The organism is Pseudomonas sp. HMSC065H01 (assembly GCF_001815235.1).
GTDB classification, from domain to species: Bacteria; Pseudomonadota; Gammaproteobacteria; order Pseudomonadales; family Pseudomonadaceae; genus Pseudomonas; species Pseudomonas aeruginosa.
Genome location: NZ_KV819916.1, coordinates 1 through 55,113, shown reverse-complemented (window position 1 = coordinate 55,113; position 55,113 = coordinate 1). Strand labels below are relative to the sequence as shown.

The window sequence follows — 55,113 nt, the reverse complement described above, 5'->3', positions numbered from 1 at the left end:
GTGGTGCCGGCTTCATTGGAAGCAAGGTGGTTTCGGAGCTGCGGAAGCGGGGTATGAATGTCCGAATCTCCTCAAGGAAGATGCAATCCATCGTTGGGATTGATTGTGTGAAAGTCGACCTCCTCAACAGTGAGGTCGATCTCGACTTCCTGGTGTCCGACTGTACGGTTATTCTCAACTGCCTCGGAGAGCTTCAGGATGAGAGCAAGATGCATGCTCTTCACGTCGAGGCAACAGAACGGCTGATCATTGCTGCGAAAAGAAGTGCTCGCCAATCTGGTATACCAGTGCATTGGGTCCAACTAAGCAGTGTGGGTGCATACGGTCCTGTTCTGGAAAAGGCCAACTCCGAGCGTATTGTCACGGAGGAAACCGCTTCTGCTCCGGTAGGAGTTTATGAATGCACCAAGACGATTGCCGATGAACTGGTGATGTCTTCCGTCGAAAATGGTGTTTTCAGCTATTCTATTTTGCGGCCGTCCAATGTATATGGTTCAGGAATGCCAAACGGGTCGTTGCGTCAATGGGCGCGATTGATCAAGGCGCACTGTTTTTTCTATGTGGGGCCCCCAGGATCAGTTTCTACCTATGTACATGTTGACGATGTTGTCGAGGCACTTCTGCTCTGCGCATTTGAGGAAAGAGCGAAGAATCAGATATTCAATATTTCCAATGATTGCACACAAGAGAGCCTAGTGGAGGCGATGGCAGGATTGCAGGGAGTCTCTCCACCTTTTTTGCGCTTCCCAGAAGCGTTGGCGAGAATGATCGCCTTCGTTTTTTCGGGGATAAAGATGTTTCCTCTGACATCATCTCGTATAGATTCCTTGGTGGCGCGCACTCATTACTCATGCAATAAGTTGAACCATATATTAGGTTATGTGCCTAGCCGTGATATAACAAAAGAAATATCTGAAGTTATTCTCGATAAGGAAGGCCGGCGTTGAGCTATTTCAATTCAAAGGGGGTTGAGGGCGTGCGCATCGCCAGGGTCTCTACTGTGACTTTTTTTGTTGAGACCCAATTGAGAGCTCAAATTTCCGCACTTGCCCATGCGGGGGCCGAGATCACGATTGTTGCTAGTGAAAAAGAGCTTTCTAAAAATATTGATAATTGCCGTTATGCTTCTATTGTAATTCCAAGAAAAATTTCTCCGCTTAGCGATCTCCTGGCTTTGTATAAACTCTGGCGATTTTTTCGAAAAGAGCGGTTTGACATCGTTCACTCTACCACTCCAAAGGCAGGTTTGTTATGTGCGCTAGCAGGAAAGCTTGCCTTCGTGCCCATCCGTTTGCATACTTTTACGGGGCAGCCTTGGGTGGGTTTAAAAGGTTTGAAATATCTTCTTTCCAAAGGCAGTGACAAGCTTATAGCGCTTCTCAATACTCATTGCTATGCGGATAGTATTTCGCAGCGCAAATTCATCATCGATAGCGGTGTTGCAGATGATGACGATATCTCGGTTATTGGTGAAGGGTCGCTTGCCGGAATTGATCTGAAACGTTTCGCGGCTTCGCGTTATAGCTTGAATGAAAGAGTTTCTCTGAAAGCTTCCCTGGGTATCGGAAGAGCCTCGAAGACTCTGCTTTTTGTTGGGCGTCTTACTCAAGACAAGGGTGTTTTGGAGTTATTGGCGGCTTTTGAGAGCTTAGTCGGAAATCATGATGTTTTTCTTATGCTCCTTGGGCCGCATGAGATGAGCGAAGAAGAGCTTTTGGCCGGTTTTTCTAGTGATCTCAAGGAGCGACTTATTCTTTTGGGGTTTTCTGATGAGCCGGAAAAGTTCATGGCTATAGCGGATATGCTGCTCCTGCCTAGCTACAGGGAGGGTTTCGGTACTGTGGTGATCGAGGCCGCGGCCATGGGGGTGCCGACTATCGGTTCGGATATCTATGGTCTGAGCGATGCCATTGTCAATGGTGAGACAGGCCTGCTTGTGCCAGTGAAAAACTCTCAAGCGTTGGCTGCGGCAATCGATCAGCTATTAGGTGATGAGCGACTCTGCAAGGAACTGGGGGAAAAGGCTCGGATTCGAGTGGAGAAAGAATTTTCCAGTCAACGTATTAGCAATCTTTTGATTGGAGAATATACACGGTTGCTGGAGAAAGACAGGGGAGACTCATGAGCAGAATCCTGGTGACAGGGGCCTCAGGTTTTGTTGGAAGGGCTTTGTCGGAGCAGTTGCAGCGTCTGGGGCATGGAGTCGTTGCCGCTGCACGAAGCACATCCTCTCGCATTCCTTCTTCTGTACGGTCTGTATTGACTGGTGACCTGTGTCCCGATACTGACTGGTCCGAGGCCTTGCAGGCGGTAGATATCGTTATTCATGCCGCGGCGCGCGTCCATGTGATGAATGAAACGCTTGCCGATCCACTTCAGGAGTTCCGCAAGGTGAATGTGGAGGCAACCTTGAACTTGGCGCGACAGGCTGCGAGCAAGGGGGTACGGCGCTTCATATTTATCAGTTCAATAAAGGTCAATGGAGAAGCTACAGAGGATGGGCGTCCATACAGAGCCGATGACGAACCCCGGCCGATTGACCCCTATGGCCTGTCTAAGCTAGAGGCGGAGAGAGGTCTTCTGGATCTGGCAGCAAGAACTGGAATCGAGGTGGTTATAATTCGCCCGGTCTTGGTTTATGGTCCAGGCGTCAAAGCCAATTTTCTCAACATGATGAAGGTTATTAATAAGAGGATTCCGCTTCCCTTCCTTCTGGTTGACAATCGAAGAAGCTTGGTGGCGTTGACCAATCTTGTCGATTTGATCACCTCCTGCCTTGAGCACCCTTCGGCCGCGAATCAAGTATTTTTGGTAAGCGACGATGAAGATCTTTCCACGAGAGAACTTTTAAAACGCATGGGGATTGCATTGGGTGCGCCTGCCCGGCTGCTTCCTGTGCCTGTTTTTCTTATGAAGTTTATAGCAAGAATGCTTGGTAAGGGTGCTTTCTCCCAGCGATTGCTTGGGTCTTTGCAGGTTGATATAAGCAAGACAAAAGAACTTTTGGCTTGGCATCCACCTTTGAACGTCGATGAGGCTTTGAAGGAGACGGCGCGCCACTTTCTGGATTCTAAAGAATGAATTTAATAATTATTCTTCCTATAATAGCTGCCTTGGCTTTCCTGCTGACGGCAATTTTGCGGAGATATGCGCTGGCCAATAGCGTGATTGATGTACCCAACGACCGTAGCTCCCATTCCATGCCTACTCCACGGGGAGGAGGCGTCTCTATAGTGATAAGTTTTTTGCTGGCAATACTGCTTCTGGGTTTCTTAGGGGTTGCCGATTGGACTTTTGTGATTGCATTATTCGGGGCGGGCCTTGGTATCGCTACTATTGGCTTCCTTGACGACCATGGACATATCGCTGCCCGCTGGAGGCTTCTCGGGCATTTTGCAGCTGCATCCTGGATACTTTATTGGCTGGGCGGTTTTCCTCCGCTGCTTCTTCTAGGTACCACCCTTGATATGGGGTGGTTTGGTCATATATTGGCCGCCATATACTTGGTTTGGATGCTTAACCTCTATAACTTCATGGATGGAATCGATGGAATTGCCGGTATAGAAGCCATAACCGTTTGCCTTGGCGGTGTACTGCTTCTTTTCTGCCTGGGAAAGGGGCTGGATAATGAAGGGATTTGGGTTCTTGCCGTGCTTGCAAGTGCCGTTCTGGGCTTTTTGATTTGGAACTTCCCTCCGGCAAAGATATTCATGGGAGATGCGGGAAGCGGATTCCTGGGTGTCGTTCTGGGGGCGCTTTCCGTCAAAGCAGCATGGGTGGCCCCGGAGCTTTTTTGGAGTTGGCTGATTCTTCTGGGTATTTTTGTCGTCGATGCAACATTTACTTTATTACGAAGACTTCTTCGTGGGGATCGCATTTATGAAGCCCATCGGAGTCATGCGTATCAGTACGCATCTCGATACTTCGGAAAGCATTTGCCTGTCACCTTGGGAGTTTTCTTCATAAATGTTCTCTGGCTCTTTCCATTTGCTCTGGCAGTTGGCTTGGGAATGGTCGATGCGCTACTAGGTGTGTTTGTTGCATACTTGCCTCTGATCTTGATTGCCGTGAGGTTTCGTGCCGGATCGCTGGAGACGGTTTGACTTCTGGAACCTTTCGCACCCCTCTTGAGCCTAACCCAGGCCTGGTGTGACGTTTCAGTGCTTGTCTCTATCTGGATTTGCTAATCTGGTTACGCTTGTGAGCTGTTTAGAAAGGAGTGGGGAGAGCTGGATGATAGATGGTTTGCGTGTTCGACTGCTGGGGCTGCCGCGTCGTTATAAAAGGATCTTGCAGGTCCTTGCCGACGTAGCGCTGGTCTGGCTCTCCCTTTGGTTGGCATTCTTGGTGCGGTTGGGCACGGAAGACATGATCAGCCCCTTCGAGGGCCATGCCTGGCTGTTCATCGCCGCCCCGTTGGTGGCCATTCCCCTGTTCATCCGCTTCGGCATGTACCGGGCGGTGATGCGCTACCTGGGCAACGACGCCCTTATCGCGATCGCCAAGGCCGTCACCATTTCCGCGCTGGTCCTGTCGTTGCTGGTCTACTGGTACCGCTCCCCGCCGGCGGTGGTGCCGCGTTCCCTGGTGTTCAACTACTGGTGGTTGAGCATGCTGCTGATCGGCGGCTTGCGTCTGGCCATGCGCCAGTATTTCATGGGCGACTGGTACTCTGCTGTGCAGTCGGTACCATTTCTCAATCGCCAGGATGGCCTGCCCAGGGTGGCCATCTATGGCGCGGGGGCGGCCGGCAACCAGTTGGTTGCGGCATTGCGTCTCGGTCGGGCGATGCGTCCGGTGGCGTTCATCGATGACGACAAGCAGATCGCCAACCGGGTCATCGCCGGTCTGCGGGTCTATACCGCCAAGCATATCCGCCAGATGATCGACGAGACGGGCGCGCAGGAGGTTCTCCTGGCGATTCCTTCCGCCACTCGGGCCCGGCGCCGAGAGATTCTCGAGTCCCTGGAGCCGTTCCCGCTGCACGTGCGCAGCATGCCCGGCTTCATGGACCTGGCCAGCGGCCGGGTCAAGGTGGACGACCTGCAGGAGGTGGACATCGCTGACCTGCTGGGGCGCGACAGCGTCGCACCGCGCAAGGAGCTGCTGGAACGGTGCATCCGCGGTCAGGTGGTGATGGTGACTGGGGCGGGCGGTTCTATCGGTTCGGAACTCTGTCGGCAGATCATGAGTTGTTCGCCTAGCGTGCTGATCCTGTTCGAGCACAGCGAATACAACCTCTACAGCATCCATCAGGAACTGGAGCGTCGGATCAAGCGCGAGTCGCTTTCGGTGAACCTGTTGCCGATCCTCGGTTCGGTGCGCAATCCCGAGCGCCTGGTGGACGTGATGCGTACCTGGAAGGTCAATACCGTCTACCATGCGGCGGCCTACAAGCATGTGCCGATCGTCGAGCACAACATCGCCGAGGGCGTTCTCAACAACGTGATAGGCACCTTGCATGCGGTGCAGGCCGCGGTGCAGGTCGGCGTGCAGAACTTCGTGCTGATTTCCACCGACAAGGCGGTGCGACCGACCAATGTGATGGGCAGCACCAAGCGCCTGGCGGAGATGGTCCTTCAGGCGCTCAGCAACGAATCGGCACCGGTGCTGTTCGGCGATCGGAAGGACGTGCATCACGTCAACAAGACCCGTTTCACCATGGTCCGCTTCGGCAACGTCCTCGGTTCGTCCGGTTCGGTCATTCCGCTGTTCCGCGAGCAGATCAAGCGCGGCGGCCCGGTGACGGTCACCCACCCGAGCATCACCCGTTACTTCATGACCATTCCCGAGGCAGCGCAGTTGGTCATCCAGGCCGGTTCGATGGGGCAGGGCGGAGATGTATTCGTGCTGGACATGGGGCCGCCGGTGAAGATCCTGGAGCTCGCCGAGAAGATGATCCACCTGTCCGGCCTGAGCGTGCGTTCCGAGCGTTCGCCCCATGGTGACATCGCCATCGAGTTCAGTGGCCTGCGTCCTGGCGAGAAGCTCTACGAAGAGCTGCTGATCGGTGACAACGTGAATCCCACCGACCATCCGATGATCATGCGGGCCAACGAGGAACACCTGAGCTGGGAGGCCTTCAAGGTCGTGCTGGAGCAGTTGCTGGCCGCCGTGGAGAAGGACGACTACTCGCGGGTTCGCCAGTTGCTGCGGGAAACCGTCAGCGGCTATGCGCCTGACGGTGAAATCGTCGACTGGATCTATCGCCAGAGGCGGCGAGAACCCTGAGTCATCGTTCTCCGGAAAAGGCCGCCTAGCGGCCTTTTTTGTTTTCTCCGTACGATGTTTCCGGTGCCGGACCAGGAAGCGACTGCTTTGCTGGGGCTGTCGATCCAGGTGCGTTCCACGGCGATAAGGTGGTTTCGTGGATGGGCATGAAGCCCTCTACGTGGTCATTCATCTCTGAAGGAGTGCACCCATGCACCTAATCAAATCCGCTCTGCTTCTCATCCTGTTCGCCTGTCTTCCGTTTTCGGCTTCCGCCGCACCGGTCGCCGTCGCCAAGAATCCGCTGGCCGCAACGACACCTGCGACGACCGTGTCGCCGGGGGAGCAGGTCAATATCAATACGGTCGACGAGGCCGCCCTGATACGGGGGCTCAACGGTGTCGGCGAGGCCAAGGCCAGGGCGATCCTCGAGTATCGTGCGGCCCATGGTCCGTTCGTCTCGGTGGATCAACTGCTGGAAGTGAAAGGGGTAGGCCCGGCGTTGCTGGAGAAGAACCGGGCGCGGATCGTCATCGAGTGAGGTGCGACTGAAGGGGCGAACTTTCGTCCCGATAACGAAAAAGCCCCCGGCATGTGCCGAGGGCTTTGAATTTGGCTCCGCGACCTGGACTCGAACCAGGGACCCAATGATTAACAGTCATTTGCTCTACCGACTGAGCTATCGCGGAACAGCGAGGCGTATGTTACTGATTAAAAAGGGGAAGTCAAGCCTCTCCCGATGACTTCCCCATTTTCCCTACAGGACCTGGACGATGGCCTTGGTGATGGTCTCCAGGTTCGATTTGTTCAGCGCGGCGACGCAGATACGGCCGGTGCTGACGGCGTAGATACCGAACTCGGTCTTCAGGCGCTCGACCTGGTCGGCGGTCAGGCCGGAATAGGAGAACATGCCACGTTGGCGACCGACGAAGCTGAAGTCGCGCTTGGCGCCGTGGGCTGCCAGTTGCTCGACCATCGCCAGGCGCATGTCGCGGATGCGGTCGCGCATCTCGCCCAGTTCCTGCTCCCAGAGGGCCCGCAGTTCCGGGCTGTTGAGCACGGAGGAGACGACGCTGGCGCCGTGGGTCGGTGGGTTCGAATAGTTGGTGCGGATCACCCGCTTCACCTGGGACAGCACGCGGGCCGATTCATCGCGGCTTTCGGTCACGATCGAGAGGGCGCCGACGCGTTCGCCATAGAGCGAGAAGGATTTGGAGAACGAGCTGGAAACGAAGAAGCTCAGGCCCGACTGGGCGAACAGGCGCACCGCGGCGGCGTCTTCCTCGATGCCGTTGCCGAAGCCCTGGTAGGCGATGTCGAGGAACGGCACGTGGCCCTTGGCCTTGAGCACGTCCAGCACCTGTTTCCAGTCGTCCAGCTCGAGATCGACGCCGGTCGGATTATGGCAGCAGGCGTGCAGAACCACGATCGAGCGGGCCGGCAGGGCATTCAGGTCTTCCAGCAGGCCGGCGCGGTTCACGCCATTGCTGGCGGCGTCGTAATAGCGGTAGTTCTGCACCGGGAAGCCGGCGGCTTCGAACAGTGCGCGGTGGTTTTCCCAGCTCGGGTCGCTGATGGCCACGGTGGCGTCGGGCAGCAGGCGCTTGAGGAAGTCGGCGCCGAGCTTGAGCGCGCCGGTGCCGCCGACGGCCTGGGTGGTGACCACACGGCCGGCGGCCAGCAGCTCGGACTCGTTACCGAACAGCAGTTTCTGTACGCCCTGGTCGTAGGCGGCGATCCCTTCGATCGGCAGGTAGCCGCGCGGCGCGTGGGCCTCGATGCGGGCCTTCTCGGCAGCCTGCACGGCACGCAACAGCGGAATGCGCCCCTCCTCGTTGTAGTACACGCCCACGCCCAGGTTGATCTTGCCCGGACGGGTATCGGCGTTGAAGGCTTCGTTCAGGCCAAGGATGGGATCACGCGGTGCCATTTCGACGGCAGAAAACAGACTCATTTTGCGGCTGCTCGGAGTGTGAAGAGAGGAGGGCAACGCAACCCGTTATGCGGGGGCGCAAAGGGTTGCGCAAACGGGGGGTTATTATAGACACCCCTTGATGCATGCGGCGACATTTAGGTGCATGCTTTCAGCTATTTCTGACGCCGGATTTTCCTTGGCGTCACAGCTCCCTGCGAGGTTTTTCATGGATACGTTCCAACTCGACTCGCGCTTCAAGCCCGCCGGCGACCAGCCGGAAGCCATCCGGCAGATGGTCGAGGGGCTGGAGGCGGGGCTTTCGCACCAGACCCTGCTGGGGGTGACGGGCTCTGGCAAGACTTTCAGCATCGCCAACGTGATTGCCCAGGTGCAGCGCCCGACCCTGGTCCTGGCGCCGAACAAGACCCTGGCGGCCCAGCTCTACGGGGAGTTCAAGACGTTCTTCCCGCACAATTCCGTGGAGTACTTCGTTTCCTACTACGACTACTACCAGCCGGAGGCCTACGTCCCGTCTTCCGATACCTATATCGAGAAGGACTCCTCGATCAACGACCATATCGAGCAGATGCGCCTGTCGGCGACCAAGGCGCTGCTCGAGCGTCCGGATGCGATCATCGTCGCCACCGTGTCGTCCATCTACGGCCTCGGTGATCCCGCGTCCTACCTGAAGATGGTCCTGCACCTGGACCGCGGCGACCGCATCGACCAGCGCGAACTGCTGCGGCGACTGACCAGCCTGCAGTACACCCGCAACGACATGGATTTCGCCCGTGCGACTTTCCGTGTGCGTGGCGATGTGATCGACATCTTCCCGGCCGAATCCGATCTCGAGGCGATTCGTGTCGAGTTGTTCGACGACGAGGTGGAAAGCCTCTCGGCCTTCGATCCGCTCACCGGCGAGGTGATCCGCAAGCTGCCGCGCTTCACCTTCTACCCCAAGAGCCACTACGTGACCCCGCGCGAGACGCTGCTGGAGGCGGTCGACCAGATCAAGGCCGAACTCAAGGAACGCCTGGACTACCTGCGCAACAACAACAAGCTGGTGGAAGCGCAGCGCCTGGAGCAGCGCACCCGTTTCGACCTGGAGATGATCCTCGAGCTGGGCTATTGCAACGGCATCGAGAACTACTCGCGCTATCTTTCCGGGCGGGCCCCCGGCGAGCCGCCGCCGACGCTCTACGACTACCTGCCGGCCAACTCGCTGCTGGTTATCGACGAATCGCACGTCAGCGTTCCGCAGGTCGGTGCGATGTTCAAGGGCGACCGCTCGCGCAAGGAGACCCTGGTGGAATACGGTTTCCGCCTGCCTTCGGCGCTGGACAACCGGCCGCTGCGCTTCGAAGAGTGGGAGGCGGTGAGTCCGCAGACCATCTTCGTCTCCGCCACCCCGGGCCCCTACGAGGCGGAGCATGCCGGGCGGGTCATCGAGCAGGTGGTGCGTCCCACCGGGCTGGTCGATCCGGAGATCGAGGTACGTCCGGCGATGACCCAGGTGGACGACCTGCTCTCGCAGATCCGCCAGCGTGTGGCCAAGGACGAGCGGGTGCTGGTGACTACCCTGACCAAGCGCATGGCCGAGGACCTCACCGATTATCTCGGCGATCACGACGTGCGGGTGCGCTACTTGCACTCGGACATCGATACCGTCGAGCGAGTGGAGATCATCCGCGACCTGCGCGCCGGTGCGTTCGACGTGCTGGTGGGGATCAACCTGCTGCGCGAAGGCCTGGACATGCCCGAGGTGTCGCTGGTGGCGATCCTCGACGCGGACAAGGAAGGCTTCCTGCGCTCGGAGCGCTCGCTGATCCAGACCATCGGTCGTGCCGCGCGCAACCTGCACGGCAAGGCGATCCTCTACGCCGACAACGTCACCGGCTCGATGCAGCGTGCGATCGACGAGACCGAGCGGCGTCGGGCCAAGCAGATCGCCTTCAACGAAGCCCATGGCATCGTGCCCAAGGGGGTGCGCAAGGACATCAAGGACATTCTCGAAGGCGCCGTGGTGCCCGGCGCGCGCGGCAAGCGCAAGGGCGTGGCCAAGGTGGCGGAGGAGAGCGGGCGCTACGAGAACGAACTGCGCTCGCCGAGCGAGATCAGCAAGCGCATCCGCCAACTGGAGGAAAAGATGTACCAGTTGGCCCGCGACCTGGAGTTCGAGGCGGCGGCGCAACTGCGCGACGAGATCCAGACGCTGCGCGAGCGCCTGGTCAACGTCTGAACCTCAGTGAGCCCCGGCGTCGGCGCGGGCGCCGATGCCGGCCGGCAGCGAGCGGGTCAGCAGCACCGCGAGCATGCTCACTGCGAGCACCATGCCGATGACATGGAAAGCATCGTTGTAGGCCATGATCATCGCCTGCTGGTGGGTGATCTCGCTGAGTTTGCCCAGCGCCGCCTGCTGGCTGCCCAGTTGCGCGGCGAGTTGCGCGAGGCGTTCGTCGACCTGCGGGTTGGTCGGCACCAGGGCTTCGCGCAGATAGTCGAAGTACACCTTGGCGCGACTGTCGAGCAGGGTCGCGAGCAGGGCGATGCCGATGGCGCCGCCGAGGTTGCGCAGGATGTTGAACAGGCTCGAGGCCGAGCCGGCATCCTGTGGCTGCAGGTAGGCGGTGGCGATCAGCGAAATGGTCACCATGATCATCGGCTGGCCGAGGGCGCGCAGTAGCTGGATCTGGTTGAACTGCGGTCCGGCGAAGTCCGGGTTGAGCACCCCGGAGAAGAAGCTGGCAAGGCCGAACAGGCCGAAGCCGGCGGCGCAGAGCAGGCGCGGCGAGACCAGCTTCATCAACTTCGGGACCAGCGGGATCAGGAACAGCTGGGGAATGCCCATCCACATGATCACCTCGCCGATCTGCATGGCGTTGTAGCCCTGGATTTGTGCCAGGTACAGCGGCAGTACGTAGATCGAGCCGTACAGGCCCATGCCCAGACCGATGCTGGAAATGCTCGCGAGGCCGAAGTTGCGGTTGCGCAGGATGCCCAGGTCGATCAGCGGGTTTGGCCGCGACAGTTGCAGGATGACGAACAGGACCAGGCTGAACAGGGCGACGCTGCCGAGGCTGACGATCAGTTGCGACTCCAGCCAGTCCTTGCGGTGACCTTCCTCGAGGAAAACCTGCAGGCAGCCCAGGCCGATGCCGAGGGTGACGATGCCGGCGTAGTCGGTACTCTTCAGCAGTTCCCAATGCGGCGCCTTTTTCTCCAGGCCGTAGAGCAGCCCGGCGATCATCAACAGGCCCGGCGGCACGTTGATATAGAAGATGTATTCCCAGCCGAAGTTTTCCGTCAGCCAGCCTCCCAGGGTCGGTCCGATGGAGGGCGCGAAGGTGGCGGTGATGGCGAACAGCGCCATGCCCTTCGGACGGTGGTGTTCCGGCAACTTGACCAGGGCCAGGGTGAACGCCAGCGGAATCAGCGCGCCGCCGGTGAAACCCTGCATGGCGCGGAACACGATCATGCTTTCCAGGTTCCAGGCGAACGAGCAGAGCAGCGAGGACACCAGGAAGCCCACCGAGATCATCACCGCCAGGCGGCGTGCCGAGAGCAGCTGCACCAGCCAGGCGGTCATCGGGATCATGATGATCTCCGCCACCAGGTAGGAGGTGGAGATCCACGAGCCTTCCTCGAGGGTCGCCGCCAGCGCGCCCTGGATGTCCTTCAGCGAGGAGTTGGTGATCTGGATGTCGAGCACCGCCATGAATGCGCCGAGCATGGCGCTGAGCACCGCGATCCAGTCGCGCCGGGTCGGTTCGCCAAGCGGCCGGGCCAGCGCCTCAGCGGTCACGGAGCTCGACCTCGGCTTCGACGGACATGCCGGGGCGGATGCGGCCATGCAGCGGGTTGTCGGCCTCGAACACGATCTTCACCGGGATGCGTTGCACCACCTTGGTGAAGTTTCCGGTGGCGTTGTCCGGTGGCAGCAGGCTGAACTGCGCGCCGGAAGCGGCGAACAGGCTATCGATGCGGCCGTCGATAGGCGTGTCGGGGAAGGCGTCGAAGGTCAGGCGCGCCTTCTGCCCGTCGCGCATGCGGCCGACCTGGGTCTCCTTGAAATTGGCCTGGACCCAGATGTCTTCGTCCGGCACCAGCGACAGCAAATGGGTACCAACCTGCACGTACTGGCCGTTGCGTGCGCTGCGCTGGCCGACCAGGCCGTTGATCGGCGAATGGATCAGGGTGCGTGACAGGTTGATTTCGGCTTGCGCCAGTTCGGTGCGGGCGCTGGCGATCTGCGCTTCCAGGCGCTTGATCTCGGCGCCCAGGGTGTCGCGCTGGACGCGTTGTGCCTCGAGGTCGGCGCGGGCCTTGGCCAGTTGCGAGCGAGCCACATGGTTGTCGGCGGTGAGGGTGGTGACCCGTTCCTCGGAAACGTAGCCGGGCTTGCGCAGGGCTTCGGCGCGGTTCAGGTCGATCTGTGCGCGGCCGAGGGTTGCCTGGCTGGCGTTGACGTCGGCGGCGCTGGCGGCGATCAGGCTGCCCTGCTGCACCAGCTTGCTGCGCGCCTGGGCCAGTTCCGCCTCGCGGGTGGCCAGCGCGGCCTGGGCGCGCTCGACGGCCAGCTTGAAGTCGGCGTCTTCCAGGCGTACCAGTAGCTGCCCCTTGTCCACGTGCTGGTTGTCGCGCACCAGGACTTCCTCGACCCGCGCGCCCAACTGGCTGGCCACCCGCGTGATCTCGCCCTGGACGTAGGCGTTGTCGGTGCTTTCCACGTGGCGGCCGATGAACCACCAGTGGAGGAAGAAGGCCAGGGCGATCAGGCCGACGGCCACCAGGAAGACGGTCAGGCGACGTTTGAGTTGGGCGGGCATGGGTGGAGTGTTCCGTCGGCAAAATTCGGCCAATCTAGCAGTGTTCCGCCGGACGTTATAGGCGCTACACTTCGGACTCTTTGTTGCTTATAGGGAACAATAATGGGGCTTGATGATGCGCTGATCTTCACCCGCGTGGTGGAGCACCACAGCTTCACCCAGGCCGCGCAGAGCCTGGGCATGCAGAAGTCCACGGTGAGCCGGCGCATCGCCCTGCTGGAGGAGCGCCTGGGCGTGCGCCTGCTCAATCGCACCACCCGCAAGTTGCGCCTGACCGAAGTAGGGCAGGCCTACTACGAGCGCTGCCGGCAGATCATGCACGATTTCGCCGAGGCCGAGCAGGCGGTCATGCAGCTGCAGCAGGCGCCGTCGGGATTGCTGCGGATCACCTCGCCGATAGAGTTCGGCCAGATGTTCCTCGCCAGCCTGCTGGGCGACTTCATGCGCCAGTACCCGCAGATCACCGCCGAGGTCGAGCTGGCCTCGCGCAGCGTCGATCCGCTGCAGGAGGGCGTCGACATCGTGATCATGGTCGGCCAGCCGGAGGATTCCACCCTGGTGGCCCGTCGCCTGCTCTCTACCAGCCGCTGGCTCTGCGCCAGCCCCGACTACCTGGCGGCGCACGGCACGCCGACATCGGTGGCCGAGCTTGCCGGGCATCGCGCGGTCCTTCTGTCCACCGACTCCCAGCGCTACTGGCCGCTTTCCGGAGACAGCCTGCCCTGCCAGCGGGTGCTGTCCTGCAACAACATCACCTTCGCCCGCGAGGCGGTGGTCGCCGGTGCCGGCATTGCCGCGCTACCGGCGCTGATCTGTGCGGAGAGCGTGCACAGCGGGCGTCTGGTGCGTTTGCTGGCGGACGTGCCGTTGCCGGTCGGCGAACTGTATGCGGTCTATCCTTCGCGGCGTTTCCAGGCGATGAAGGTCAAGGCCTTCCTCGATTTCCTGATCAGCCGCCTGCCGGCCGACACCGGTCGTTTACTGGAGCCGGAGGCGGCCCGCCTGATAACATCGCGCCCCTGAATTTCCGTTTTAACTTCCGCTTGGCAAGAGAGTCTCCATGACCACTGTTCGTACTCGCATCGCCCCGTCGCCGACGGGCGACCCGCACGTCGGTACCGCATACATCGCGCTGTTCAACCTGTGCTTCGCGCGTCAGCACGGCGGTCAGTTCATCCTGCGCATCGAGGACACCGACCAGCTGCGTTCGACGCGGGAGTCCGAGCAGCAGATCTACGACGCCCTGCGCTGGCTCGGCATCGAGTGGGACGAGGGCCCGGACGTCGGCGGCCCGCATGGCCCGTACCGGCAGAGCGAGCGCGGGCACATCTACAAGAAGTATTCGGACGAACTGGTCGAGAAGGGCCATGCCTTCACCTGCTTCTGCACGCCCGAGCGCCTCGATGCGGTTCGCGCCGAGCAGATGGCGCGCAAGGAAACCCCGCGCTACGACGGCCACTGCATGCACCTGCCGAAGGATGAGGTGCAGCGCCGCCTCGCCGCCGGCGAGTCCCATGTCACCCGCATGAAGGTGCCGACCGAGGGTGTCTGCGTGGTGCCGGACATGCTCCGCGGCGATGTCGAGATTCCGTGGGATCGCATGGACATGCAGGTGCTGATGAAGGCCGACGGCCTGCCCACCTACTTCCTCGCCAACGTGGTCGACGACCACCTGATGGGCATCACCCACGTCCTGCGCGGCGAAGAGTGGCTGCCGTCGGCGCCCAAGCTGATCAAGCTCTACGAGTATTTCGGCTGGGAGCAGCCGCAGTTGTGCTACATGCCGCTGCTGCGCAACCCGGACAAGAGCAAGCTGTCCAAGCGCAAGAACCCGACCTCTATCACCTTCTACGAACGCATGGGCTACCTGCCGCAGGCGCTGCTCAACTACCTCGGGCGGATGGGCTGGTCGATGCCGGACGAGCGCGAGAAATTCACCCTCGCCGAGATGATCGAGCATTTCGACCTGTCGCGCGTCTCCCTGGGCGGACCGATCTTCGACCTGGAGAAGCTCTCCTGGCTGAACGGGCAGTGGATCCGCGAGCAGTCCGTGGAGGAGTTCGCCCGTGAGGTGCAGAAGTGGGCGTTGAATCCCGAATACCTGATGAAGATCGCTCCGCACGTGCAGGGAAGGGTGGAGAACTTCAGCCAGATCGCGCCGCTGGCCGGATTCTTCTTCAGCGGCGGGGTGCCGCTGGACGCTTCGCTGTTCGAACACAAGAAGCTCGATCCGACCCAGGTCCGCCAGGTCCTGCAACTGGTGCTGTGGAAACTCGAATCCCTGCGCCAGTGGGAGAAGGAACGCATCACCGGCTGCATCCAGGCTGTCGCCGAACACCTCCAGCTCAAGCTGCGCGACGTGATGCCGCTGATGTTCCCGGCCATCACCGGGCATGCCAGCTCGGTTTCGGTGCTGGACGCCATGGAGATCCTTGGCGCCGACCTGTCGCGCTATCGCTTGCGCCAGGCCCTGGAGCTGCTGGGCGGGGCGTCGAAAAAGGAAACCAAGGAATGGGAGAAGATCCGCGACGCCATTCCCGGCTGACCGGCTTTCTTCTACAGTCGATGACGAGGCCCGCCCAGTTGCGGGCCTCGTTTTTTGGGGAGGGGAGGTAAGTGATTGTTCTTCCGGTAAAATTTTTTAGGTTTCGATGAAAAATAATGTTGACAGCCTCAAGCCTCACCCTTAGTATGCGCCCCGTCTTCACGACGAACTCAACGAAGTGAAGCGATCCAGCGGTACTTTGGGGCTATAGCTCAGCTGGGAGAGCGCTTGCATGGCATGCAAGAGGTCGACGGTTCGATCCCGTCTAGCTCCACCACATTCCAAGGCCAGCATCGCTGGCCTTACTTTTCGAAGGTTTCATTGTCCCCTTCGTCTAGTGGCCTAGGACACCGCCCTTTCACGGCGGTAACAGGGGTTCGAGTCCCCTAGGGGACGCCATTTCATGTTCATCCGTCCCAGCAATGGATGAGCGTGTCGATGACCGGAAGGTTGTCGAAGCGATCGGAAGATCGCTCGCCTGATGGCGAATTCGGGGCTATAGCTCAGCTGGGAGAGCGCTTGCATGGCATGCAAGAGGTCGACGGTTCGATCCCGTCTAGCTCCACCAAATTGCCGGGAATACGCGGTTGGTTTTGCGGATTCCTACGAAGGTTTCGTCCCCTTCGTCTAGTGGCCTAGGACACCGCCCTTTCACGGCGGTAACAGGGGTTCGAGTCCCCTAGGGGACGCCACTTTTTCCCGCTCTGCGGGGCTCTATAGGGCCATTCCGAATTGGAATGGCCCTTTTGTTTTTTCCCTTTTCGAATTTCCTGACAGACGGTCCGGCCGTACGCTTGCCGATTTTTATTATGCATATAATATTTCATCCATAATATTTTCGGAGCCCGTCATGAGCGACAAGAAAACCCAGACCCGTGCCCGCATCCTCGGTGCCGCCACCCAGGCCCTGCTCGAGCGGGGCGCCGTCGAGCCTAGCGTCGGGGAAGTGATGGGCGCGGCGGGGCTCACCGTCGGCGGCTTCTATGCCCACTTCCAGAGCAAGGATGCGCTGATGCTCGAGGCTTTCGAGCAATTGCTCGGCAAGCGCCGCGAACTGCTCGGTGAACTCGACCCCGGATTGTCGGGAAAGGAGCGTCGGGCCTTGGCGGCCGCCTTCTACCTGTCGCGCAAGCATCGGGACGCACAGGTCGACGCCGGTTGTCCGCTGCCGGCGACCCTCGCCGAGGTGGCGCGCCTGCCGGAGGGGTTTCGCGAGGTCTTGAGCAGGCATGTCGAGATCATGGTCGCCAGCCTGGCGGAAAGTCCCGAGGAAACCGACGTCGCCCTGGCCGACCTGGTGTTGATGATTGGCGGTTTGGCGCTGGCCCGGGCATTGGGGCCGGGCGAGCTGTCCGACCGGGTTCTGCGTGCCGCCAAGCAGGCGGTGAACTGAGGAGGTACGAGATGAGCAGCCTGACCTGGATTCGCGGTTTCAACGGGACGATCGGCCGCATCGCGCCGCGTTGGACGGCCGAGCGTATGCGTCGGGCGTTCATGATGCCTGGCGAGTGGCCGCCGAAGGATTGGGAGCTGCCGCTGCTGGCCAGCTCGGAGCGCGTCACTCTGCGCTTCGGGCTGTCGGTGTTGCGCTGGGGCGAGGGGCCGGCAGTCCTGCTGCTGCATGGCTGGGCCGGCAGGCCGACACAGTTCGCCCATCTGATCGAGCAACTGGTTGGCGCGGGTTATTCGGTGTATGCCCTCGATGCGCCGGCCCATGGCCGCTCGCCGGGCAGGGAGGCGAACGTGGTGCTGTTCGCCCACGCCTTGCTGGAGGCCGCTGGCGAGTTGCCGCCGCTGCGTGCGGTGGTCGGTCATTCCCTGGGTGGCGCGGCGGCGTTGCTGGCGGCCCAGATGGGGCTGCGCAGCGAAGCGCTGGTGACGGTCTCAGCGCCGTCGCGGATTCTCGAACAGTTGCGCCTGTTCGCTCGTTTCGTCGGTTTGCCGGCCCTGGCTCGCTCGCATTTCATCCGCCTGGTCGAGCGTCAGGCGGGCGTATCCGCGGCGTGCCTGGATGTGGCGCGCTACCGTCTGGAAATGCCCGGACTGGTGGTGCATGCCGACGACGACCCGCGCGTAGCGGTGGAAAATGCCGAGCGCATCCATGCCGCCTGGCCGGCCAGTCGCTTGCTGCGCCTGCCGGGCGGCGGCCACCACCGACTGCTCGGCGAGCGCAGGCTGAGCGAGTCGCTGCTGGCGCTGCTCGAGGAGCGTCCGGCGATGCGCGCTTGCCGGCGCGTGGAAAAGACGGCGAGCGCTTCCTGAGGCGCGTAGCAGAGGGGTTGTCGTTGTCCTGACCTCGGTTCTTCGGTAAAAAGCGCTGTGGCCCGCGCGGAGCGATCCGGCGGGGCGAGCCGTTTCGAATCGAGGAATGCCCATGACATTGCCGCTGGATCGGGTCCTGCTGCAGGCCAGCCCGGTATTGCCGGTGCTGGTGATCGAGGACGTGGCGCTGGCGCCCGACCTGGCGCGCGCGTTGTATGCGGGCGGCGTCACGGTGCTGGAAGTGACGCTGCGCACGCCGCAGGCGCTGGACGCGATCGCCGCCATCCATCGCGAGGTGCCCGAGGTCCTGCTGGGGGCGGGTACCCTGATTCACACCGAGCAGTTTCTCGAGGCACGCGACGCGGGCGCGCAGTTCGCCGTCAGCCCCGGATGCACGCCGCGCCTTGCCGCCGCCGCGGAGGATGCCGGCCTGCCATACCTGCCCGGGGTGATGACGCCTTCGGAAGTGTTGCTGGCGCTGGAGTACGGTTATCGCTCGCTGAAGCTGTTCCCGGCCGATGGCACTGCCAGCGTGAAAATGCTGAAAAGCCTGAAGGGGCCGTTCACCGGCATCCGCTTCTGCCCGACCGGCGGGGTCAACCTGGACAACCTGCTGAATTTCCTCCGCCTGCCCAATGTCGCCTGTGTCGGCGGCACCTGGCTGGCGCCGCCGAGCCTGATCCGGGCGCGGGCCTGGGATCAGATCACACAACTGGCCAGGGAAGCGCGCGAACTGGCCGGCAGCCTGGAGCAGCATTGATGAATTGGGACTACGCCGATCCGTTCGTGATCGACCTCAGGGTCCTCGCCGAGGACATCGACGGGCTCGGCCACGCGAACAACGCCGTCTACGTCAGTTGGTTGGAGCGCTGCGCCTGGCGCCACTCGCAGCGGCTGGGCCTGGACCTGGCCGAGTACCGCCGGCTGGACCGGGCGATGGCGGTGCTGCGCCACGAGATCGACTACCTGGCCGCGGCCTACGAGGGCGACGAACTGCAACTGGCGACCTGGATCGTCGAGTCCGACCAGCGCCTGCGGATGAACCGGCGCTTCCAGTTGGTACGCCCGGCGGATGGCGCCACGCTGCTGCGGGCGCAGACCACCTTCGTCTGCATCGAACTGTCCAGCGGCAAGCCGAAGCGGATGCCGGCGGAGTTCATCGACGGCTACGGCCAGGCTCTGCTCGCCGGGGCCTGACCCGTCGTGCGTCGGCCGGCAGGCATTCGCACTTTGTTCCGGGCGGCGGATTCTCTAGAATCCGCCGCCTGTCATTTTCGAGGTAGTGGTTCGTGCAAATCGCCCTGGCGCCGATGGAAGGTCTGGTGGATGAAATCCTCCGCGACGTGCTGACCCGCGTCGGCGGCATCGATTGGTGCGTCACCGAATTCATCCGCATCACCGATCGCCTGCTGCCGGCCACGGCTTTCCACAAGCTGGCGCCGGAGCTGCGCGACGGCAGCCGGACCCGCGCCGGGACGCCGATGCGTGTGCAGTTGCTCGGCTCCGATCCTGCGTGCCTGGCGGATAACGCCGCGTTCGCCTGTGAGCTGGGCGCCCCGGTGATCGACCTGAACTTCGGTTGTCCGGCCAAGACCGTGAACCGCTCGCGCGGCGGCGCGGTATTGCTCAAGGAGCCGGAGCTGATGCACGACATCGTCGCCGCCGTGCGTCGCGCGGTGCCGAGCGAGATTGCGGTGACCTCGAAGATGCGCCTGGGCTACGACAGTCCCGACGGCGCCCTGGATTGCGCGCGGGCCCTGGCCGACGGCGGCTCGGCCCATGTAGTGGTGCATGCCCGGACCAAGGTCGATGGCTACAGGCCGCCGGCGCACTGGGAGTGGGTGGCGCGGGTGGCCGAGGCGGTGCGCGTGCCGGTGTTCGCCAATGGCGAAGTGTGGACGCTCGACGACTACCTGCGTTGTCGCGAGGTCAGCGGGGTGGAGGACATCATGCTCGGTCGCGGCCTGGTCTCGCGTCCTGGCCTGGCTCGGCAGATCGCCGCCTGGCGCGATGGCGGCGAAATCCACGAGATGCCCTGGAGCGAGCTGTTGCCGCTGCTGCGCGACTTCTGGCTACAGGCCCGGCGCAAGCTCGCCCCGCGCTATGCCCCGGGGCGTCTCAAGCAGTGGCTGGGCATGCTCACGCGCACCTATCCCGAAGCCGTCGAGCTGTTCGCGCGGATTCGCCGGGAAAGCGATTGCGAAGCCATCGACCGGCTGTTGCAGGTGTCGTTCAGCCAGGCGGCCTAGCTTGCGTAGCAGGCCTAGCGGCCGCCGCTGACATCGATGAAGGTGCCGGTGCTGTAGCTGGCTTCGTCCGACGCCAGCCAGAGAATCGCCCGCGCGACTTCCTCCGCCGTACCGCCGCGTCCTAGCGGTATGCCGCCCTTCAGGCGTTCGATACGGCCGGGCTCGCCGCCGCTGGCGTGGATCTCGGTATCGATCAGTCCGGGCCGCACCGCGTTGACCCGGATACCCTCCGCCGCCACTTCCCTGGCCAGCCCGATGGTCATGCTGTCGATGGCGCCCTTGGCGGCGGCATAGTCGATGTATTCGTTGGGCGATCCCAGCCGCGAGGCCATCGAGGATACGTTGACGATGCTGCCGCCGCGCCCGCCGTGGCGGGTCGACAGGCGCTTCACCGCCTCGCGGGCGCAGAGGAAGCTGCCGGTCACGTTGGTCGCGAATACCCTGTGCAGGCGCGCCGCGTCGATGTTTTCCAGGCGCGTCTGCGCTTCCAGCACGCCGGCGTTGTTGACCAGCACGTCGAGGCGGCCGAAACGTTCGTCGATGGCGGCGAACAGCCGCTCGACATCGCCTTCCTCGGCTACGTCGGCCGCCACCGCCAGGGCTTCGCCGCCCTGGCGCTCGATGCGCTGGCGCAGCGCTTCGGCGGCCTCGCGGTTGCGCAGATAGTTGAGGACGACCGCATAGCCGCGTTCGGCGGCGAGCAGAGCGGTGGCGGCGCCGATGCCGCGGCTGGCTCCGGTGATCAGCATGACGTTGCGCATGATGATGCTCCCCAGGTCAGTAGCGAGTGAAGGTCAGGTAGTCGGCGTCCCAGCCCAGGCCCTGCCAGAACAGGTTGGACAGCGGCGCGTCGAGGGCCGATTGCGCGCGGATCAGGCCGGCGCCGCGCGAGCGCAGGGCCTCCTCGGCACTGCCCACCAGTTCCCGGGCCAGGCCCTGGCGACGGGCCTGCGGCAGTACGTAGAGCTCTGCGATCTCTCCCACCCGTGCCTGACCGTCCTCGATCTGCCACAGGTGGGCGAGGACGAAACCGCGGGGATGCTGCTGGGCCTCCGCCAGCCAGAGCAAGCGGTTGCGCGAGGCGGCCAGGAGCAGTGCCTGGATCGCCTGCTGGTCGCCGGCATCCAGGGTTTCTCCGGCTTCGCGGACATTGGCTTGCCAGAGCGCGGCCACCGCGGGGACGTCGTCGCCGCTGGCCAGGCGAACCCGGTGTTGCTCTGGCGTCGCATCGAGCTCCTGGCCGACCCGCAGCAGGTTGCCGTCGGGATCGACCAGGGCGAATTCGCGCATGCCCCAGGGTTGGTCTTCCAGGGCCGTGATGCGTGGAATCCCCTGGCTGCCCAGGCCGAGGGCCACGGCCTGGCGATGCAGTGCCTGGACGTCCTCCAGGCGCAGGTAGGCAGCGCTGCAGTTGGTCTTCGGTTCGAGCGCTTCGAACAGCGACAGGTGCAGCTCCAGGGCGCCGCGCTGGAGGATGGCGTAGGTCGGATAGCGAGCGCCAAGGTGGAAGCCGAGGGACTGGTAGAAGGCGCTGGCGCTGTCCAGATCGCGGCAGGGGAAGGTCGGGATTGCGCGTTCCATGGCGACGGTTCTCGAAAGGATGAGTTTCGATCTGAGCACGACGAACGGTCGTTCTCAAGGCTCTTGAAATACTTCCGACGATCCCTATCTAGTTCGTGCGGGATGCCGAAGACGGGTTCCGCACCAGAGTACTTGCTGATAATTCAGGAGATTCGCAATGAGCAACGCTTTTTCCCTCGCCCCGCTGTTCCGTCATTCCGTAGGCTTCGATCGCTTCAACGATCTGTTCGAGTCGGCCCTGCGCAATGAGGCCGGGAGTACCTACCCGCCCTACAACGTCGAAAAGCACGGTGACGACGAGTATCGCATCGTTATCGCCGCCGCCGGCTTCCAGGAAGAAGACCTGGACCTGCAGGTCGAGCGCGGCGTGCTGACCGTCAGTGGCGGCAAGCGCGAGAAGTCCACGGACAACGTGACCTACCTGCACCAGGGCATCGCCCAGCGCGCCTTCAAGCTGTCGTTCCGCCTCGCCGACCATATCGAGGTCAAGGCGGCTTCGCTGGCCAACGGCCTGCTGAACATCGACCTGGTGCGGCTGGTTCCGGAAGAAGCCAAGCCGAAGCGTATCGCCATCAATGGCCAGCGCCCGGCACTGGACAACCAGTAACCGTCAGCGGTGATCGAAAAAAGGCGCCTTCGGGCGCCTTTTTTCATTTCGTTACGCTATCGGCCCGGGGCTCCGCCGGTAGGCCGTCGGGCACCTCGTCCAGCAGGACGTCGAGGTCGACGGCGGCCGCCATCGCCCGGTTGCCTTCGTCGCTGGGGTGCAGATGGTCGCCGGAGTCGTAGCGCGCGGCGAGCCGCGACGGCTGCTCCGGATCGCGCAATGCCGCGTCGAAGTCGATCACCGCATCGAAGGCGCCGGCATGACGGATCCACTCGTTAACCTGCCTGCGCAGGGCTTCCTTGGCGGGATGGTAATAATCGCTCAACGGCGTGCCGGGCAGTGCGCCCTCGAACGGCGTGAGGGTCGCGCCGACGACCCGGATACCCCGGTTGTGCGCCCGTTCGATCAATTGCCGGTAGCCGGCGATCAGCGCTTCCAGGGTGGGCGGTGCGGCATTCCGGGCGAAAGCGGTACCGGGCCAGGCAATGTCGTTGATGCCGAGCATCACCCCCATGCTGCTTGCGCCTGGCTGGGCCAGTACGTCGCGGTCCAGACGTGCCAGCGCGCTCGCGCCCATGCCGTCGCTCAGCAGACGGGCGCCGGAAATCCCCGCATTGACCACGGCGACGCCATGCGGCGCCAGGCGTTCGGCGAGGAAGTCCGGCCAACGGCTGTTCCGGTCGAGGCTGGCGCTGGCTCCGTCGGTGATCGAGTCGCCGAGCGTCACCAGCGTCCGCGTTGCCGCTTCGGTTTCAACCAGGATACCTGTCAACAGCAGGCGCGCGGTGGTGCTCTGGCTGTCCGCCGCGTCCAGCTGCAATGCGTGGCTTTGGGTCTGCTCGCCGGCGACGATCCAGCCCGTCTGGCGGCCGTCCCAGTGGAAGGTTTCCATGGGCGTGGCGGCCGGCAGGTAGAGACTCACCAGCACCTGCGAGAGCGCGGCCACCGGCATCGCCACCGGATCGCTGAGTAGCGTGGCGCCGGGCGCGATGGTCGCCGTCCGGCGTCCGCCAAAGGTCACGTCATGCAGGCTGCCGGTGGCGACCGCGGCGCGCTCGGAACCCGGTTTGGCCAGGGTGGCCCGGCCGATCCGGATCGGGCGCCTTCCATAGGTATTTGCCAGGACGATGCGCACGCGCGTTCCTCCCAGGCTGATTCGCGCCAATTGCCGCACCGTCTGGTCGTGCAGTTCGGCCGGCACGTTGCTGGGAAACAGGAAGTCCTCAGCCCAGACCGGCTGCGGGCTGGCCTGCCAGCTGGCGGTCCAGGAAGCGGCCGGCGCGGCGCAGGCGTACAACAGGCTCGTCGCGAGCGCGAAGGCCCGGGTTGCGCTGGAGGTCGCGGCGGGAAGTCTTTCGATGGGTCGTTTCATGTCGTTGAATTCAGTGGTTATCCTGTAGCTGATGATGAATTCAAAGATTTAAGGGAAATAGACCGTAGCGGGGAATATCATTTATGAAGCGAAATCATCAGGCAGGGCGCCATGGCCCGGCTTGAAGTCAACCGTTCCGGCGAACTGGAGGTGTTTGCCCGGGTCGTCGAGTCGGGGGGCTTTTCCGCCGCCGCTCGACGTTGCGGCATGACGCCCTCGGCAGTCAGCAAGCTGATCACCCGGCTCGAACAGCGCCTGGGAACCCGCTTGCTGAACCGCTCCACCCGAAAATTGCAACTGACACCCGAGGGATGCGCGTTCTACGAGCGCGGGGTGCGTATCCTGGCCGACCTGGAGGAGGCCGAGCGGTGTGCGAGCGAAAACGCGGCGCCGCGTGGGCGCTTGCGAGTCAACGCCAACGTGCCTTTCGGGCATCACTTCCTGCTGCCGCTGCTGCCCGAGTTCCTCGCGCAGCATCCCGAGGTGACGCTGGATATCGTGCTGACCGATGAGGTCGTCGACATCCTCGAGCAGCGCACCGACGTGGCCGTGCGCGCGGGGCCGCTGAAAAGCTCGAGCCTGGTGGCGCGCAAGCTGGGGAGCACGCGCATGCTGATCGTCGGTGCGCCGGCCTATCTGGCCCGGCATGGCATGCCGGCCACGCCGCAGGCGCTGCTGGGGCACAACCGCCTCGGCGCCAACTATGTGCGAACGCGCTCCGGCTGGCCGCTGCGGGACGCCGGCGAGGAACTCGTGGTGCCGTTGTCGGGCAACGCCCAGGCCAGCGATGGCGAGGCGCTGCGCCGTCTGGCCGTGGCCGGCCTGGGCCTGGCGCGGCTGGCCGCGTTCCAGGTGCGCGAGGACATAGCCGCCGGGCGCCTGATTCCCGTGCTCGAGGCATACAACCCAGGCGACCTGGAGGAAGTCCACGCCGTCTACGTCGGCCAGGGCGGCTATCTGCCGCTGCGCGTGCGGGCGTTCCTGGACTTTCTGGCGGAGCGCGTCGATATGAGCCAGGGTTGATCGCAGTGCTACATGAATACGCCGATTCCGCGGCCGAAAGCTTTTCTTCCTAGCGCTTCATCCACAGGAGGCAATCCAGATGAGCGATGACATCCAGCGTTACCCCAGCAGCCTGCCGTTTCCCTTTTCCCGCGCGGTGCGGGCCGGCGGCTTCCTGTTTCTTTCCGGACAGGTGCCGATGAGTCCGACCGGCGAGGTGGTACGTGGCGATATCCAGACCCAGACCGAAGCGGTGATGGCACGCATCGGCGAGACCCTGGAGAGCTGTGGCGCGCGTTTCGACCAACTGGTGAAGGTCACCGTCTGGCTGTCGGACATGGCCCACTTCGCCGGTTTCAACGAGGTCTACCAGCGTCATGTGCAGGGGGCCTTGCCGGTACGCTCGACGGTGACCGCCGGGCTGGCGCTGGGGGTCGACGTGGAGGTCGAGGTGCAGGCGTGGGTCGGCGAGGGCTGAGTCGCGAGGGCATTGGCATGCAGGTCGGGTGAGCGCTGGCCGCGGACGGCAAAGAGGGGAGGGCCTACCCGTGGCGTCCGACCTGAATCGCTTCAGGCCGCTGGAGTGCCGTTGCCGAATGCCTGTTCGTCGAGCAGGCGCATGAAGGCGCGCGCGGCGTTCGACAGGGTCCGCTCGGTGTGCAGGATATAGCCGAGCTGGCGGCTGAGCTGGATGTCCTGCAGCGGCAGGCGCACCACCTGGTCGTCGAGCATGGTCCGCGGCAGCACGCTCCAGGCCAGGCCGATGGAGACCATCATCTTGATGGTCTCCAGGTAGTTGGTGCTCATGGCGATGTTCGGCGTCAGCCCTTCGGCTTCGAACATGCGCCGCACGATGTGGTGGGTGAAGGTGTTGCCGCCGGGGAATACCGCGGGGTGCTTGGCGACGTCGGCGAGGAACACCGTGCCCTGTCGGGCCAGCGGGTGCTCCGGGGCGGCGACGAAGTCCAGCGGGTCGTCCCACACCGGGACTGCGCGCACCGGTTCGGCGGTTTCCGGGGCCAGGGTGATCACCGCCAGTTCCGCACGACCATGAAGGATCTCCTCGTAGGCCACTTCCGAATCCAGGAACTGGATATCCAGCGCCACCTGCGGATGCGCCCGGGTGAAGGCGCGCAGCAGCGGCGGCAGGCGATGCAGGCCGATGTGGTGGCTGGTGGCCAGGACCAGCCGGCCGCTGACCTCGCCGGTGAGGTTGTTCAGCGCCCGGCGGGTGTCGTCGAGCACGTTGAGCAACTGGTAGGCGCGCGGCAGCAGGGCGCGGCCGGCCTCGGTGAGGTTGACCTCGCGGCCGACCCGGTCGAACAGCCGGGCATTGAGCTGCTGTTCGAGGGCGGCGATGCGCTTGCTCACCGCCGGTTGGGTCAGGTGCAGGCGCTCGCCGGCTTCGGAGAAGCTGCCGGTCTCGGCAATGGCGATGAAGGTGTTGAGGCTGTTCAGGTCCATTGCGGGCCTCCGCTGGTTTCGGCTGCCCGGAGCTTAGCGCCAATGGATTCCTGTTGGGAATGCTTTGGATGAAAAATATGAATTTGAGTTATTCGTAGACAAGCCATAGGATCATCCTCACAAGCCCTGTGGGCATAGAAATGAGCTGATGAGGAAATCCCGATGGCCGGCAAGACCCTCTACGACAAACTCTGGGACATGCACCTGGTCAAGCAGCGCGACGACGGTTCGGCGCTGATCTACATCGACCGCCATATCCTGCACGAAGTGACCTCGCCGCAGGCCTTCGAGGGTCTTCGCCTGGCCGGGCGCAAGCCGTGGCGGATCGACGCCAACATCGCCACCCCGGACCACAACGTGCCGACCACCCGCACCGAGCGCAAGGGCGGCATCGCCGCCATCGCCGACGAGGTCTCGCGCCTGCAGGTGCAGACCCTCGACGAGAACTGCGACGACTTCGGCATCACCGAATTCAAGATGAACGACGTGCGCCAGGGCATCGTCCATGTGGTCGGTCCGGAGCAGGGCGCGACCCTCCCGGGGATGACCGTGGTCTGCGGCGACTCGCACACTTCCACCCACGGCGCCTTCGGCGCGCTGGCCCACGGCATCGGCACTTCCGAGGTAGAGCATGTGCTGGCGACCCAGTGCCTGGTGGCGAAGAAGATGAAGAACATGCTGGTCAAGGTCGAAGGCAGGCTGCCGGCCGGCGTCACGGCGAAGGATATCGTCCTCGCGGTGATCGGCAGGATCGGCACCGCCGGCGGCAACGGCCACGCCATCGAGTTCGCCGGCAGCGCCATCCGCGACCTGTCCATCGAAGGGCGGATGACCATCTGCAACATGTCGATCGAGGCGGGCGCCCGCGTCGGCCTGGTCGCCGTCGACCAGAAGACCATCGACTACGTGAAGGGCCGGCCCTTCGCGCCGAGCGCCGAGCAATGGGACCAGGCCGTCGCCTGCTGGCAGGGGCTGGTGTCGGACGCCGATGCCCGCTTCGATACCGTGGTCGAGCTGGACGCCGCGCAGATCAAGCCGCAGGTCAGCTGGGGCACGTCGCCGGAAATGGTCCTGGCGGTGGACCAGAACGTGCCGGACCCGGCCCGCGAGAGCGACCCGATCAAGCGCGGTTCGATCGAGCGCGCCTTGAAGTACATGGGCCTGCGGCCGAACCAGGCGATCACCGACATCCAGCTGGACCGGGTATTCATCGGTTCCTGCACCAACTCGCGGATCGAGGACCTGCGTGCCGCCGCCGAAGTGGCCAGGGGCCGCAAGGTCGCCGCGACCATCAAGCAGGCGCTGGTGGTGCCGGGTTCCGGGTTGGTCAAGGAGCAGGCCGAGAAGGAAGGCCTTGACCGGATCTTCATCGAGGCCGGCTTCGAATGGCGCGAGCCGGGCTGTTCCATGTGCCTGGCGATGAACCCGGACCGGCTGGAGAGCGGCGAACACTGCGCCTCGACCTCCAACCGCAACTTCGAGGGCCGTCAGGGCGCCGGTGGCCGTACCCACCTGGTCAGCCCGGCGATGGCCGCCGCCGCGGCCGTCAACGGCCGCTTCATCGATGTCCGCGAATTGCTCGCCTGAGGAGAACCGAGATGAAACCCTATACCCAGACGACCGGTCTCGTCGCTCCGCTGGATCGCGCCAACGTCGATACCGATCAGATCATTCCCAAGCAATTCCTCAAGTCGATCAAGCGCACCGGCTTCGGCCCCAACCTGTTCGACGAATGGCGCTACCTGGATGTCGGGCAGCCGGGACAGGACAACTCGAAGCGTCCGCTGAACCCGGACTTCGTCCTCAACCAGCCGCGCTACCAGGGCGCCAGCGTACTGCTGGCGCGGGAGAACTTCGGCTGCGGCTCGTCTCGCGAGCACGCGCCCTGGGCGCTGGACGAGTACGGTTTCCGCACGGTGATCGCACCGAGCTATGCCGACATCTTCTTCAACAACAGTTTCAAGAACGGCTTGCTGCCGATCATCCTGCCCGAGGCCGAGGTGGACGAACTGTTCCGCCAGGTCGAGGCGAACGAAGGCTACCAGTTGTCCATCGACCTGGCGGCGCAGACCGTTACCCGTCCTGATGGCAAGGTGCTGGGTTTCGAGGTCGACCCGTTCCGCAAGCATTGCCTGCTCAACGGCCTCGACGACATCGGCCTGACGCTGCAGGACGCCGATGCGATCCGTGCCTTCGAGGACGGCTACCGCCAGCAGCAGCCCTGGCTGTTCCGCTGAGCGCCACGCGAGTCCCCTTGCCGGGCGCATCCTGGGTAGGGTGCGCCCGGTTTTTCTCCCGGAGTAGGTTCATGAGCGACCACGATGACGTTGTCCAGCGCCAGTTCGGCGCCCAGGCTTCGGCCTACCTGAGCAGCGCCGTGCATGCCCAGGGCGAGGAATTCGCCTTGCTGCGCGACGCCCTGGCCGGGCGCCCGGAAGCGCGGGTCCTCGACCTGGGCTGCGGCGCCGGCCACGTGAGCTTCCAGGTCGCCGCCCTGGCAGGGGAGGTGGTGGCCTACGATCTTTCCGCCGAGATGCTCGCCGTGGTGGCGCAGAGCGCCGCGGAACGGGGCATGGCGAACATCCGTACCGAACAGGGCAAGGCGGAGAGCCTGCCCTTCGCCGACGGCGAGTTCGATTTCGTCTTCAGTCGCTATTCCACCCATCACTGGCGCGATGTCGGCCTGGCCCTGCGCGAGGTGCGGCGGGTGCTCAAGCCCGGCGGGGTGGCGATCTTCGTCGACGTGGCGGCGCCCGGGCAGGCCTTGCCGGACACCTTCCTGCAGACCGTCGAGCTGCTCCGCGACACCAGCCATGTGCGCAACTACTCGCCGGCCGAGTGGGCGCGCCTGAGCGGCGAGGCGGGCTTGCTGGTAACCGGAAGCCGGCGCCAGCGCCTGCGCCTGGAGTTCCAGTCGTGGGTCGAGCGGATGCGTACGCCGGAGGTGTTCCGCCAGGCGATCCGCAGCCTGCAGCTGGCGGTGGGCGAGGAAGTCAGGGAGTATTTCGAGATTGCCGACGACGGCTCGTTCAGCACCGACGTGCTGGTGCTGTGGCTGCGTCGGGAGTGACGGTTCGATCGCGGCGGCGCATGCCCGCCGTTCAATGAATGAAGGACAAGAGGGTTTTATGAGCAAGCAGATCCTGGTTCTCCCCGGTGACGGTATCGGCCCGGAAATCATGGCGGAAGCGGTCAAGGTGCTGGAACTGGCCAACGACAGGTTCCAGCTCGGCTTCGAACTGGCCGAGGACGTCATCGGTGGCGCGGCCATCGACAAGCACGGCGTGCCGCTGGCCGACCAGACCCTGCAGCGCGCGCGCCAGGCCGATGCGGTGCTGCTGGGCGCGGTAGGAGGGCCGAAATGGGACAGGATCGAACGCGATATCCGTCCCGAGCGCGGTCTGCTGAAGATTCGTTCGCAACTGGGCCTGTTCGCCAACCTGCGTCCGGCCATCCTCTACCCGCAACTGGCCGCGGCCTCCAGCCTGAAGCCGGAAGTGGTCGCCGGGCTGGACATCCTCATCGTCCGCGAACTGACCGGCGGCATCTACTTCGGCCAGCCCCGCGAACAGCGCGTGCTGGAGAACGGCGAGCGCCAGGCCTACGACACCCTGCCGTACAGCGAGAGCGAAATCCGTCGTATCGCCCGCGTCGGTTTCGACATGGCCCGCGTACGCAACAACAGGCTCTGTTCGGTGGACAAGGCCAACGTCCTCGCCTCCAGCCAGCTGTGGCGGGAAGTGGTGGAAGAGGTGGCGAAGGACTACCCGGACGTCGAGCTTTCCCATATGTACGTGGACAACGCCGCCATGCAGCTGGTGCGCGCGCCCAAGCAGTTCGACGTGATGGTCACCGACAACATGTTCGGCGACATCCTGTCGGATGAGGCTTCCATGCTGACCGGTTCCATCGGCATGCTGCCTTCTGCCTCGCTCGACGCGAACAACAAGGGCATGTACGAACCCTGCCACGGTTCCGCCCCGGACATCGCCGGTCAGGGCATCGCCAACCCGTTGGCGACCATCCTCTCGGTCTCGATGATGCTGCGCTACAGCTTCAGCCAGGCGACCGCCGCCGACGCCATCGAGCAGGCGGTGAGCAAGGTCCTCGACCAGGGGCTGCGCACCGGCGACATCTGGTCCGAAGGCTGCCGCAAGGTCGGCACCCGGGAAATGGGCGATGCCGTAGTCGCGGCACTCAAGAATCTGTAATCTGACGGGCTTGGCCGGCGCCATGATGGCTGCCGGCCAGCTCACTTCTCTCATATAGGTGTAGTTGCGATGAAGCGTGTAGGTCTGATCGGTTGGCGCGGGATGGTGGGTTCCGTACTCATGCAGCGGATGCTGGAAGAGCGGGACTTCGACCTGATCGAGCCGGTGTTCTTCACCACGTCGAACGTCGGTGGCCAGGGCCCGGAAGTGGGCAAGGACATCGCTCCGCTGAAGGACGCCTACAGCATCGACGAGCTGAAGACCCTCGACGTGATCCTGACCTGCCAGGGCGGCGACTACACCAGCGAAGTATTCCCCAAGCTGCGCGAGGCCGGCTGGCAGGGCTACTGGATCGATGCCGCCTCCAGTCTGCGCATGGAAGACGACGCGGTGATCGTCCTCGACCCGGTCAACCGCAAGGTCATCGACCAGGCTCTGGACGCCGGCACCCGCAACTACATCGGCGGCAACTGCACCGTCAGCCTGATGCTGATGGCCCTGGGCGGGCTGTTCGACGCCGGCCTGGTCGAGTGGATGAGTGCCATGACCTACCAGGCCGCCTCCGGCGCCGGCGCGCAGAACATGCGTGAACTGCTCAAGCAGATGGGCGCCGCCCATGCATCGGTGGCGGATGACCTGGCCAACCCGGCCAGCGCGATCCTCGACATCGACCGCAAGGTGGCGGAGACCCTGCGCAGCGAAGCCTTCCCCACCGAGCATTTCGGAGCGCCGCTGGGCGGCAGTCTGATCCCCTGGATCGACAAGGAACTGCCCAACGGGCAGAGCCGCGAAGAGTGGAAGGCCCAGGCGGAGACTAACAAGATCCTCGCCCGCTTCAAGAACCCGATCCCGGTCGACGGTATCTGCGTGCGCGTCGGCGCCATGCGTTGCCACAGCCAGGCGCTGACCATCAAGTTGAACAAGGATGTGCCGCTGACCGACATCGAGGGCCTGATCAGCCAGCACAATCCCTGGGTCAAGCTGGTGCCGAACCACCGCGAGGTAAGCGTGCGCGAGCTGACCCCGGCCGCCGTCACCGGCACCCTGAGCGTTCCGGTCGGGCGCCTGCGCAAGTTGAACATGGGCTCCCAGTATCTCGGCGCCTTCACCGTCGGCGACCAGTTGCTGTGGGGCGCTGCCGAGCCGCTGCGGCGCATGTTGCGCATCCTGCTGGAGCGCTGATCGATCCGGCGCCGTCCGCAATGGGCGGCGCCTCGATTGCCTGGGCGAAGGTGGGCAAGTAAAGTGCCACGCCTATTTCGCAGACCGCCGAGGCTTTTCCCATGTCCCAGCCCCTCAATGTCGCAGTCGTAGGCGCCACCGGATCGGTTGGCGAGGCTCTGGTCGGTCTCCTCGACGAACGCGACTTCCCGCTTCATCGTCTGCACCTGCTGGCCAGCGCCGAGTCGGCCGGGCAGCGCATGGGTTTCGCCGAAAGCAGCCTGCGCGTCGGCGATGTCGATAGCTTCGATTTTTCCGGTGTCGGCCTGGCCTTCTTCGCCGCGGCAGCCGAGGTGTCGCGTGCCCATGCCGAGCGCGCCCGCGCGGCGGGTTGTTCGGTGATCGACCTGAGCGGCGCCCTGGAACCGAGCGTCGCACCGCCGGTCATGGTTTCGGTGAATGCTGAACGCCTGGCCTCGCAAGCGGCGCCGTTCCTTTTGTCCAGTCCTTGCGCCGTAGCCGCCGAACTGTGCGAAGTGCTTGCGCCACTCCTGGCCACGCTGGATTGCCGGCAACTGAACCTGACAGCCTGCCTCTCCGTCTCCAGCCTGGGGCGCGAAGGGGTCAAGGAACTCGCCCGGCAGACCGCCGAACTGCTCAATGCGCGCCCCCTGGAGCCGCGTCTCTTCGACCGCCAGATCGCCTTCAACCTGCTCGCGCAGGTCGGAGCGGTGGATGCCGAGGGACACAGCGCGATCGAGCGGCGCATCTTCGCGGAGGTGCAGGCCTTGCTTGGCGAGCGTATCGGACCGTTGAACGTTACCTGCATCCAGGCGCCGGTATTCTTCGGCGATAGCCTCAGCGTGACCCTGCAGTGCGCGGAACCGGTGGACCTGGCCGCAGTGACGCGGGTCCTCGATGCGACGAAAGGTATCGAATGGGTCGGCGAGGGCGATTATCCGACGGTGGTCGGCGATGCCCTCGGCCAGGACGAGACCTATGTCGGCCGGGTGAGGGCGGGGCAGGCTGATCCCTGTCAGGTCAATTTGTGGATTGTGTCTGATAATGTGCGAAAAGGTGCCGCGCTGAATGCCGTGCTCCTGGGTGAGTTGTTGATAAAACACTATCTGTAAAAGATACTTACCCACAGATTTGTAGAATTATTCGAGCTTGTTAATACTGGTTCGATCCGCTGCTGCCGGGGAGCGTCCGTCCATGCATGGCTGGGCGAGCGGACAGCAAGCACCGACGCACTCCCTCTCGTGAAACGAGAAAAGATATTAAAACCAAGGGATTACACTATGGTTCGGCTTCGTACACTGGTTCGGGCAATCGCGGCGGCCTCGGTCCTGACTTCCGGCATGGCGCATGGATTGGGACTGGGGGAAATCACCCTGAAGTCGGCGTTGAACCAACCGTTGGATGCCGAGATCGAGCTGCTCGAAGTTCGTGACCTGGGTTCGGGCGAGGTGATCCCGAGCCTGGCGTCGCCGGAAGAGTTCAGCAAGGCGGGCGTCGATCGCCTGTACTACCTCACCGACCTGAAGTTCACGCCGGTGGTGAAGCCCAACGGCAAGAGCGTCATTCGCGTGACCTCGTCGAAGCCGGTGCAGGAGCCCTACCTGAACTTCCTGGTCCAGGTGCTCTGGCCGAACGGCCGCCTGCTGCGCGAGTACACCGTCCTGCTGGATCCGCCGCTGTACTCCCCGCAGGCCGCGGCAAGCGCTCCGCAAGCGCCGGTCAGCGCGCCGCGCGTGACCGGCGCCCCGCGAGCCCCGCAGGTTCCGGCTCCGGTGCGTACCACCGCGCCGGCAGGCAGCGACACCTATCGCACCGTTTCCAACGACACGCTCTGGGAGATCGCCCAGCGCAACCGTACCGATCGCGTTTCCGTACCCCAGGCGATGCTTGCGTTCCAGGAACTGAATCCGGGCGCCTTCGTCGATGGCAACATCAACCGGCTGAAGAGCGGCCAGGTCCTGCGCATTCCCACCGAACAGCAGATGCTGGAGCGCTCGCCGCGCGAGGCGCTGTCCCAGGTGCAGGCGCAGAACCAGAGCTGGCGCGGCAGCCGCAATCCGGCCGCGGGCAGCGCTGGCGCCAGGCAGTTGGATGCGACCCAGCGCAATGCCGCCGGGTCGGCGCCATCCAAGGTCGACGCCACGGACAACCTGCGCCTGGTGTCTGGCGAAGGCAAGGCCAGCAAGGGGGCCGACAAGGGCGGGAAGGGCGACAGCAAGGCGATCGCCGATACCCTGGCGGTGACCAAGGAAAGCCTCGACAGCACTCGCCGCGAGAACGAGGAATTGCAGAGCCGCATGCAGGATCTGCAGAGCCAACTGGACAAGCTGCAGAAGTTGATCCAGTTGAAGGACGCCCAGTTGGCCAAGCTGCAAGGGCAGTTGGGCGCAGAAGGCCAGGGCGCAGCCCAGCCGAACGCAGCCCTGCCGGATGCGTCCCAGCCCAATGCAGCCGCGCAGGCGCCGGCTCAGCCCGGGACTCCCGCTGCGGCAGCGCCGACTCCTGCTCCGGCCGGAGAAGCACCCGCCGCTCCGGCGCAGCCTCCGGTGGCGCCGCCGCCCGCGCCAGCTGCCGAGAAGCCTCCGGCACCTGCCGTTCCGGCGCCCGCTCCGGTACAGGCGGCAGAACAGCCGGCACCGAGCTTCCTCGACGAACTGCTGGCCAACCCGCTGTGGTTGGCGGTGATCGGCGGTAGCGCACTGCTGGCGTTGCTGGTGCTGCTGATGATCCTGTCGCGGCGCAATGCGCAGAAAGAGAAGGAAGAAGCCCAGGCTTTCGCCGCGGATGCCGGCGAGGAACAGGAGGATGCGCTGGACCTGGGAAAGGACGGCTTCGACGACCTGACCCTCGACGAGCCTGAACCGCAGGTCGCAGCCGCTGCGCCGCAGGTCGAGAAGACCACCGCGCAGACTTCCGATGCGCTGGGCGAGGCCGACATCTATATCGCCTACGGGCGTTTCAACCAGGCCGCCGAACTGTTGCAGAACGCCATCTACGACGAGCCGCAGCGCACCGACCTGCGCCTCAAGCTGATGGAAGTCTATGCCGAGATGGGCGATCGCGAAGGTTTCGCTCGCCAGGAAAACGAGCTGCGCGAAATCGGCGGCGCACAGCCGCAGGTCGAGCAGCTCAAGTCGCGCTATCCGGCAATGGTCGCGGTCGCCGCGGTTGCCGGCCTGGCCGGCGCCAAGCTGGCGCAGGACGAGCTGGATAGTTTCAGCCTCGACGACCTGTCGCTCGACGACAGCGGTCACGCGGCCAAGCCGGATGCGGCAGGACAGGATCTCGACGACGCCTTCGACCTGAGCCTGGACGACCTGGGTGGCGGCGATCTTGGCAGCGACGACGTGCAGGCCGACCTCAAGTCCGACAGCGGGGCGCTGGACGACCTGACCCTGGACAGCGATCTGGACCTGGCGGCCTCGACCGCGGCGGACAAGCCTGTCGACGATCTCGACTTCGGCCTGGATTTCGCGGAGTTGGCAGAGACTCCGAGCCAACCCAAGCATGACGACCTGGGCGATTTCTCCCTGGATCTCGATGCGCCGGAAGACAAGCTTTCGGACGACGACTTCCTGCTTTCGCTGAACGACGAGGTGCCCGCCGCGGCGCCAGCCGACAACGAATTCACCCTCGATACCGAGGCTGCCGAAGAGCCGGCGTTGTCCCTGCCGGACGACTTCGACCTGTCGCTGGCCGACGAGCCGACGGAGCCGGCCGCTCCGGAGAAGGGCGAGGACAGTTTCGCCGCCCAGTTGGACGAGGTGAGTGCGCAGTTGGACGAGTTGGCCAGCAACCTTGACGAGCCGAAGAGCGCGGCGCCGAGTTTCTCCGCCGAGGATGCAGCGGTCGCCTCCGCCCTGGACGGAGACGCCGACGATGACTTCGACTTCCTCTCCGGTGCCGACGAAGCGGCGACCAAGCTGGATCTGGCTCGCGCTTATATCGACATGGGCGATAGCGAAGGCGCGCGCGATATCCTCGACGAAGTCCTGGCCGAAGGTAACGACAGCCAGCAGGCGGAAGCCCGCGAGTTGCTGGAGCGCCTGGCCTGATCCGGAAATGAAGCGACCCTCATGAACGATGTTGTTCCGCCAGCGGCAGCCGAATCGGCTGCCGCTGGCGTTTCCAGAATCGCCCTCGGCATCGAGTACAAGGGCTCCCGCTATCGTGGCTGGCAGCGCCAGGAAGCCGGCGTGCCTTCCGTGCAGGAAGCGCTGGAGCGCGCCTTGTCGAAGGTTGCCGCCGAGCCGGTCGGGGTGATCTGCGCCGGCCGTACCGACGCTGCCGTTCATGCCAGCGGCCAGGTGGTGCATTTCGACACCGTGGTGGAGCGCCCGTTGAAAGCATGGGTGATGGGCACCAACGCCAACCTGCCCGCGGATATCAGTGTGACCTGGGCGAGGGTGATGCCGGCGCATTTCCACGCGCGCTTCTCGGCCATGGCCCGGCGCTATCGCTACGCCATCTACAACGATCCGATCCGCCCGGCGCACCTGGCCGAGGAGGTCACCTGGAACCATCGGCCGCTGGATATCGGGCGGATGCGCGAGGCGGCCCAGGTACTGGTCGGCACCCATGACTTCACCTCGTTCCGGGCGGTGCAGTGCCAGGCCAAGTCGCCGGTCAAGACCATGCATCACGTGCGCTTGCTGGAGCATGGTCGGTTGATCGTGCTGGACATCCGCGGTAACGCTTTCCTTCACCATATGGTGCGCAACATCGCTGGCGTCCTGATGACCATCGGTGCCGGCGAGCGGCCGATCGAATGGGCGAAGGAGGTGCTCGAGGCGCGCGACCGGCGCGCCGGTGGGGTCACCGCTCACCCCTACGGACTCTATCTGGTGCGGGTGGAGTACCCCGGGGAGTTCGAGTTGCCCGAGCGCTACCTGGGGCCGCATTTCCTTTCCGGATTGCCCGATATCGTCGGCTGACGTCGAATCGGGCTTTTGCTACCATCGAGAATTCCCGCCGGACCGGCCGTCCGGCGGTTCGTCGCTCACTCGCCGAGGATTCTCCGTCGTTGCCAGCCGTTCGCATCAAGATCTGCGGTATCACCCGAGTCGAGGACGCCCTGGCCGCCGCCGCGGCGGGCGCCGATGCCATCGGCCTGGTGTTCTATGCGAAGAGCCCGCGGGCGGTGGATATCCATCGGGCGCGGGAAATCGTTCGTGCCCTGCCGCCGTTCGTGACCAGCGTCGGCCTGTTCGTCAACGCCAGCCGCTGCGAACTGGGCGAGATTCTCGATGCGGTGCCGCTGGACCTGCTGCAATTCCATGGCGACGAGCGCGCCGAGGACTGCGAGGGGCATCGGCGACCCTACCTGAAAGCCCTGCGGATGAAGCCCGGCGACGACATCGTCGGGCGCGCGGCGGCATATCCGGGAGCTGCCGGGATTCTCCTGGATACCTATGTGGAAGGCGTGCCCGGCGGCACGGGGGCGGCGTTCGACTGGTCGCTGGTGCCGACCGACCTGGGCAAACCCTTGGTGCTGGCCGGCGGTCTGACGCCGGATAACGTCGGCAGGGCAGTCGAGCAGGTCAAGCCCTACGCGGTGGACGTCAGCGGTGGCGTCGAGGCGAGCAAGGGAATCAAGGATGCGGCGAGGGTCCGCGCGTTCGTGGACGCGGTGCGTTCGCGGCGCCGCGACGAGACATGATGTGACGACGGGCGGCTCGCCGCCGTCCACTAGCGTGTCGCCGTTTCCGCGACAACGCCCGGCCGCCGATAGGGAGGCCAGATATTTCGCGATAGCCGCTCGCCGGGTATCGCCCAGGTGACCGCGCAGGCGGGGGATGGGACAGGCCGCGAAACGTTTCGCAGCCGTGGGGCCCACCGCTGCCGGCGGTCACGAAGATGAATTTGCTCAGGGACGCCGTCACCGGATCGGTGCGGCCATCCCGACCTTGCACTGGAGAACAAAGAGCATGAGCAACTGGCTGGTAGACAAGCTGATCCCTTCCATCATGCGTTCCGAGTCCCAGAAGAGTTCGGTACCGGAAGGCCTGTGGCACAAATGCCCGTCCTGCGAAGCCGTGCTGTACCGTCCGGAGCTGGAAAAGACCCTGGATGTCTGCCCGAAGTGCGATCACCACATGCGCATCAACGCGCGTACCCGCCTGGACATCTTCCTCGATGAGGACGGTCGCGAGGAGTTGGGTGCCGACCTCGAGCCGGTGGACCGTCTGAAATTCCGCGACAGCAAGAAGTACAAGGATCGCCTCGCCGCGGCACAGAAGGACACCGGCGAGAAGGACGCGCTGATCGCCATGAGCGGCAAGCTGCAGGGTATGCCGGTGGTCGCCTGCGCCTTCGAGTTCTCCTTCATGGGCGGTTCGATGGGCGCCATCGTCGGCGAGCGCTTCGTTCGCGCAGCCAACGTCGCCCTGGAGAAGCGCTGCCCGCTGATCTGCTTCTCCGCCTCCGGCGGCGCGCGCATGCAGGAAGCGCTGATCTCGCTGATGCAGATGGCCAAGACCTCGGCGGTCCTGGCGCGCCTGCGCGAAGAAGGCATCCCGTTCGTCTCGGTATTGACCGACCCGGTCTACGGCGGCGTTTCCGCCAGCCTGGCGATGCTCGGCGACGTGATCGTCGGCGAACCCAAGGCGCTGATCGGCTTCGCCGGTCCCCGCGTGATCGAGCAGACCGTCCGCGAGAAGCTGCCGGAAGGCTTCCAGCGTAGCGAGTTCCTCCTTGAGCATGGCGCCATCGACATGATCGTGCATCGTGCCGAGTTGCGGCCGCGCCTGGCCAATCTGCTGTCGGCCTTCACTCATTCGCCGAGCCCCGTATCCGCATGACCCAGCGTTCCCTGGCCGATTGGCTGAGCTATCTCGAACAACTCCATCCGACGGCCATCGACATGGGCCTGGAGCGTTCCCGCGAGGTAGCGCGCCGGCTCGGCCTGGGAAGGCCGGCGAAACGCGTGGTCACCGTTACCGGGACCAACGGCAAGGGCTCCACCTGCGCCCTGCTCGCCGAACTGCTGCGTGAGCAGGGGTTGTCGGTCGGGGTCTACAGCTCGCCGCACCTGCTGCGCTACAACGAGCGGGTGCGGATCGATGGCGTCGAGGCCGGCGATGCGCAACTGTGCGACGCCTTCTCCGCGGTGGAGGCCGCACGTGGCGAGATTTCCCTGACCTATTTCGAAATGGGCACTCTGGCCGCCTTCTGGCTGTTCGAGTGCGCCGGGCTGGACTTCGCGGTGCTGGAAGTCGGCCTTGGCGGGCGCCTGGATGCGGTCAACCTGATCGACGCCGACCTGGCGCTGATCACCAGCATCGGCCTGGACCATGCGGACTGGCTGGGCGATACCCGCGAAAGCGTGGCTTTCGAGAAAGCCGGTATCCTGCGCGCCGGCAAACCGGCCCTGTGCGGCGATCTCGATCCCCCGCAGCCATTGCTGGAGCAGGTGGCTGCGCTGGGGGCACCGCTTTACCTGCGCGGTCGCGACTACGACCTGGCGCTCGCCGATCATGGCTGGCACTGGCGCGGGCTGGCCGCGGACGGCCAGGCGCTGGCGCTGCACGATCTGCCGTTGCTCGGGTTGCCCATGGAAAACGCCGCGCTGGCCCTGCAGGCCTACGCGTTGCTCGAGTTGCCCTGGCAGGCGGAGCGCCTGGCCGAGGCGCTGCGGCGGACCCGGGTGACCGGTCGCCTCGATCGCCGCGACCTGTCCTGGAACGGCCAGCCACGCCAGCTCCTGCTGGACGTCGGGCACAATCCCCAGGCCGCCCAGTACCTGGCGCAACGCCTGCGTGCCGCAGCGCCACGAGGACGCTACCTGGCGGTCTTCGGCCTGCTGGCGGACAAAGACCTGGATGGCGTACTGGAACCCTTGACCGGCTTGGTGCAGGATTGGGCCGTTGCACCGTTGCCGACCCCGCGTTCGCGGCCGGCCGCGGAGCTGGAGGCGGCGCTGATCCTGCGCCAGGTTCCGGCGAGCAGCCATGCGGATATCGCCGCCGCCCTGGACGCGCAGTGCGCCAAGGCTACCGCGGATGATGTCATTCTGCTGTTCGGATCGTTCTATAGCGTGGCCGAAGGCCTGGAATGGCTGGCCCGTAGAACGGATAAGGGGGAGTAAATCATGGCCTTGCTGGAAAGAGGGCTGAAGCAGCGCATCGTCGGGGCGTTGGTGCTGATCGCCCTGGCGGTGATCTTCCTGCCGATGCTGTTCACCCGCGAAGACGAGTCGCGCCAGGTCGTGGTGGAAGCGCCGCCGCGCCCGCAATCGCCGGCCATGCCCAGTGTCGAGGTGCAGCCGACCGAGGTGCCGGAACTGCAGCCCGGCGAAGAAGGCATCGCTCCCGAGATCGTCGAGGAAGGCTCCCCGGCCGCCGCCGGCCAGCCCAGCCAGCCGATCGGCGGCCTGCCGGCGACCCCGCCGGCCACCCAGCCGCCCGCCCAGGCCCAGGCGCCGGCCGCCAGCCTGCCGCCAAGCCAGCCGCAACCGCCCGCTGCGCCGCCGAGCCCGCCGCCCGCGGAGAAGCGCCTGGACGCCAACAACCTGCCGCAGAGCTGGTCGGTACAGCTTGCCAGCCTGTCCAACCGGGCGCGCGCCGAGGAATTGCAGAAGACCCTGCGCTCCCAGGGCTACAACGCCTACATCCGCAGCTTCGACGGGATGAACCGGGTCTTCGTCGGGCCGGTGATCCAGCGCGCCGAGGCGGATCGCCTGCGCGACCAGTTGAGCAAGCAGCAGAAGCTCAACGGCTTCGTCGTGCGCTTCCAGCCGGAACGCGGTTGACCGCGACCCGCGGCTTACCGTCGCGGGCGCGCTCTGCTAAAATGCAGCGCCTTTTCTGCTTGTGGGCTGCATAGTGGCATTTACCTGGGTCGATTGGACGATGGTCGCCATCATCGTCGTTTCCAGCCTGATCAGTCTGAGTCGCGGCTTCGTCAAGGAAGCCTTGTCCCTGCTTACCTGGATAGTCGCCGGCGCGGTGGCCTGGATGTTCGGCGGGGCGCTGGCGCAGCACCTGGGCGAGTACATCCAGACCCCCTCGGCCCGCATCATCGCAGCCTGCGCGCTGCTGTTCATCGCGACCCTGCTGCTCGGGGCGCTGGTCAACTACCTCATCGGCGAACTGATCCGGGTCACCGGCCTCTCCGGCACCGACCGCTTCCTCGGCATGGTCTTCGGCGGTGCGCGCGGCGTACTGCTGGTCGTGCTGCTGGTCGGCCTGCTCAGCCTGGCCCCGGTACAGCAGGACCCTTGGTGGCAGCAGTCGGTGCTGATGCCGCATTTCCTGATGGTTGCCGACTGGTCGAAGAACTTCATTCTCGGTTTCGCCGGCCAGTGGTTGCCGGCCGCGCCGATAACGCCGCCGAGCGGCATCGGCGGGCTGCTTCCCAGCCAGTGATTTTGGCGGGACACTGGCCGAGGCCGGGTCCCGCGGTTTTCCAGGGCGGCGCGTCGATGGCGCGGCGCCGGCGGCACAGGACGTGCCGCGAGCCAGTCGGCGGCGAAGGTCACCGATTCGCGGGAGCCAGCGGCCCACAGGCCCTGGTCAGCTCGATGGTCCGGGACGGACCGATCGCGCTTCCCATCTTTCCAGCTTGAGCCAAGTAGGGGTTGCGTCACATGTGTGGCATCGTCGGTATCGTGGGCAAGTCGAACGTCAATCAGGCGCTGTATGACGCGCTCACCGTCCTCCAACATCGCGGCCAGGACGCTGCCGGTATCGTCACCTGCCATGACGATAAGCTGTACCTGCGCAAGGACAACGGCCTGGTCCGCGACGTCTTCCAGCAGCGCCACATGCAGCGCCTGATCGGCAGCGTCGGCATCGGCCATGTGCGTTACCCGACCGCCGGCAGCTCCAGCTCGGCGGAAGCGCAGCCGTTCTACGTCAACTCGCCCTACGGCATCACCCTGGCGCACAACGGCAACCTGACCAATGTCGAGCAGTTGGCCAAGGAAATCTACGAATCCGACCTGCGCCACGTGAACACCAACTCCGATTCGGAAGTGCTGCTCAACGTGTTCGCCCACGAGCTGGCGGTGCGCAACAAGCTGCAGCCCACCGAGGAGGACATCTTCGCCGCGGTTTCCTGCGTGCACGACCGTTGCGTCGGCGGCTACGCGGTGGTGGCGATGATCACCGGCCATGGCATCGTCGGTTTCCGCGACCCCAATGCGATCCGTCCGATCGTCTTCGGCCAGCGGCATACCGAGAATGGCGTCGAATACATGATCGCCTCCGAGAGCGTGGCCCTGGACGTACTCGGCTTCACCCTGATCCGCGACCTGGCGCCGGGCGAGGCGGTGTACATCACCGAGGAAGGCAAGCTCTATACCCGCCAGTGCGCGAAGGCGCCGAAGTACGCGCCGTGCATCTTCGAGCACGTCTACCTGGCGCGTCCGGATTCGATCATGGACGGCATCTCGGTGTACAAGGCGCGCCTGCGCATGGGCGAGAAGCTTGCCGACAAGATCCTCCGCGAGCGTCCCGACCACGACATCGACGTGGTCATCCCGATCCCGGACACCAGCCGCACCGCGGCGCTGGAACTGGCCAACCGGCTCGGCGTGAAGTTCCGCGAGGGCTTCGTCAAGAACCGCTACATCGGCCGCACCTTCATCATGCCCGGCCAGGCGGCGCGGAAGAAATCCGTGCGGCAGAAGCTCAACGCCATCGAGCTGGAGTTCCGCGGCAAGAACGTGATGCTGGTGGATGACTCCATCGTCCGCGGCACCACCTGCAAGCAGATCATCCAGATGGCCCGCGAGGCCGGGGCGAAGAACGTCTACTTCTGCTCCGCCGCGCCGGCCGTGCGCTACCCCAACGTCTACGGCATCGACATGCCGAGTGCGCACGAGCTGATCGCGCACAATCGCAGCACCGAGGACGTCAGCAAGCTGATCGGCGCCGACTGGCTGGTCTACCAGGACCTGCCCGACCTGATCGACGCGGTCGGCGGCGGCAAGATCAAGATCGATCACTTCGACTGCGCCGTGTTCGACGGCGAGTACGTGACCGGCGACGTCAACGAGGCTTACCTGAACCGGATCGAACAGGCGCGCAACGATGCGACCAAGGCCAAGAGCCAGGCGGTCAGCGCGATCATCGATCTGTACAACGACTGACAAAGGGGAGAGCGGCATGACTCAGGACTGGGATGCCGGGCGTCTCGACAGCGACCTGGAAGGCGCGGCCTTCGACACCCTGGCGGTTCGCGCCGGGCAACGGCGGACGCCGGAGGGCGAGCACGGCGAGGCGCTGTTCACCACTTCCAGCTACGTCTTCCGCACCGCCGCCGACGCGGCCGCGCGGTTCGCCGGCGAAGTGCCGGGCAACGTCTATTCGCGCTACACCAACCCCACGGTACGCACCTTCGAGGAGCGCATCGCCGCCCTCGAAGGAGCCGAGCAGGCGGTGGCCACGGCGTCGGGCATGTCGGCGATCCTCGCCCTGGTGATGAGCCTGTGCAGCTCCGGCGACCACGTGCTGGTCTCGCGCAGCGTGTTCGGCTCGACCATCAGCCTGTTCGACAAGTACTTCAAGCGCTTCGGTATCCAGGTCGACTATCCGCCGTTGAGCGATCTCGCGGCCTGGGAGGCGGCGTGCAAGCCGAATACCAAGCTGTTCTTCGTCGAGTCGCCATCCAACCCGCTGGCCGAGCTGGTGGATATCGCCGCGCTGGCCGAGATCGCCCACGCCAAGGGTGCGCTGCTGGCGGTGGACAACTGCTTCTGCACGCCGGCCCTGCAACAGCCGCTGAAGCTCGGTGCGGACGTGGTGATCCACTCCGCGACCAAGTACATCGACGGCCAGGGCCGGGGCATGGGCGGGGTGGTCGCCGGTCGCGGCGAGCAGATGAAGGAAGTGGTCGGCTTCCTCCGCACCGCCGGACCGACCCTCAGCCCGTTCAACGCCTGGCTGTTCCTCAAGGGCCTGGAAACCCTGCGTATCCGCATGCAGGCGCACAGCGCCAGTGCCCTGGCCCTGGCCGAATGGCTGGAGCGCCAGCCGGGCATCGAGCGAGTCTACTACGCGGGCCTGCCGAGCCATCCTCAGCATGAGTTGGCCCGGCGCCAGCAGAGCGGCTTCGGCGCGGTCGTCAGCTTCGACGTGAAGGGCGGGCGCGATGCCGCCTGGCGCTTCATCGACGCTACCCGGATGGTCTCGATCACCACCAACCTGGGCGACACCAAGACCACCATCGCCCACCCGGCGACCACCTCCCACGGTCGACTGTCCCCCGAGGACCGCGCGCGCGCCGGGATCGGCGACAGCCTGATCCGGGTCGCGGTCGGCCTGGAAGACCTCGACGACCTCAAGGCCGACATGGCTCGGGGGCTGGCCGCGCTGTGATCGAACCCAACCTGCGAGGCAACGGCAAGGTCGCCCTGGTCACCGGGGCGGCCCGGGGCATTGGCCTGGGCATCAGTGCCTGGCTGATCGCCGAGGGCTGGCAGGTAGTGCTTGCCGACAACGACCGTGAACGCGGGGCCAGGGTGGCCGAGGCGCTGGGCGAGCACGCCTGGTTCGTGGCCATGGACGTGGCCCAGGAGGGCCAGGTGGCGATGAGCGTGGCCGAGGTGCTCGGTCAGTTCGGCCGCCTCGACGGCCTGGTCTGCAACGCCGCCATCGCCAATCCGCGCAATACGCCGCTGGAGGCGCTGAGTCTCGGCGAGTGGACCCGGACCCTGGCGGTCAACCTGACCGGTCCGATGCTGCTGGCCAAGTACTGCACGCCTTATCTGCGCGCGCACAATGGCGCCATCGTCAACATCGCCTCGACTCGTGCCCACCAGTCGGAGCCTGACTCCGAGGCCTACGCCGCGAGCAAGGGCGGGTTGCTGGCGCTGACCCATGCCCTGGCCGCCAGCCTGGGCCCGGATATCCGTGTCAATGCGCTCAGCCCCGGCTGGATCGATACCCGCGAGGCCGCCGAGCGCGAGGCTGCGCCGCTGACCGAGCTGGACCACGACCAGCACCTGGTCGGCCGGGTCGGAACGGTGGAGGATGTCGCGTCGCTGGTGGCTTGGCTGCTCTCCGAGGACGCCGGTTTCGTCACCGGCCAGGAATTCCTGGTCGATGGCGGCATGACCCGGAAAATGATCTACCTCGACTGAGTTGGTGGGGAGATGCGGAAAAGGCGCTGTTCCGAAAGGAGCAGCGCCTTTTTTTCGTATGAGGCCGCCTTGCCGGTATGGCGCCGTTATTCCGTCTTCAGTTCGCGCAGATCGACGGCCTGTCCATCGAACAACTGGTTGGCGTTGGTCGGCAGGATGCTGGGTCGTCCCTCCGGGCCGCGAGTGCCGTCGATGACCCGGATGTCGCTGTATTTCTTGCCCGAGAGCGCGGCGAGACCGGCGCTGTCGCGGACCACCGTAGGACGCAGGAAGACCATCAGGTTGCGCTTGGTGTGGGTGTCCTTGGTGGAACGGAACAGGCGACCGAGCAATGGGATGTCCCCGAGCAGGGGAACCTTCGACTCGGCTTGGGAAACGTCGTCCTGGATCAGGCCGCCGATCACGATCACTTGGCCGTTCTCGGCGAGGATGGTGCTCTTGATCGAGCGCTTGCTGGTGATCAGGTCGGTATTGTTGCGCTGCTGGGCGTTGGGCAGCAGGGCCGAGATCTCCTGCTCGATCTCCAGGCGCAGGGCCGCGCCGTCGTTGATGTGCGGAGTGACCTTGAGGCTGACGCCGATATCCTTGCGCTCCACGGTGGTGAACGGGTTGCTCGAACCTTCGCTGTTGGTGGTGTAGGAGCCGGTCTGGAACGGTACGTTCTGGCCGACCAGAATCTCCGCTTTCTGGTTGTCCAGGGTCAACAGGCTCGGGGTCGACAGCAGGTTGCTCTTGGTGTTGGCCGAGAGCGCGGTGACCAGCGCGCCGAAGCTGCTGCTGCCGATGCCGACGATGGCGCCGTCGGGGATGGATTCCGGTGCCTTGTTGCTCTCGAGCGATTGCAGCAGGGTGCCGATGGACAGTCCGGTATTGGCGAAGTTGGTCTTGGTTCCGCCCATGCCGCCCTTGTTGATCGCCCATTGCACGCCGACGGCATCCTGGATGTCGCCGGAGATCTCGACGATGGCCGCCTCCACCAATACCTGGGCACGCGGCACGTCGAGCTGGCGAACGATGTCTTCGAGAGCGTTGACCGTGTCCGGGTCGGCCAGCAGGACCAGGGCGTTGGTGCTTTCGTCGGCACGGATGAGGATGTTGCTCGGTCGGCCGCCGCCGGTCTGTTCGCCGCCCTGGCCGCCATTGTTCTTCATGCCTTCGGAAATCTGGCCGAGGGTTTCCGCGAGGGTCTTGGCGTCGTTATGGCGCAGGCGGATCACCCGGGTGTTGGCCGAGCGCGCGGTCGGGGTGTCCAGCGACTGCGCCAGTTGCACCAGCTTGGCGCGCGCCTGCGGCGGGCCGAGGATGATCAGGCGGTTGGTGCGCGCGTCGGCGATCACCTGGGCGCCCGCCGCGCCCTTGGCCTGGCCGCGGCTCATGGCGTTGTTGAGCACCTCGGCGGCGTCCATCACCCAGCCGTAGCGCAGGTTGATCACGCTGTAGTCGTGGCTGCCCTTCTGGTCGAGTTGGCGGATCACGTCTTCGATTCGCGCGATATTGGCGCTGCGGTCGCTGATGATCAGCGCGTTGGCTGAGGGCACCGCGGCGAGGTGGCCATATTGTGGGACCAGCGGACGGATCAGCGGGATGAGTTCCGATACCGGGCTCTGCTGCACCTGGATCACTCGCGTCTCCAGGCGATCCGGTGCGCTCTGGCCGCCACCGGCCTCGGTCTTGGCCTCAGCGTTGGGCACGATGCGCGCCTGGTCGCCCTGGGCGACCACGGTGAAGCCGTGGGTGCTCATCACCGAGAGGAACAACTGGTAGACCTCGCTCAACGAGAGCTGGGCCTTGGAGACCACGCTGACCTGGCCCTTGACCCGCGGGTCGACGACGAAGGTCTCGCCGGTGATTTCGGAAATCTGGTCGATGAATTCGCGGATGTCGGCATCCTTGAGGTTGATCGTCCAGTGCGCCTCCTGCTGGTTGCCGGCCGGGACGAAGGCGTTCCCGCCGCTGTCTTCGGCGTGCGCCGCCTGGATGCCGAGGGCCAGGCTGAGAAGGACGGCGGGAACGTACGAACGACTGGAAGGGGCAAACAGGGCGCGGAGCAAAGGCTGGGACATCGGGTCAGTCGCTTTCCGTAGGCGTGGTCGTGGGCTCGCTCGAGTCTTCTTCGGCGGGTTCTGCGATGGGCGTGGCTTCCATCTGCTGGCGCAAGGCGTCCAGGCGCTCGCGCAATGCTGCAGCGTTCTCATCCTGCAGGCTTTGCAGTTGTTCGATCGAGTCGTTCTCGCTTGTAATGTCGTCCGCGCTGGCCAGCAGTCCCCCGGAACGGTGCGGGAAGGGCAGGCTTTCCAGGCGCCCGCCGCGCTGCAGTTCGACGCGGTCGCGGTAGACCGCGTGCAGCTTCACGCCGTCGCTGATCTCGCCGCCGACCGCGTAGCGGTGCGGCTTGTCGCCCTGGCGCTGGATGATCGCGCTGGACAGCTTGGGATCGCTCTGGACGAAGCTGCCCTTGAGCACCAGGTCGAGGTTGGTGGCCGGTGGCGGGGCGTTGGGGTCCTGGGCGCTGGTGCCGAAGAGGCGCGCCAGGCGGGTCGGATCGCTGCGGATCGACTCGTGGCTGACCGGCGAGGCGGCGACGGCTACCGGGCTGCGTTGCAGGCGCAACCAGCCGGCCGCCTGCCAGGCGAGGCTGATGCTCATGGCGATGATCAGGGCAACAGCCAGAAGGGCCGGGGCGTACCGCTGCAGCCAGCGGGAAGAGGCGCCGGAGAAAGGCAATACATCACTCCTGGTCTTTATCGTTATGTCTGAAGATCGCCGAGGGATCATAGCAGTTCGTTGCCAGTAGGCTACCTACTTCTATCAATAGGTGTGACTGGCCGGGCCAGGCACGCTTGTGCTTAAGATAACGGCTCGCCAGGATACTTCTGCAAGAGGAACTCGGGATCGGCCGCACAAAACGACTAACAACTAACAATACTGACGGTAACCGTTCAGTGGTCATATACGACCAAGATACTTCTGTAAGGTTACCGCTATAAGGCATCCATGATGACAGCCCCATTACCCGACATCGCCGCGCCGGCCGCACCGCCACGGCGTCTGCCGTTCAGCTTCGCCAAGCGCCAGGGCCTGTTGTTCCTGTGCCTGGAGGAGCAGTACTGGCTGGCCTGCCGGCCGCAGGTGGAGCTGGCGGCGATCGCCGAGGCGCAGCGCTTCGCCGGCCGCCGCCTGCCGCTCAAGGCGCTCGGCGAGGACGCCTTCAACCAGGCCCTGGCGGCCTCCTACCAGCACGACTCCTCGGCGGCCATGCAGCTCGCCGAGGACCTCGGCGGCAGCCTGGACCTCGCCGCGCTGGCCGACCAGGTCCCGGAAACCGAGGACCTGATGGAGCAGGAGGACGACGCGCCGATCATACGCCTGATCAACGCGATCCTCGGCGAGGCGATCCGCGAGAACGCCTCGGACATCCACCTGGAAACCTTCGAGAAACGCCTGGTGGTGCGCTTCCGCGTCGACGGCGTGCTGCGCGAGGTGCTGGAGCCCAAGCGCGAGCTGGCGGCCCTGCTGGTATCGCGGATCAAGGTCATGGCGCGGCTGGACATCGCCGAGAAGCGTATTCCCCAGGATGGGCGGATTTCCCTGCGGGTCGGCGGGCGCGAGGTGGACATCCGCGTCTCGACCCTGCCCTCGGCCAACGGTGAACGGGTGGTGCTGCGTCTGCTCGACAAGCAGGCCGGGCGCCTGAACCTGCAACACTTGGGCATGAGCGAGCGCGACCGCAAGCTGATGGACGAAACGGTGCGCAAGCCGCACGGCATCCTGCTGGTCACCGGCCCCACCGGCTCGGGCAAGACCACCACCCTGTACGCCAGCCTGACCACGCTCAACGACCGCACGCGGAACATCCTCACCGTCGAGGATCCGATCGAATACCACCTGGAGGGCATCGGCCAGACCCAGGTCAACGCCAAGGTCGACATGACCTTCGCCCGCGGCCTGCGGGCGATCCTCCGGCAAGACCCGGACGTGGTGATGGTCGGCGAGATCCGCGACCGGGAGACCGCCGAGATCGCGGTGCAGGCTTCGCTGACCGGCCACCTGGTGCTCTCGACCCTGCACACCAACAGCGCCATCGGTGCGATCACCCGCCTGGTGGACATGGGCATCGAGCCGTTCCTGCTGTCCTCCTCCATGCTTGGCGTGCTGGCCCAGCGCCTGGTGCGGGTGCTCTGCCCGGCGTGCAAGGAGCCCTACCGGGCCGACGAGGCCGAGTGCGCGCTGCTCGGCGTCGATCCCGCCGCGCCGCCGACCCTGCATCGCGCCCGCGGCTGCGGCGAGTGCCACCAGCATGGCTATCGCGGGCGTACCGGTATCTATGAACTGGTGGTGTTCGACGACCACATGCGCTCGCTGATCCACAACGAATCCTCCGAGCAGGAAATGACCCGGCATGCCCGCACCAGCGGACCAAGCATCCGCGACGACGGTCGGCGCAAGGTGCTGGAAGGCGTCACTACGGTCGAGGAAGTCCTGCGCGTGACCCGGGAAGAATAATGGCCGCCTTCGAATACCTCGCCCTCGACCCCAGCGGTCGCCAGCAGAAGGGCGTGCTGGAGGCGGACAGCGCGCGCCAGGTCCGCCAGTTGCTGCGCGAGCGCCAATTGGCGCCGCTCGACGTGAAGCCCACCCGTACCCGCGAGCAGAGCGGGCAGGGCGGGCGCCTGACGTTCGCCCGCGGACTGTCCGCGCGCGACCTGGCATTGGTGACCCGGCAACTGGCGACCCTGGTCCAGGCCGCGTTGCCGATCGAGGAGGCGCTGCGCGCCGCCGCGGCGCAGTCCACCTCGCAGCGCATCCAGTCGATGCTTCTCGCGGTGCGCGCCAAGGTCCTCGAAGGCCATAGCCTGGCCGGCAGCCTGCGCGAGTTTCCCACCGCCTTTCCCGAGCTGTACCGGGCGACTGTGGCTGCCGGCGAGCATGCCGGGCACCTCGGCCCGGTGCTGGAGCAACTTGCCGACTACACCGAGCAGCGCCAGCAGTCGCGGCAGAAGATCCAGCTGGCGCTGCTCTATCCGGTGATCCTGATGGTCGCTTCGCTGGCCATCGTCGGCTTCCTGCTGGGCTACGTGGTGCCCGACGTGGTCCGGGTGTTCATCGACAGCGGGCAGACCCTGCCGCTGTTGACCCGCGTGCTGATCGGCGTCAGCGACTGGGTCAAGGCCTGGGGCGCGCTGGCCTTCGTCGCGGCGATCGGCGGGGTGATCGGCTTCCGCTACGCGCTGCGCAAGGATGCCTTTCGCGAGCGCTGGCATGGCTTCCTGCTGCGCGTGCCGCTGGTCGGTCGGCTGGTGCGTTCCACCGACACCGCGCGCTTCGCCTCGACCCTGGCGATCCTCACCCGCAGCGGCGTGCCGCTGGTGGAGGCGCTGGCGATCGCCGCCGAGGTGATCGCCAACCGGATCATCCGCAACGAAGTGGTCAAGGCCGCGCAGAAGGTCCGCGAGGGCGCTAGCCTGACCCGCTCGCTGGAAGCCACCGGACAGTTCCCGCCGATGATGCTGCACATGATCGCCAGCGGCGAGCGCTCCGGCGAGCTGGACCAGATGCTGGCGCGCACCGCGCGCAACCAGGAGAACGACCTGGCGGCGCAGATCGGCCTGATGGTCGGCCTGTTCGAACCGTTCATGCTGATATTCATGGGCGCGGTGGTGCTGGTCATCGTCCTTGCCATTCTTCTTCCGATCCTTTCTCTCAACCAACTCGTGGGGTAATCGCGTGAATCAGAGCCGCCCATTGCAGCGTCGCCAACAGTCGGGCTTCACCCTGATCGAAATCATGGTCGTGGTGGTCATCCTCGGCATCCTCGCCGCCCTGGTGGTGCCGCAGGTGATGAGCCGTCCCGACCAGGCCAAGGTCACCGTGGCCAAGGGCGACATCAAGGCCATCGCTGCCGCGCTGGACATGTACAAGCTGGACAACTTCGCCTATCCGAGCACCCAGCAGGGCCTCGAGGCGCTGGTGAAGAAGCCCACCGGCAATCCGCAGCCGAAGAACTGGAACAAGGACGGCTACCTGAAGAAGCTGCCGGTCGATCCGTGGGGCAATCCCTACCAGTATCTGGCGCCGGGCACCAAGGGCCCGTTCGACCTGTATTCGCTGGGCGCCGACGGCAAGGAAGGCGGCAGCGACAACGACGCCGACATCGGTAACTGGGACAACTGACCGGACATGCGGGCTTCGCGCGGCTTCACCCTCATCGAGCTGATGGTGGTGATGGTCATCATCAGCGTGCTGATCGGCCTGGCGGTGCTCAGCACCGGCTTCGCCAGCACCTCGCGGGAGCTGGACAGCGAGGCCGAGCGGCTCGCCGGGCTGATCGGCGTGCTGACCGACGAGGCCGTGCTGGACAACCGCGAGTACGGCCTGCGCCTGGAGCGCGATGCCTACCAGGTACTGCGCTACGACGAAGCGAAGGCGCGCTGGTTGCCGGTGGCGCGCGACAGCCACCGCCTGCCGGAGTGGGCGGAGCTGACCTTCGAGCTGGACGGCCAGCCGCTGGTGCTGGCCGGCAGCAAGGGCGAGAAGGAGCAGAAGAAAGGCACCGACCAGCCGCAATTGCTGATCCTCTCCAGTGGCGAACTCAGTCCGTTCCGCCTGCGCCTGGCCGAGCGCGGACCCGAGGGGCGGGCGTTGTCGCTGAGCAGCGACGGTTTCCGCCTGCCACGGGTCGAGGTGGCGCGGCGATGAAGCGCGCGCGTGGTTTCACCCTGCTGGAAGTGCTGGTGGCCCTGGCGATCTTCGCCATGGTCGCGGCCAGCGTGCTCAGTGCCAGCGCGCGCAGCCTGCAGAACGCCTCGCGGCTGGAAGACAAGACCCTGGCGATGTGGATCGCCGACAACCGTCTCAACGAATTGCAACTGGAACAGACGCCGCCCTCCAGCGGCCGCAACCAGGGCGAGCTGGAGTTCGCCGGGCGCCGCTGGGAGTGGCGCACCCAGGTCGACAGCACCGCCGAGCAGGATATGCGGCGGGTGATCGTCTGGGTCGCGGCGAAGCCCCTTGGCCGCGAGCGTGGCAGCATCGAGGAACGCGCCGCGGCGCGCCTCGTCGGTTTCCTCGGGAGCCAGCCATGAGGCTACAGCGGGGCTTCACCCTGCTCGAGCTGCTGATCGCCATCGCCATCTTCGCCCTGCTGGCCCTGGCCACCTACCGCATGTTCGACAGCGTGATGCAGACCGACCAGGCGACTCGCGTGCAGGAGCAGCGCATGCGCGAGCTGGTGCGGGCGATGGGCGCGCTGGAGCGCGACCTGACCCAGGCGGTCGAACGTCCGGTACGCGACGAACTGGGCGATAACCGTGGCGCCTTCCTCAGCGAGGGCGAGAACGACCAGATCGTCGAATTCACCCGTGGCGGCTGGCGCAACCCGCTCGGCCAGGCGCGCTCGCGCCTGCAGCGGGTGCGCTGGTCGCTGTCCGGGGAGACCCTCGAACGCCGCTACTGGCTGGTTCTGGACCGCGCCCAGGACAGCAAGCCACGGGTGCAGCAGGTGCTGGACGGGGTTACCGCGCTGAGCTGGCGCTTCCTCGACAAGGAGCACAACTGGCAGGGCCACTGGCCGACCAACGAAGGCAGCGAGGAGGAGCGCCTGGAAAGCCTGCCGCTGGCGGTGGAGATGACCCTGGAGCACCGCCACTACGGCAAGCTGGTGCGCGTCTGGCGTCTGCTCGATCCGCCGCTCAAGCAGGACCAGCCGCAGGGCCAGCCGGGCGGCGAGAATGGCGAGAACGGCGAGGGCGGGGTGCCGCAGCCGCCGGAAGGCATGCCGGGGGCGCCGGAATGAGGCGCGGGCAGAGCGGCGTCGCGCTGATCACCGTGCTGCTGGTGGTGGCGGTGGTGACCATCGTCTGCGCCGGGCTGATCATCCGCCAGCAGTTGGCGATACGCAGCAGCGCCAACCAGTTGCACGTGCGCCAGGCCTGGCACTATGCGCTGGGCGGCGAACGCCTGGCGGAAGCGGTGCTGCGCCGCGACCTGCGCCAGGGCGGCGAGAATACCCGCGAGCCGGTGGACCACCTGGGCGAGGCCTGGGCTCGACCGATGACGCCGTTCAAGCTGGACGACGGCGGCGAGCTGCGGGTGCGGATCGAGGACCCCAGCGGGCGTTTCAATCTCAACGGACTGGTGCGCAAGCGCAAGGTCAAGCCGGATTCGGTGAAGCAGTTCCGTCGCCTGCTGGCCACCCTGGGGATGAAGGAAGAGATCGTCCAGGGCTTGCCGGACCGGCTGGCCGACTGGCTCGACGCCGACCAGAATCCGCAGGGCGAGCAAGGCGCCGAGGACAACCAGTACCTGCTGGAGGCGCCGGCCTACCGCGCCGCCAACCGCAGTTTCAAGGACGTGTCCGAGCTGCGCCTGCTGAAATTGTCGGAAGCCGACTATCGACGCCTGCTGCCGTTCGTCAGCGCCTTGCCCGAAGATGCGCCGCTGAACGTGAACACTGCCAGCGTGCCGGTGCTGGCCGCCATGTTCGAGATCGATCCGGGACAGGCGGAAAACATCGTGGACGCCCGCGGTCGGGAAGGTTTCCAGAGCAAGGACGATTTCACCAAGCATCTGACCCAGTTGGGTTCGAAGACCGGAAACGTCAGTTATGCCGTCGGCACCCGCTACTTCCAGGTGATCAGCGAGGTCAGCCTGGGCGACCGCCGGCAGGTGCTGGTGAGTACCTTGCAGCGGGGCAAGGACGGCAAGATACGCGTGATGGCCCGCGACATGGGGCAGGGCGGCCTGCCCATCCCGTCGACGGGCGGCGACGATTGGAAGAAGGACGAGCGATGAGTGGAGTGAGTGCGCTGTTCCTGCCGCCCGCCAGCACGGCGGGGGCCGATGGGGAACTGGCGGTGTGGTGGGTGCAGGATGGCGAGTGCCGGCGCGCGCCGTTCGCCCAGGCGCTGGCGGAGATCCGCGCGCCCTGGCGGCTGTACCTGCCGGTGGAGGCGGTGACCGCCTGCGCGGTGAACCTGCCTACACAGAAGGCGCGCTGGTTGCGCCAGTCGCTGCCGTTCGCGGTGGAGGAACAACTGGCCGACGATGTCGAGCAGATGCACCTTGCCCTTGGTCCGGCGCTGGCCGACGGCCGCCACCGGGTATTCGCCGTGCAGCGCACCTGGCTCGCCGCCTGGCTGGCGCTGGCCGAGGGCGCGGGCAAGGCGCCGGCTTCGCTGCATGTCGATGCCGATTGCCTGCCGGGCGAGGGCAGTTGCCTGTTCTGGCTGGAAGAGCGCTGGTTGCTCGGCGGCAGCGGCGCCGTACGCCTGGCCTGCGGCAGCGAGGATTGGCCGGTACTGCGCGACAGTTGCCCGCCGCCGCAGCGGGCCTTCGCCGCGCAGGAGGTGGCGCCCCTGGAGGGGGTGGAAGTCCAGGCCCTGGCGGGCAATCCGCACGTCTGGCTGAGCGAGCAGCCGCTGGGCACCGACCTGGCCCAGGCCGAGTTCGCCGCGCGCCAGCAGAGCAGCCAGTGGCGCCGCTGGCGGCCGCTGCTGGGGTTGGTCGGGCTGTGGTTGGTATTGCAATGGGGCTTCACCCTGGTCCAGGCCTGGCAGTTGCAGCGCGAAGGCGACCGCTACGCGGCGCAGAGCGCAGAACTCTACCGCCAGTTGTTTCCCGAGGACCGCAAGCTGATCAACCTGCGCGCGCAGTTCGACCAGCACCTGGCCGACAGCGCCAGCAGCGGCGGCGAGGGCCAGTTGCTCGGCCTGCTTGGCCAGGCCGCCACGGTGATCGGCGGCGAGCCGACGGTGAGCGTCGAGCAACTGGACTTCAGCGCCGCTCGCGGCGACGTCGCCCTCCAGGTGCGGGCTCCCGGTTTCGACGTGCTGGAACGGCTGCGTTCGCGTCTCAGCGAGTCCGGGCTGGCGGTGCAGCTGGGTTCGGCCAGCCGCGATGGCTCGACGGTCAGCGCGCGCCTGGTGATAGGAGGTTGAGATGAAGGTGATGACGCAATTCCACGAGCGCCTCAGGGCCCAGGCGGAAACCTCGCAGCTGGCGATCCGCTGGCGCGGGCTGCCGGCGCGGGACCGCCTGGCGCTGCTCTGGCTCGGCGCGTTCCTCCTGCTGGTGGTGCTTTACCTGGCGCTGTGGCGCCCGGCCGAGCGCCATCTGCAGTCGGCGCGGCAGTACTTCACCGAACAGCGCGCGCTGCATGCCTACATCCAGCAGCAGGCGCCCAACGTGCGCCAGGCCGATGCCGCGGCGCCACAGGCGCAGATCGACCCGGCGGCGCTGCAGGGCATGGTCACGGCTTCGGCGGCCCAGGCCGGACTGAGTGTCGAGCGCCTCGACAACGAAGGCGAGGGCGCCGTGCAGGTGGCCCTGCAGCCGGCGCCATTCGCCAAGCTGCTGCCCTGGCTGGAGCAGTTGAACGGGCAGGGCGTGCAGGTGGCGGAGGCCGGCCTGGACCGCCAGGTCGACGGCCGGGTCTCGGCGCGCCTGAGCCTGCGGGTCGAGTGAGCGGCCCGTGGCTGGGGCCGGCCTGGGCCCCGGCGCCGACCGTGGCGACAGGCGATCGCCGAAATTTCAAAAAAAATTCAATCAGGGCATTGACTTAGGTTTTTCGGTCGGTAGAATGCGCCCCACTTCGAGAGTGAAGGGT

Annotated in this window: 51 protein-coding genes and 5 tRNA genes (1 of these 56 only partly in view); 46 read left to right on the top strand and 10 right to left on the bottom strand. The window is 65.0% G+C overall.

What is annotated here, in order from left to right:
• From HMPREF3014_RS33985 to HMPREF3014_RS25465, 6 genes are all read left to right on the top strand, one after another.
• Positions 1-947: the 3' portion of an NAD-dependent epimerase/dehydratase family protein gene (locus tag HMPREF3014_RS33985; RefSeq protein WP_023087146.1), read on the top strand. 19 nt of this gene lie to the left of the window's left edge; the window shows 947 of its 966 coding nt (coding positions 20-966); its start codon lies off the left edge, out of view; it ends in the stop codon at positions 945-947.
• A complete protein-coding gene (locus HMPREF3014_RS25480; protein WP_009313764.1) occupies positions 944-2,125 on the top strand; it encodes a glycosyltransferase family 4 protein in 1,182 nt (393 codons plus the stop codon). Before HMPREF3014_RS33985 ends, HMPREF3014_RS25480 begins: the two co-directional genes overlap by 4 nt.
• A complete protein-coding gene (locus HMPREF3014_RS33980; RefSeq protein WP_023087147.1) occupies positions 2,122-3,081 on the top strand; it encodes a UDP-glucose 4-epimerase family protein in 960 nt (319 codons plus the stop codon). Before HMPREF3014_RS25480 ends, HMPREF3014_RS33980 begins: the two co-directional genes overlap by 4 nt.
• Positions 3,078-4,103: an MraY family glycosyltransferase gene (locus HMPREF3014_RS25475; RefSeq protein ID WP_009313766.1), complete on the top strand. Its 1,026-nt coding sequence runs from the start codon at positions 3,078-3,080 to the stop codon at positions 4,101-4,103. Before HMPREF3014_RS33980 ends, HMPREF3014_RS25475 begins: the two co-directional genes overlap by 4 nt.
• Before the next feature lie 130 nt (positions 4,104-4,233).
• Positions 4,234-6,231: a polysaccharide biosynthesis protein gene (locus tag HMPREF3014_RS25470; protein ID WP_009313767.1), complete on the top strand. Its 1,998-nt coding sequence runs from the start codon at positions 4,234-4,236 to the stop codon at positions 6,229-6,231.
• Between the two features lie 190 nt (positions 6,232-6,421).
• Positions 6,422-6,751, top strand: coding sequence for a ComEA family DNA-binding protein (locus HMPREF3014_RS25465; RefSeq protein ID WP_003104586.1), 330 nt, complete (start codon positions 6,422-6,424; stop codon positions 6,749-6,751).
• Positions 6,752-6,823: 72 nt separating this feature from the next.
• Here the strand turns inward: HMPREF3014_RS25465 and HMPREF3014_RS25460 are convergent.
• Together HMPREF3014_RS25460 and HMPREF3014_RS25455 are read right to left on the bottom strand one after the other, a co-directional pair.
• Positions 6,824-6,899: transfer RNA gene (locus tag HMPREF3014_RS25460), tRNA-Asn, on the bottom strand.
• A gap of 68 nt (positions 6,900-6,967) precedes the next feature.
• A complete protein-coding gene (locus HMPREF3014_RS25455; protein WP_003104588.1) occupies positions 6,968-8,164 on the bottom strand; it encodes an amino acid aminotransferase in 1,197 nt (398 codons plus the stop codon).
• A 187-nt stretch (positions 8,165-8,351) separates the two neighbouring features.
• Here HMPREF3014_RS25455 and uvrB point away from each other — a divergent pair, with 187 nt between their 5' ends.
• Complete coding sequence (uvrB, locus tag HMPREF3014_RS25450; protein WP_003104590.1) at positions 8,352-10,364, top strand: excinuclease ABC subunit UvrB; 2,013 nt, start codon at positions 8,352-8,354, stop codon at positions 10,362-10,364.
• A 3-nt stretch (positions 10,365-10,367) separates the two neighbouring features.
• Here the strand turns inward: uvrB and HMPREF3014_RS25445 are convergent, their stop codons facing one another.
• Both HMPREF3014_RS25445 and HMPREF3014_RS25440 read right to left on the bottom strand, forming a co-directional pair.
• Positions 10,368-11,867, bottom strand: a complete 1,500-nt coding sequence (locus HMPREF3014_RS25445) for an MDR family MFS transporter (RefSeq protein WP_003130539.1) — start codon at positions 11,865-11,867, stop codon at positions 10,368-10,370.
• Between the two features lie 49 nt (positions 11,868-11,916).
• On the bottom strand, positions 11,917-12,951 hold the full coding sequence (locus tag HMPREF3014_RS25440; RefSeq protein ID WP_003091421.1) for an HlyD family secretion protein: 1,035 nt from the start codon (positions 12,949-12,951) through the stop codon (positions 11,917-11,919).
• A gap of 102 nt (positions 12,952-13,053) precedes the next feature.
• Between HMPREF3014_RS25440 and HMPREF3014_RS25435 the strand changes: the two genes are divergently transcribed.
• The 11 genes from HMPREF3014_RS25435 to HMPREF3014_RS25385 all read left to right on the top strand — a co-directional run bounded on the left by HMPREF3014_RS25435 (position 13,054) and on the right by HMPREF3014_RS25385 (position 20,007).
• The gene (locus HMPREF3014_RS25435; RefSeq protein WP_023087148.1) at positions 13,054-13,974 is read left to right on the top strand and encodes a LysR family transcriptional regulator; all 921 of its coding nucleotides are present in this window, start codon (positions 13,054-13,056) and stop codon (positions 13,972-13,974) included.
• Between the two features lie 37 nt (positions 13,975-14,011).
• Positions 14,012-15,496: a glutamate--tRNA ligase gene (gene gltX / locus HMPREF3014_RS25430; RefSeq protein ID WP_003104596.1), complete on the top strand. Its 1,485-nt coding sequence runs from the start codon at positions 14,012-14,014 to the stop codon at positions 15,494-15,496.
• Between the two features lie 201 nt (positions 15,497-15,697).
• Positions 15,698-15,773 (top strand) — tRNA-Ala (locus HMPREF3014_RS25425).
• Positions 15,774-15,819: 46 nt separating this feature from the next.
• Positions 15,820-15,895 (top strand) — tRNA-Glu (locus HMPREF3014_RS25420).
• A gap of 93 nt (positions 15,896-15,988) precedes the next feature.
• Positions 15,989-16,064: transfer RNA gene (locus HMPREF3014_RS25415), tRNA-Ala, on the top strand.
• 48 nt (positions 16,065-16,112) lie between these two features.
• Positions 16,113-16,188: transfer RNA gene (locus tag HMPREF3014_RS25410), tRNA-Glu, on the top strand.
• Between the two features lie 158 nt (positions 16,189-16,346).
• Positions 16,347-16,889 carry a TetR/AcrR family transcriptional regulator gene (locus tag HMPREF3014_RS25405; protein WP_003091415.1) on the top strand — a complete coding sequence of 181 codons (543 nt, stop codon included), beginning with the start codon at positions 16,347-16,349 and terminating at the stop codon, positions 16,887-16,889.
• Between the two features lie 11 nt (positions 16,890-16,900).
• Positions 16,901-17,758 carry an alpha/beta fold hydrolase gene (locus HMPREF3014_RS25400; protein ID WP_023087149.1) on the top strand — a complete coding sequence of 286 codons (858 nt, stop codon included), beginning with the start codon at positions 16,901-16,903 and terminating at the stop codon, positions 17,756-17,758.
• Between the two features lie 112 nt (positions 17,759-17,870).
• On the top strand, positions 17,871-18,518 hold the full coding sequence (locus HMPREF3014_RS25395) for a bifunctional 4-hydroxy-2-oxoglutarate aldolase/2-dehydro-3-deoxy-phosphogluconate aldolase (protein WP_003091412.1): 648 nt from the start codon (positions 17,871-17,873) through the stop codon (positions 18,516-18,518).
• A complete protein-coding gene (locus HMPREF3014_RS25390) occupies positions 18,518-18,955 on the top strand; it encodes an acyl-CoA thioesterase (protein WP_003107647.1) in 438 nt (145 codons plus the stop codon). The genes HMPREF3014_RS25395 and HMPREF3014_RS25390 overlap by 1 nt, the downstream gene beginning before the upstream one ends.
• A 92-nt stretch (positions 18,956-19,047) precedes the next feature.
• Positions 19,048-20,007, top strand: a complete 960-nt coding sequence (locus tag HMPREF3014_RS25385; RefSeq protein WP_023087150.1) for a tRNA dihydrouridine synthase — start codon at positions 19,048-19,050, stop codon at positions 20,005-20,007.
• Positions 20,008-20,021: 14 nt separating this feature from the next.
• On the opposite strand, the gene HMPREF3014_RS25380 is transcribed toward HMPREF3014_RS25385, so the two are convergent.
• The gene (locus HMPREF3014_RS25380; RefSeq protein ID WP_003091407.1) at positions 20,022-20,768 is read right to left on the bottom strand and encodes an SDR family oxidoreductase; all 747 of its coding nucleotides are present in this window, start codon (positions 20,766-20,768) and stop codon (positions 20,022-20,024) included.
• 16 nt (positions 20,769-20,784) lie between these two features.
• Entirely contained in the window at positions 20,785-21,588 is an 804-nt protein-coding gene (locus HMPREF3014_RS25375; protein ID WP_023087151.1) for a GNAT family N-acetyltransferase, read from the bottom strand.
• Between the two features lie 157 nt (positions 21,589-21,745).
• On the opposite strand from HMPREF3014_RS25375, the gene HMPREF3014_RS25370 reads away from it, so the two are divergent.
• A complete protein-coding gene (locus HMPREF3014_RS25370; protein WP_003091405.1) occupies positions 21,746-22,195 on the top strand; it encodes an Hsp20 family protein in 450 nt (149 codons plus the stop codon).
• Between the two features lie 43 nt (positions 22,196-22,238).
• Here the strand turns inward: HMPREF3014_RS25370 and HMPREF3014_RS25365 are convergent, their stop codons facing one another.
• Complete coding sequence (locus HMPREF3014_RS25365) at positions 22,239-23,567, bottom strand: SGNH/GDSL hydrolase family protein (protein ID WP_070734529.1); 1,329 nt, start codon at positions 23,565-23,567, stop codon at positions 22,239-22,241.
• Between the two features lie 111 nt (positions 23,568-23,678).
• Between HMPREF3014_RS25365 and HMPREF3014_RS25360 the strand changes: the two genes are divergently transcribed.
• On the top strand, positions 23,679-24,590 hold the full coding sequence (locus HMPREF3014_RS25360) for a LysR family transcriptional regulator (protein WP_010793228.1): 912 nt from the start codon (positions 23,679-23,681) through the stop codon (positions 24,588-24,590).
• A 79-nt stretch (positions 24,591-24,669) separates the two neighbouring features.
• Positions 24,670-25,047: a RidA family protein gene (locus tag HMPREF3014_RS25355; protein WP_003091402.1), complete on the top strand. Its 378-nt coding sequence runs from the start codon at positions 24,670-24,672 to the stop codon at positions 25,045-25,047.
• Positions 25,048-25,139: 92 nt separating this feature from the next.
• Here the strand turns inward: HMPREF3014_RS25355 and HMPREF3014_RS25350 are convergent, their stop codons facing one another.
• The gene (locus HMPREF3014_RS25350; RefSeq protein WP_003091401.1) at positions 25,140-26,033 is read right to left on the bottom strand and encodes a LysR family transcriptional regulator; all 894 of its coding nucleotides are present in this window, start codon (positions 26,031-26,033) and stop codon (positions 25,140-25,142) included.
• 162 nt (positions 26,034-26,195) lie between these two features.
• On the opposite strand from HMPREF3014_RS25350, the gene leuC reads away from it, so the two are divergent.
• The 16 genes from leuC (at position 26,196) to HMPREF3014_RS25270 (ending at position 44,510) form a co-directional block, all read left to right on the top strand.
• Positions 26,196-27,620: a 3-isopropylmalate dehydratase large subunit gene (gene leuC, locus HMPREF3014_RS25345; RefSeq protein ID WP_003091399.1), complete on the top strand. Its 1,425-nt coding sequence runs from the start codon at positions 26,196-26,198 to the stop codon at positions 27,618-27,620.
• 11 nt (positions 27,621-27,631) lie between these two features.
• Entirely contained in the window at positions 27,632-28,270 is a 639-nt protein-coding gene (leuD, locus tag HMPREF3014_RS25340) for a 3-isopropylmalate dehydratase small subunit (protein ID WP_003091398.1), read from the top strand.
• Positions 28,271-28,341: 71 nt separating this feature from the next.
• Complete coding sequence (locus HMPREF3014_RS25335) at positions 28,342-29,103, top strand: class I SAM-dependent methyltransferase (protein ID WP_003115017.1); 762 nt, start codon at positions 28,342-28,344, stop codon at positions 29,101-29,103.
• 58 nt (positions 29,104-29,161) lie between these two features.
• Positions 29,162-30,244 carry a 3-isopropylmalate dehydrogenase gene (gene leuB, locus HMPREF3014_RS25330; protein ID WP_003091395.1) on the top strand — a complete coding sequence of 361 codons (1,083 nt, stop codon included), beginning with the start codon at positions 29,162-29,164 and terminating at the stop codon, positions 30,242-30,244.
• A 69-nt stretch (positions 30,245-30,313) separates the two neighbouring features.
• Positions 30,314-31,426: an aspartate-semialdehyde dehydrogenase gene (gene asd, locus HMPREF3014_RS25325; protein WP_003111187.1), complete on the top strand. Its 1,113-nt coding sequence runs from the start codon at positions 30,314-30,316 to the stop codon at positions 31,424-31,426.
• A gap of 101 nt (positions 31,427-31,527) precedes the next feature.
• Complete coding sequence (locus tag HMPREF3014_RS25320; RefSeq protein WP_010793225.1) at positions 31,528-32,538, top strand: aspartate-semialdehyde dehydrogenase; 1,011 nt, start codon at positions 31,528-31,530, stop codon at positions 32,536-32,538.
• Positions 32,539-32,706: 168 nt separating this feature from the next.
• On the top strand, positions 32,707-35,481 hold the full coding sequence (fimV, locus tag HMPREF3014_RS25315; RefSeq protein WP_023087153.1) for a motility hub landmark protein FimV: 2,775 nt from the start codon (positions 32,707-32,709) through the stop codon (positions 35,479-35,481).
• A 21-nt stretch (positions 35,482-35,502) separates the two neighbouring features.
• Positions 35,503-36,360 carry a tRNA pseudouridine(38-40) synthase TruA gene (truA, locus tag HMPREF3014_RS25310; RefSeq protein ID WP_015502643.1) on the top strand — a complete coding sequence of 286 codons (858 nt, stop codon included), beginning with the start codon at positions 35,503-35,505 and terminating at the stop codon, positions 36,358-36,360.
• 89 nt (positions 36,361-36,449) lie between these two features.
• Positions 36,450-37,085: a phosphoribosylanthranilate isomerase gene (locus HMPREF3014_RS25305; protein WP_003104200.1), complete on the top strand. Its 636-nt coding sequence runs from the start codon at positions 36,450-36,452 to the stop codon at positions 37,083-37,085.
• Between the two features lie 268 nt (positions 37,086-37,353).
• A complete protein-coding gene (accD, locus tag HMPREF3014_RS25300; RefSeq protein WP_003104199.1) occupies positions 37,354-38,226 on the top strand; it encodes an acetyl-CoA carboxylase, carboxyltransferase subunit beta in 873 nt (290 codons plus the stop codon).
• Complete coding sequence (gene folC, locus HMPREF3014_RS25295) at positions 38,223-39,512, top strand: bifunctional tetrahydrofolate synthase/dihydrofolate synthase (protein WP_023087154.1); 1,290 nt, start codon at positions 38,223-38,225, stop codon at positions 39,510-39,512. Before accD ends, folC begins: the two co-directional genes overlap by 4 nt.
• Positions 39,513-39,515: 3 nt before the next feature.
• Positions 39,516-40,175, top strand: a complete 660-nt coding sequence (locus HMPREF3014_RS25290) for an SPOR domain-containing protein (RefSeq protein ID WP_003147893.1) — start codon at positions 39,516-39,518, stop codon at positions 40,173-40,175.
• A 73-nt stretch (positions 40,176-40,248) separates the two neighbouring features.
• Positions 40,249-40,791 (top strand): CvpA family protein, encoded by a 543-nt coding sequence (locus HMPREF3014_RS25285; RefSeq protein WP_003113932.1) that lies wholly within the window; start codon positions 40,249-40,251, stop codon positions 40,789-40,791.
• A 221-nt stretch (positions 40,792-41,012) separates the two neighbouring features.
• Positions 41,013-42,518 carry an amidophosphoribosyltransferase gene (gene purF / locus HMPREF3014_RS25280; RefSeq protein ID WP_003091383.1) on the top strand — a complete coding sequence of 502 codons (1,506 nt, stop codon included), beginning with the start codon at positions 41,013-41,015 and terminating at the stop codon, positions 42,516-42,518.
• Positions 42,519-42,534: 16 nt separating this feature from the next.
• Positions 42,535-43,746: an O-succinylhomoserine sulfhydrylase gene (locus HMPREF3014_RS25275; protein WP_003113933.1), complete on the top strand. Its 1,212-nt coding sequence runs from the start codon at positions 42,535-42,537 to the stop codon at positions 43,744-43,746.
• Positions 43,743-44,510 carry an SDR family oxidoreductase gene (locus HMPREF3014_RS25270; protein WP_003103539.1) on the top strand — a complete coding sequence of 256 codons (768 nt, stop codon included), beginning with the start codon at positions 43,743-43,745 and terminating at the stop codon, positions 44,508-44,510. Before HMPREF3014_RS25275 ends, HMPREF3014_RS25270 begins: the two co-directional genes overlap by 4 nt.
• 86 nt (positions 44,511-44,596) lie before the next feature.
• Here HMPREF3014_RS25270 and xcpQ read toward each other — a convergent pair whose 3' ends face one another.
• Positions 44,597-46,573 carry a GspD family T2SS secretin variant XcpQ gene (gene xcpQ, locus HMPREF3014_RS25265; protein ID WP_009876788.1) on the bottom strand — a complete coding sequence of 659 codons (1,977 nt, stop codon included), beginning with the start codon at positions 46,571-46,573 and terminating at the stop codon, positions 44,597-44,599.
• 4 nt (positions 46,574-46,577) lie between these two features.
• Positions 46,578-47,285 carry a type II secretion system protein N gene (xcpP, locus tag HMPREF3014_RS25260; RefSeq protein ID WP_003119750.1) on the bottom strand — a complete coding sequence of 236 codons (708 nt, stop codon included), beginning with the start codon at positions 47,283-47,285 and terminating at the stop codon, positions 46,578-46,580.
• A gap of 219 nt (positions 47,286-47,504) precedes the next feature.
• Between xcpP and xcpR the strand changes: the two genes are divergently transcribed.
• Genes xcpR through xcpZ form a run of 9 tightly spaced genes read left to right on the top strand, consistent with a single transcriptional unit; the run spans position 47,505 to position 54,971 of the window.
• The gene (gene xcpR / locus HMPREF3014_RS25255; RefSeq protein WP_003091377.1) at positions 47,505-49,013 is read left to right on the top strand and encodes a GspE family T2SS ATPase variant XcpR; all 1,509 of its coding nucleotides are present in this window, start codon (positions 47,505-47,507) and stop codon (positions 49,011-49,013) included.
• Complete coding sequence (xcpS, locus tag HMPREF3014_RS25250; protein WP_003091376.1) at positions 49,013-50,230, top strand: GspF family T2SS innner membrane protein variant XcpS; 1,218 nt, start codon at positions 49,013-49,015, stop codon at positions 50,228-50,230. The genes xcpR and xcpS overlap by 1 nt, the downstream gene beginning before the upstream one ends.
• A gap of 4 nt (positions 50,231-50,234) precedes the next feature.
• Positions 50,235-50,681 carry a GspG family T2SS major pseudopilin variant XcpT gene (gene xcpT / locus HMPREF3014_RS25245; RefSeq protein WP_003119751.1) on the top strand — a complete coding sequence of 149 codons (447 nt, stop codon included), beginning with the start codon at positions 50,235-50,237 and terminating at the stop codon, positions 50,679-50,681.
• 6 nt (positions 50,682-50,687) lie between these two features.
• Positions 50,688-51,206: a GspH family T2SS minor pseudopilin variant XcpU gene (gene xcpU, locus HMPREF3014_RS25240; protein ID WP_003103530.1), complete on the top strand. Its 519-nt coding sequence runs from the start codon at positions 50,688-50,690 to the stop codon at positions 51,204-51,206.
• Positions 51,203-51,592 carry a GspI family T2SS minor pseudopilin variant XcpV gene (gene xcpV, locus HMPREF3014_RS25235; protein WP_003103528.1) on the top strand — a complete coding sequence of 130 codons (390 nt, stop codon included), beginning with the start codon at positions 51,203-51,205 and terminating at the stop codon, positions 51,590-51,592. Before xcpU ends, xcpV begins: the two co-directional genes overlap by 4 nt.
• Positions 51,589-52,302, top strand: coding sequence for a GspJ family T2SS minor pseudopilin variant XcpW (gene xcpW, locus HMPREF3014_RS25230; protein WP_015649166.1), 714 nt, complete (start codon positions 51,589-51,591; stop codon positions 52,300-52,302). Before xcpV ends, xcpW begins: the two co-directional genes overlap by 4 nt.
• The gene (xcpX, locus tag HMPREF3014_RS25225) at positions 52,299-53,300 is read left to right on the top strand and encodes a GspK family T2SS minor pseudopilin variant XcpX (RefSeq protein WP_003091371.1); all 1,002 of its coding nucleotides are present in this window, start codon (positions 52,299-52,301) and stop codon (positions 53,298-53,300) included. Before xcpW ends, xcpX begins: the two co-directional genes overlap by 4 nt.
• Entirely contained in the window at positions 53,297-54,445 is a 1,149-nt protein-coding gene (gene xcpY / locus HMPREF3014_RS25220) for a GspL family type II secretion system protein XcpY (RefSeq protein WP_003103522.1), read from the top strand. The genes xcpX and xcpY overlap by 4 nt, the downstream gene beginning before the upstream one ends.
• 1 nt (position 54,446) lies before the next feature.
• Positions 54,447-54,971, top strand: coding sequence for a GspM family type II secretion system protein XcpZ (gene xcpZ / locus HMPREF3014_RS25215; RefSeq protein WP_003091369.1), 525 nt, complete (start codon positions 54,447-54,449; stop codon positions 54,969-54,971).
• Positions 54,972-55,113: the final 142 nt, after the last annotated feature.

What these genes read in the sequence shown, in the direction of transcription:
- leuD (WP_003091398.1), top strand. Translation starts at nt 27,632, where the DNA reads ATGAAACCCTATACCCAGACGACCGGTCTCGTCGCTCCGCTGGATCGC.
- HMPREF3014_RS25390 (WP_003107647.1), top strand. Translation starts at nt 18,518, where the DNA reads ATGAATTGGGACTACGCCGATCCGTTCGTGATCGACCTCAGGGTCCTC.
- HMPREF3014_RS25375 (WP_023087151.1), bottom strand. Translation starts at nt 21,588, where the DNA reads ATGGAACGCGCAATCCCGACCTTCCCCTGCCGCGATCTGGACAGCGCC.
- HMPREF3014_RS25440 (WP_003091421.1), bottom strand. Translation starts at nt 12,951, where the DNA reads ATGCCCGCCCAACTCAAACGTCGCCTGACCGTCTTCCTGGTGGCCGTC.
- HMPREF3014_RS25455 (WP_003104588.1), bottom strand. Translation starts at nt 8,164, where the DNA reads ATGAGTCTGTTTTCTGCCGTCGAAATGGCACCGCGTGATCCCATCCTT.
- xcpW (WP_015649166.1), top strand. Translation starts at nt 51,589, where the DNA reads ATGAGGCTACAGCGGGGCTTCACCCTGCTCGAGCTGCTGATCGCCATC.
- asd (WP_003111187.1), top strand. Translation starts at nt 30,314, where the DNA reads ATGAAGCGTGTAGGTCTGATCGGTTGGCGCGGGATGGTGGGTTCCGTA.
- xcpZ (WP_003091369.1), top strand. Translation starts at nt 54,447, where the DNA reads ATGAAGGTGATGACGCAATTCCACGAGCGCCTCAGGGCCCAGGCGGAA.
- HMPREF3014_RS25405 (WP_003091415.1), top strand. Translation starts at nt 16,347, where the DNA reads ATGAGCGACAAGAAAACCCAGACCCGTGCCCGCATCCTCGGTGCCGCC.
- xcpS (WP_003091376.1), top strand. Translation starts at nt 49,013, where the DNA reads ATGGCCGCCTTCGAATACCTCGCCCTCGACCCCAGCGGTCGCCAGCAG.
- uvrB (WP_003104590.1), top strand. Translation starts at nt 8,352, where the DNA reads ATGGATACGTTCCAACTCGACTCGCGCTTCAAGCCCGCCGGCGACCAG.
- HMPREF3014_RS25360 (WP_010793228.1), top strand. Translation starts at nt 23,679, where the DNA reads ATGGCCCGGCTTGAAGTCAACCGTTCCGGCGAACTGGAGGTGTTTGCC.
- HMPREF3014_RS25290 (WP_003147893.1), top strand. Translation starts at nt 39,516, where the DNA reads ATGGCCTTGCTGGAAAGAGGGCTGAAGCAGCGCATCGTCGGGGCGTTG.
- xcpX (WP_003091371.1), top strand. Translation starts at nt 52,299, where the DNA reads ATGAGGCGCGGGCAGAGCGGCGTCGCGCTGATCACCGTGCTGCTGGTG.
- truA (WP_015502643.1), top strand. Translation starts at nt 35,503, where the DNA reads ATGAACGATGTTGTTCCGCCAGCGGCAGCCGAATCGGCTGCCGCTGGC.
- HMPREF3014_RS25275 (WP_003113933.1), top strand. Translation starts at nt 42,535, where the DNA reads ATGACTCAGGACTGGGATGCCGGGCGTCTCGACAGCGACCTGGAAGGC.
- HMPREF3014_RS25400 (WP_023087149.1), top strand. Translation starts at nt 16,901, where the DNA reads ATGAGCAGCCTGACCTGGATTCGCGGTTTCAACGGGACGATCGGCCGC.
- gltX (WP_003104596.1), top strand. Translation starts at nt 14,012, where the DNA reads ATGACCACTGTTCGTACTCGCATCGCCCCGTCGCCGACGGGCGACCCG.
- folC (WP_023087154.1), top strand. Translation starts at nt 38,223, where the DNA reads ATGACCCAGCGTTCCCTGGCCGATTGGCTGAGCTATCTCGAACAACTC.
- HMPREF3014_RS25380 (WP_003091407.1), bottom strand. Translation starts at nt 20,768, where the DNA reads ATGCGCAACGTCATGCTGATCACCGGAGCCAGCCGCGGCATCGGCGCC.
- accD (WP_003104199.1), top strand. Translation starts at nt 37,354, where the DNA reads ATGAGCAACTGGCTGGTAGACAAGCTGATCCCTTCCATCATGCGTTCC.
- HMPREF3014_RS25320 (WP_010793225.1), top strand. Translation starts at nt 31,528, where the DNA reads ATGTCCCAGCCCCTCAATGTCGCAGTCGTAGGCGCCACCGGATCGGTT.
- leuB (WP_003091395.1), top strand. Translation starts at nt 29,162, where the DNA reads ATGAGCAAGCAGATCCTGGTTCTCCCCGGTGACGGTATCGGCCCGGAA.
- HMPREF3014_RS33980 (WP_023087147.1), top strand. Translation starts at nt 2,122, where the DNA reads ATGAGCAGAATCCTGGTGACAGGGGCCTCAGGTTTTGTTGGAAGGGCT.
- xcpQ (WP_009876788.1), bottom strand. Translation starts at nt 46,573, where the DNA reads ATGTCCCAGCCTTTGCTCCGCGCCCTGTTTGCCCCTTCCAGTCGTTCG.
- HMPREF3014_RS25470 (WP_009313767.1), top strand. Translation starts at nt 4,234, where the DNA reads ATGATAGATGGTTTGCGTGTTCGACTGCTGGGGCTGCCGCGTCGTTAT.
- HMPREF3014_RS25370 (WP_003091405.1), top strand. Translation starts at nt 21,746, where the DNA reads ATGAGCAACGCTTTTTCCCTCGCCCCGCTGTTCCGTCATTCCGTAGGC.
- HMPREF3014_RS25475 (WP_009313766.1), top strand. Translation starts at nt 3,078, where the DNA reads ATGAATTTAATAATTATTCTTCCTATAATAGCTGCCTTGGCTTTCCTG.
- HMPREF3014_RS25435 (WP_023087148.1), top strand. Translation starts at nt 13,054, where the DNA reads ATGGGGCTTGATGATGCGCTGATCTTCACCCGCGTGGTGGAGCACCAC.
- xcpY (WP_003103522.1), top strand. Translation starts at nt 53,297, where the DNA reads ATGAGTGGAGTGAGTGCGCTGTTCCTGCCGCCCGCCAGCACGGCGGGG.
- xcpV (WP_003103528.1), top strand. Translation starts at nt 51,203, where the DNA reads ATGAAGCGCGCGCGTGGTTTCACCCTGCTGGAAGTGCTGGTGGCCCTG.
- HMPREF3014_RS25395 (WP_003091412.1), top strand. Translation starts at nt 17,871, where the DNA reads ATGACATTGCCGCTGGATCGGGTCCTGCTGCAGGCCAGCCCGGTATTG.
- HMPREF3014_RS25365 (WP_070734529.1), bottom strand. Translation starts at nt 23,567, where the DNA reads ATGAAACGACCCATCGAAAGACTTCCCGCCGCGACCTCCAGCGCAACC.
- HMPREF3014_RS25335 (WP_003115017.1), top strand. Translation starts at nt 28,342, where the DNA reads ATGAGCGACCACGATGACGTTGTCCAGCGCCAGTTCGGCGCCCAGGCT.
- purF (WP_003091383.1), top strand. Translation starts at nt 41,013, where the DNA reads ATGTGTGGCATCGTCGGTATCGTGGGCAAGTCGAACGTCAATCAGGCG.
- HMPREF3014_RS25355 (WP_003091402.1), top strand. Translation starts at nt 24,670, where the DNA reads ATGAGCGATGACATCCAGCGTTACCCCAGCAGCCTGCCGTTTCCCTTT.
- xcpP (WP_003119750.1), bottom strand. Translation starts at nt 47,285, where the DNA reads ATGATCCCTCGGCGATCTTCAGACATAACGATAAAGACCAGGAGTGAT.
- HMPREF3014_RS25350 (WP_003091401.1), bottom strand. Translation starts at nt 26,033, where the DNA reads ATGGACCTGAACAGCCTCAACACCTTCATCGCCATTGCCGAGACCGGC.
- xcpR (WP_003091377.1), top strand. Translation starts at nt 47,505, where the DNA reads ATGATGACAGCCCCATTACCCGACATCGCCGCGCCGGCCGCACCGCCA.
- leuC (WP_003091399.1), top strand. Translation starts at nt 26,196, where the DNA reads ATGGCCGGCAAGACCCTCTACGACAAACTCTGGGACATGCACCTGGTC.
- HMPREF3014_RS25465 (WP_003104586.1), top strand. Translation starts at nt 6,422, where the DNA reads ATGCACCTAATCAAATCCGCTCTGCTTCTCATCCTGTTCGCCTGTCTT.
- xcpU (WP_003103530.1), top strand. Translation starts at nt 50,688, where the DNA reads ATGCGGGCTTCGCGCGGCTTCACCCTCATCGAGCTGATGGTGGTGATG.
- fimV (WP_023087153.1), top strand. Translation starts at nt 32,707, where the DNA reads ATGGTTCGGCTTCGTACACTGGTTCGGGCAATCGCGGCGGCCTCGGTC.